The sequence below is a fragment of the Streptomyces sp. RKAG293 genome, from assembly GCF_023701745.1.
In the GTDB taxonomy this organism is placed as follows: Bacteria; Actinomycetota; Actinomycetes; order Streptomycetales; family Streptomycetaceae; genus Actinacidiphila.
Genome location: NZ_JAJOZB010000001.1, coordinates 3112359 through 3169148, shown reverse-complemented (window position 1 = coordinate 3169148; position 56790 = coordinate 3112359). Strand labels below are relative to the sequence as shown.

The following is a 56790-nucleotide window of genomic DNA, read 5'->3' as shown; positions in this document are numbered from 1 at the left end:
GCCGCGGGCATGCCGTGCCCAGGTCCGTCCAGCACTACCGGGGGTCCATAGAGCGCGAAACCGGAGCGAATAGTGTGAATATTGATTCGCGATCAAGCGGCGCGACGCGAGGAGCACGGCATGGCGCAGGAGACCACGGCCCCGACCGGACCGCCGACCGCCCCCGGCGAGATCCAGGACCGGCGATCGGTGCGCCTGGCCATCAGCGCGCTCGCCCTCGGCATGCTGCTGGCCGCGCTGGACCAGACGATCGTGTCCACCGCGCTGCCGACCATCGTCAGCGACCTGGGCGGGATCGAGCACCTGTCCTGGGTCGTCACCGCGTATCTGCTCGCCTCGACGGCGGCCACCCCGCTGTGGGGCAAGCTCGGCGACATGTACGGCCGGAAGAAGCTCTTCCAGACCGTCATCGTGATCTTCCTGATCGGCTCCGCGCTGTGCGGCATCGCGCAGAACATGCCGCAGCTGATCGCCTTCCGCGCCCTCCAGGGCCTGGGCGGCGGCGGTCTGATGGTGCTGTCGATGGCGATCGTCGGCGACATCGTGCCGCCCCGCGAGCGGGGCCGCTACCAGGGCGTGTTCGGCGCGGTGTTCGGCGCCAGCAGCGTCCTCGGGCCGCTGCTGGGCGGGGTGTTCACCGAGGAGCTCTCCTGGCGCTGGGTGTTCTACATCAACCTGCCGATCGGCGTCGTCGCGCTGGCCGTCATCGCGGCCGTGCTGCACATCCCGGTACGCCGCACCACGCACCGCATCGACTACCTGGGCATGGCGCTGGTCGCCGCGGCGGCGACCAGCCTGGTGCTGGTGACCTCGCTCGGCGGCACGACCTGGGCCTGGAGCTCGCCGAAGATCATCGGGCTGGCGGTGCTCGGCCTGGTCCTGGTGGCCGTGTTCATCGTCGTCGAGCGCCGGGCGGTGGAACCGGTGCTGCCGCTGCGGCTGTTCCGGATCCGCACCTTCTGGCTCGTCTCGGTGATCTCCTTCGTCATCGGCTTCGCGATGTTCGGCGCGATGACGTACCTGCCGACGTTCCTGCAGGTCGTCCACGGCTTCTCACCGACGCTGTCCGGCGTGCACATGATCCCGATGGTCATCGGTCTGCTGGTGTCCTCCACCGGCTCCGGGCAGATCGTCAGCCGCACCGGCCACTACAAGATCTTCCCGATCCTCGGCACCGGGGTCACGGCCATCGGTCTGCTGCTGCTGCACCAGCTCGACGAGTTCACCAGCACCTGGGTGATGAGTCTCTACTTCCTGATCTTCGGCCTCGGCCTGGGCCTCGTCATGCAGGTGCTGATCCTGGCCGTGCAGAACTCCGTCGGCTACGAGGACCTGGGCGCCGCCACCTCCGGCGCGACGTTCTTCCGTTCCATCGGCGCCTCCTTCGGCGTCTCGATCTTCGGCACGGTCTTCGCCAACCAGCTCAACGGCAAGATCGACGCCCTGGTCGCGCACACGCCGCTGCCGCCCGGCTTCGACCCGTCGCTGATCTCCTCCGACCCGCGCGCCGTGGAGTCACTGCCGCCCGCGATCCACGGTCCGGTGGTGCACGCGTACTCGGAGTCGATCACCACCGTGTTCCTGTGGGCGGTGCCGGTCACCCTGATCGCGTTCGTACTGGCCTGGTTCCTCAAGGAACAGCCGCTGCGCGGTTCCGTGACGGTGCCGGACGCCAGCGAGACCCTGGGCACCAACCCGGTGGAACGGTCCTCGATCGAGGAGATCGCCCGCGGGCTGTCGGTGCTCGGCAGCCGGGAGGCGCGCCGCGACCTGTATGTGCGGATCACCGAGCTGGCCGGCCTCGACATCCATCCGGCCTCCAGTTGGCTGCTGTTGCGGATGGCCAAGGGCGGCGAGACCGACCCGGTCGAGCTGGCCCGGCGCACCACCGTGCCCGCCGACGTCATCGAGGAGGCGGCCGTCGAGGTCGAGACCCGCGGACTGGCCGTCCGGGACGGCAATCCGCTGGTCCTCACCGACAGCGGCCGGGCGATGGCCGCGCAACTCGGCGTGGCCCGGCGGACCGTGCTGGGCGAACTGCTCGGCGACTGGGACCCGGAGCGGCACGCGGAGCTCGCGGCGCTGCTGACGAAGCTCAGCGGCGAACTGTGCGGCGGCGACACGGACCGCCTGGAGAAGGGCCGCCCGGCGACGGGCGGCGCCACCGCCTGACGCTCCTGCCGCTCGCGCGACCGCCGCGGGAGCGCACCACCCGACCCTCCAGCAGCACCCGTAACACGCGTGTCCCGCCCCCGGTCCGGGGGCCGGCCCCGCACCCCGCAGGTACGCCCGTCCGGCCCTGACCGGACGGGCGTTCGACGTTTGGGCACCCGCTTTCGGGCAAGCCGATCGATGAGCCGGCAACGAAGCACACCCTGTCCGTCGACCCGTAGAAGACCCGCAGAAACGGGAGGCATTCCCATGTCCACTGGCGTGATTATCGCCATCGTCGTGGTCGTCATCGTTCTGGCCGCCGCTCTCACGACCGTGATGCTCCGGCCGGGTGGGCTGGGCGGCCGGAGCCTGCACCGGCGCTTCGGGCCCGAGTACGACCGGGTCCTGCGCCGTCACGACGGTGACACCAAGGCCACCGAGAAGGAACTGTCCGAACGGCTGCGCAAGCACGAGGGCCTCACGACCCGTCCGCTGCCGACCCAGGCCCGCGAGGAGTACACGGCCCGCTGGACCGCCGTGCAGGAGCACTTCATCGACTCACCCGCGAAGGCGCTCGGCGAGGCCGACGCGCTGATCGAGAACCTGGCCCGCGACCGCGGCTTCCCGGACGCGAAGTCCGGCGAGCACTTCGACGCGCTGTCGGTGCACCACGCCCGTCATCTGCACGGCTACCGCGACGCCCATGAGATCGCCGGGCGCGGCGACGACGGCACCTCCACCGAGGAGATGCGCGAGGCGCTCGTCCGGGCCCGCGCGATGTTCGAGGAACTCATTCAGGCAGACGCGGACCGTGCTCCGTCGAACCGCGACGCGGAACCCGAGCGCCTCGACGACGGCGCCGACCGCACCGACGCGCGTGCCGCGGAGAAGCACCACGGCGTGCTCGGCCGCCGGCAGAACTGACGGACCACCGCCGGTACCGACCCCCGCAGGACCAGGGCCGTGAGGCCGTCAGGCCGCCGGCCCATGCCGTGATCCGTAGTCCGTAGTCCACGAGACATCAGCGAACTGTCAGGAGCGCAGAGACGATGAGCGAAGGCCAGGACCAGACCCGCCAGGACCAGATCAGCCAGGACCAGGCCCGCGGCAGCGCCGCGCCGGACCGGAACACCGGCCGGGTCCCAGCCCAGAACCCCGACGAGCCGCCCCGCCCGCCGCGCATTGACGGCGGCCGCACGGACGACCCGCGCAAGGACGCAGCGGCCACGGCCCGTCCGACCGAGGCCCCGCGCACGACGGACTCGGCGCGCACGAACGAGCCGACGCGGACGAACGAGTCCACCCGCACCACCGACGCCACCCGCGCGAGCGAGGCCAAGCACGTGGCCGACCCCACCCGCAGCGGCACCGGTGACGCCCCGCGAACGGGGGACGCCACCCGCGCCACCGACCCGGCGCGTACGACCGAGGCCGCGCGCACCGGCGAAGGCAGCGTCCCCCGCGCCGCCGAGCACACCGCCGAGACCCACACCGCCCGCCACGGCGGAGCCGCGGGCTCGGGCGACGGGCTGGAGGAGCGCCTGCAGCACGCGATGGGCACGTTCGTGGACGAGCCGCGCAAGTCCGTCGAGGAGGCCGACGCCGTCCTCGAGCAGGCCGCCAAGCAGCTCACCGAGAAGCTCGCCGAGCGCCGTCGCACCCTTCGGTCGACCTGGCAGAACGACGACGCCAAGGCCGACACGGAGGAACTGCGCGTGGCGCTGACGCACTACCGCGACCTGACGCAGCAGCTCCTGAGCATCTGAGGCGGCTGAGCCCACGGCAGTTTCGCCGCCGGGCCGCACCCTTGGAGCCCCTCCGGATCACTCCGGAGGGGCTCTTCACTTTCCGCCAAGCGGCGTACGCTGAACGGGAGGTGATCCGATGTCGTCGCTGCGAGAGAACGTCCGCACCCATCGCCGCCGGACGGGGATGAGCCAGGAACAACTCGCCGAAGCGGCGGGCCTGTCGGTGGGCGTCGTGCGCAAGGTCGAGCAGGGCGGCAACGTCCAGGTCGAGACCATTCACCTGCTCGCGAGGGCGCTGGGCACCACCACGTCCGGTCTCTTCGCCACCGGGTCGCCGGAGCCTGTTCGTGCGAACCTGGGCGACGGCCCGAAGCTGATGGAGCTGCGCCGGGCGCTCATGCCGCCCATCGGACTGTCGGAGGTGCTCTCCGCACCTGATCAGGCCCCCGACCTCGGGGCCGTCCAGCGGGACATCGACGACTCGCACAGCCTCTACCATGCGGACCGCTACGACTCGGTCGCGAAGAAGCTGCCCGCCATCCTGCGCTCCGCCGAGGCCGCGGTCGTGCTCGCCGAGGACGAGGAGACCCGTCGGCAGGCCATCGTCCTGCGGGCGAGTTCCTTCCTGCTCGCCGGCAAGTACCTGACGCAGGTACGGCGGTACGACATGGCCTATCACGCACTCTCCCAGGGCATCCGGGATGCCCGGGAGGCCGGGCAGACCCTGATCGCCGCCACCGGCGTCGTCGGCATGGGCTGGCTGCTCCTGCGCCAGGACCGGTTCGACGAAGCCGAACGGTTGGCGACCGTCACGGCCGCCGAGGTCGAACCCCGGATCTCCAGTGCGTCACCGGGGGAGTTGGCGGTGTGGGGTGAGCTGCTCCAGCGTGTCGCCTCCGCCGCGATGCGCAACAACCGCCCGGATGTGGCCAGGGAAGCGCGGCGCATGACCGCGACGGCCGCGAGCGCGCTGAATGTCGAGCACGTCGACTTCCGTGAGCATTGGACCACCTTCGGGCCGGTGACCGCCGAGATGAAGGCGATCGAGGACCTCTCCCTGATCGGGGACTCCCGAGGGGTGCTGCGCCGGGCCGACGAAGGCCTCGTGGGAGCAGCGGCGCTGAAGCAGCTCGGCCGGCCGAGCGCGAACAACTGGGACCGACACCGCCTCGATGTCGCCAGGGCCCACGCGAAGCTGGGATCGCACCAGGACGCGATGGACGAGCTCAGCGCGATCCTCCGCAGCTCGCCGGAGTGGTTGAAGCATCAGTCCATGGCGCGGTACATCATGGAGGACATCCTGTCGCGCCGTAAGCGGACGCTGACCACGGACATGCGGGACATGGCCGCTCACCTGGGCGTCACCGGGTAACTACCACGCGAGGTGGCACTTCCTGTCGGCCCGTCGGCGAACAGGCACGCTGCGTGACTGGTTCGCCTCTCCGCGTAGCCGTAACTTCGTACTCACGGCGCGAGACCGGTAGGCCGGAGCCGAATCGGCTAACCGACCTCAAGATCCCAGCAGTTGCGCCGTGGTGAGAGCGAACGAAGGAGCGACGCATGACGAGTCTGTGGGCCACCGCCCCCACCTGGGGTGGGAGCGACGACAAGGACAAGCACCCCGGCACCCCCTGGACCCCGCCGAAGGACCCGCCCAGCCCCGACGGGGGCACCCCGCCCGGCGACGGGAACCGCCGCAGGTGACGCTGAACCCTGCGCAGGTGGAGCGCCCCAGCCGCAAGGACCTGGGGCGCGTCCTGCTTGAGACGCACTCGATGACGTCGGACTGGGCTCCGACCTTCGCGGCCGTGGACCGGGCCGCGTTCCTGCCGGACCTGATGTGGCCGTTCGACATGGACGCAGGGACAAGCGTCCCGGTGGATCGAACGGCCGACCCCGACACCTGGTACGCCACGGCGGACAGCGACATCCCCATCGTTACCCAGTGGGATGACGGGAAGCACACGGGCACCGTGCCCGGAGACATGTCCACCAGCTCCTCGTCCATGCCCTCCGTCGTGTACGCGATGCTTCAGGCCCTGGACGTGGACGCGGGCATGAACGCGCTCGACGTGGGCACCGGTACGGGCGAGACGGCCGGTGCGCTGACGCATCGTCTTCGCGGTGAGAACGTCACCACGATCGAGGTGGACCGCGATGTGTCCGCCCGTGCCCGTGAGCGGCTGTGCGCGGCTGGGCTGTACCCGGTGGTCGTCAGGGGCGACGGGTTCGCCGGATGCGCGGAGCAGGGCCCGTACGACCGCGTTCTGGCCACCGTCGGGCTCCGGGAGATTCCTGGTGCCTGGATCGAGCAGACCCGCCCGGGCGGACTCATCGTCGCGCCGTGGGGGACGCACTTCTCCAACGCGGATGCCGTGGTCCGGCTGGTGGTGAAGGACGGCAAGGCGATGGGGAACTTCACGCGCCCCGTGGAATTCATGAAGCTCCGGGCTCAGCGGTCGTCCCGCCCCGACCACGACGACTATCTCGCCACGGGCTCGATGAATGACGCCGACACGTCCCGTACGACCATCACTGAGGCCGAGTTCGTCACCGGTCCGTACACCGCCGCCCCGTTCGCCCTCGGCCTTCGCGTGCCCGACTGCTCGCAGGCCGTGGCCGACAAGCGTGAAGGCGCGCGGCCCGTCTGGTTCTACGGGCTGACCGACAGATCCTGGGCGTGTGTCATGTTCCGGGACGCGGAGGACGAGGCGCGCGTCTGGCAGTCGGGTCCGCGCCGGCTGTGGGACGAGACGGAAGCGGCATACCGGTGGTGGGAGGAACAGGGCCGTCCTGAGCACACGCGGTTCGGGCTCACCGTCACGCGGGAGGGCGAGACCGCCTGGCTCGACGACCCCTCGCGGTCGGTGCGGCCGGAGGACTGATGCCGGCCGGCAGAACGAAGAACGCTCCCCCCGGCCGGGAAGGCCGGGGGGAGCGTCCTGCCGCGCAGTTCCCTGGGCGGGGGCAGGCCCTAACTCTTGGGGGCCGTCTGCTGGACGACCTCGAACGACCACAGGGCGGAGTCCGAAGCGGCCGGCTTGGGCCGCTCGCCGCCGCCCTCACCGCCGCCCGCGCCCGCGCTGCCGCCCGCGCCGCCGCCGTGCGCGCCCGGGCCGCGCATCGAGGTGGACATCCAGTTCTTGAAGTCCTCCTCGCTGCGCCAGCGCGTGTACACGAGGTACTGGTCGGTGCCTTCGACCGGGCGCAGCAGTTCGAACCACTCGAAGCCGTCGGAGTTCTCGACGGAGCCGGCACGCGCCGCGAACCGCTTCTCCAGCGTCTCGCGCATCTCCGCCGAGACGGTCAGGGCATTGATCTTCACGATGCTCATGGCCTCATCCTGCCGTATGCGCCGGCCGGCTCAGCCCTCGTAGCTGACCTGCATCTCCTTGACGCCGTTGATCCAGGCGGAGCGCAGCCGGCGGGGGTCGCCGACCAGCTTGATGTCGGGCATCGCGTCGGCGATGGCGTTGAACATGAGGTCGATCTCCATGATCGCCAGGTTCTTGCCCATGCAGTAGTGCGGGCCGCCGCCGCCGAACCCCAGGTGCAGATTGGGGTCGCGGGTGATGTCGAAGCGCTCGGGGTGGTCGAAGACCTCGGGGTCGTGGTTGGCGGAGGCGTAGAACATGCCGACGCGCTGACCCTTCTTGATCTCCTGGCCGCCCAGCACGGTGTCCCGGGTGGCGGTGCGCTGGAAGGACGTGACGGGGGTCGCCCAGCGGACGATCTCCTCGGCGGCGGTGCTCGGCCGCGTCGCCTTGTAGAGCTCCCACTGCTCGGGGTGGGTGAGGAAGGCGTGCATGCCGTGGGTGATGGCGTTGCGCGTCGTCTCGTTCCCGGCGACGGACAGCACGAGGACGAAGAAGCCGAACTCGTCCGTGCTGAGGTTGCCTTCGTCCTCGGCGGCGACCAGCTGGCTGACGATGTCCTTGACCGGGCACTCCTTGCGGGCGGCGGCGAGGTTCATGGCGTACGAGATCAGCTCCATGGCCGACTCGGCGCCCACCTCCTCGGTGATGGCCAGCTCGGGGTCGTCGTAGGCGATCATCTTGTTCGACCAGTCGAAGATCTTGATCCGGTCGTCCTGCGGGATGCCGATCAGCTCGGCGATGGCCTGCAGCGGGAGTTCGGACGCGACCTCGGTGACGAAGTTGCCCGTCCGGCGGCCGCGCGCCTCGGCGACGATGCGGTGGGCGCGGTCGCGGAGCGTCTGTTCCATCTGGCGGATCGCGCGCGGGGTGAAGCCCCGCTGGACGATCTGCCGGACGCGGGTCAGCTCGGGCGGATCCATGTTGAGCATGATCAGCCGCTGCATCTCGATCTGCTCGCGGGTGATGTGCTCGTTGAAGCGGATGACCGCGGTGTTGAGGAACGACGAGTAGACGTCGGGGTTGAGCGAGACCTCTTTGACGTCGGCGTGCCGGGTGACGACCCAGTACCCCTCGTCCTCGAACCCCGCGGTGTTGAAGGGCTGTTCGTTCCACCACACGGGGGCGGTCTGGCGCAGCTGCGCGAGTTCGGGGAGCGGTACCCGCTGCTCGTACACGTCCGGGTCTGTGAAGTCGAAGCCTTCGGGAAGCGCTGGGCAGGGCATCGGCCACTCCATGTCTGACGGTCCATCAGATATGGCTCGAAGGTAGTAACCAGTTCTACAAGTGGCAAGGGGAATGACCGTGTGGATTGGGTGCGGGCCCATGGAGGCTTGTGCACGAGTCTTGCGCGCCGCGCTCCATGGGTAATAAGACTGCAGACAGAACTAGTACGCGTTCTAGTTCTGCCGGAGGCGCCGGGACGCCGACCGGTCGAGGAGAGGACGAGATTCATGGCCGCTGAACCCGTCATCGTCGAAGCTGTACGCACGCCCATCGGCAAGCGCGGAGGCGCGCTCGCCAATCTGCACCCCGCCTACCTGCTGGGTGAGACGTACCGCGAACTGCTCGGCAGGACCGGGATCCAGCCGGACGCCGTCGAACAGGTCGTCGGCGGCACCGTCACGCACGCCGGCGAGCAGTCGATGAACCCCGCACGCAACGCCTGGCTCGCGATGGGACTTCCGTACGAGACCGCCGCGACCACCGTGGACTGTCAGTGCGGTTCCTCGCAACAGGCCAACCACATGGTCGCGAACATGGTGGCCGCCGGAGTGATCGACATCGGCATCGGCTGCGGGGTGGAGGCGATGTCCCGGGTGCCGCTCGGCAGCGGTTCCAAGCACGGGCCGGGCAAACCGTTCCCCGACGAGTGGAACGTCGATCTGCCCAATCAGTTCGAGGCCGCCGAGCGGATCGCCCGGCGGCGCGGGCTGACCCGGGAGAACGTCGACCGGCTCGGCCTCATCTCGCAGGAGCGGGCCGCCCGGGCCTGGGCGGAGGAGCGGTACAAGCGCGAGACGTTCGCGGTGCAGGTGCCCACCAACGAGGAGGAGCAGCAGGCCGGTCAGGGCATGTGGCGGCTGGTCGACCGCGACCAGGGCATGCGGGACACCACCATGGAGGGCCTGGCCCAGCTGAAGCCGGTCATGCCGACCGCCGTGCACACCGCGGGCAACTCCTCGCAGATCTCCGACGGGGCCGCGGCCGTCATGTGGGCCTCCAAGCGCATGGCGCGGGCCCTCAAGCTCCGCCCGCGCGCCCGGATCGTCGCCCAGGCGCTCGTCGGCTCCGACCCGCACTACCACCTGGACGGCCCGGTCGACGCGACCCGCGCGGTGCTCGGCAAGGCCGGTATGACGCTGAAGGACATCGACCTCATCGAGATCAACGAGGCGTTCGCGTCCGTCGTGCTGTCCTGGGCGCAGGTCTTCGACCAGGACCTGGAGAAGGTCAACGTCAACGGGGGCGCGATAGCGCTCGGCCATCCGGTGGGGTCGACGGGGGCGCGGCTGATCGTGACGGCGCTGCACGAGCTGGAGCGCACGGACAAGGAGTTCGCGCTCATCACGATGTGCGCGGGCGGGGCGTTGGCGACGGGCACGATCATCCAGCGGCTGTAGCCCCTGCGGGGCGCCTCACCTCACTGTGTCCTCAAGCGCCGGACGGCTGCATCAGCCGTCCGGCGCTCGGAAACCGGTGGGCACGTCGAACGCCGCGCGCCGCGTCGCTCGGCGCAGCGCCTTGAGGATCGTCGCGCCGAGCGTGAGCGTGAGGATCGCGGTGACGGCGGCGCGGGGGAGGTCCCAGCCGAGCGAGGTGGCGAGGCAGTACGCGACGAAACGGCGGAGGTTGTCGAGGACCGGGTCGCCGCCGACGTAGGAGATCCCGGAGGACAGCCCGCCGATGGTCACCCAGCCCTGCAGATTCATGACCGTGCCGTAGAAGATCGACGAGAAGACGCCGTAGCCGGCGAGCATCACCCGCTCGCCGCGGCCGCGCAGCGTGTCGGGGCGCGGCAGCAGGCCCGCGCCCATCGCGACCCAGCCCATCGAGAGCATCTGGAACGGCATCCACGGTCCGACGCCGCCGGTGAGCAGCGCCGACGCGAACATCGACACGGCTCCCAGCACGAAGCCGAATCCGGGGCCCAGCACCCGTCCCGACAGCACCATCAGGAAGAACATCGGCTCGATGCCGGCCGTGCCGGCGCCCAGCGGGCGCAGGGCCGCCCCGACGGCGGCCAGCACCCCGAGCATCGCGATCGACTTGGCGTCCATCCCGCCGTCCGCGATCGTCGCGATCACCACGGCGATCAGCATCGGCAGCAGCGCGGCGAACAGCCAGGGGGCGTCCTTGCTGTGGGCGAGCCCGGTGCCGGGGTCGGCGAGCAGCGGCCAGCCGAACAGCGCGATGCCGATCGCGGAGATCAGTGCCAGCGCGACGACGGACCGCGGCCCGAGCCGGATGGGACGTACCTGACGGTCGGCGCGCGGTCGCAGTCCGGGAGACGTTCCGGGTGGTGTTCCGAGAGGTGTTCCAGGTGGTGTTCCGGGAGGCGTCATGACGACTCCTCCAGGGCCAGCGCGACCTGTGGGACCGTCAGCCAGGGGAGCGGCGCGAGGATCTTGGAGACCTGGGGGGCGAAGCCGGGGGAGGAGACCACGACCTCGGCGGTCGGGCCGTCCGCGACCACCTCGCCGTCGGCCAGGATCACCACCCGGTGGGCGAGTTCGGCGGCGAGCTCGACGTCGTGGGTGGCCAGCACGATCGCGTGGCCGTCCGCCGCCAGCGCCCGCAGCCGGCCGATCAGCCGGCCCTTGGCGGCGTAGTCGAGGCCGCGGGTCGGCTCGTCGAGCAGCAGCAGCGGCGGCCGGGCGGCCAGGACGACGGACAGCGCCAGCGCCAGCCGCTGGCCCTCGGAGAGATCACGGGGATGGGTCTCGTCGAGGACGCCCGGCAGGAGTGCGGTGACCAGCGCGCGGCAGGTGCCGGGCGCGGCCTGCGCGTCCTGGTCGGCGGCCGAGCACTCGCCGGCCACGGTGTCCGCGTAGAGCAGGTCCCGCGGCTCCTGCGGCACCAGGCCCACCTGCCGGATCAGCTCGCCCGGCTTCGTCCTGGACGGGACCAGGCCGCCGACCGTCACCGTGCCGGAGGCGGCCGTGTGCAGACCGACGAGCGTGGACAGCAGCGTCGACTTGCCCGCTCCGTTGCGGCCCATCAGCGCGACGGCCTCGCCCGGCCGGACGGTCAGCGACACCTGGCGCAGCGCCTCGGTCCTGCCGCGGCGGACGGAGAGCCGGTCGAGCACCGCCACCGGCGCGGCGGCGGCCGGCACCACGGGCGGGGCCGGGGGAGTACGGTCCGCCAGCCGCTCACGCAGCGGTCCGGCCTTCCGGCGCGCGTCACGCACCGACAGCGGCAGCGGCGACCAGCCCGCGAGGCGGCCCAGCGCCACCACCGGCGGGTGCACGGGGGAGAGCGCCATGATGTCGGCGGGCGCCCCCTGCAGCGGGGCGGCGCCGGGGGCGGGCAGCAGGATCACCTGGTCCGCGTACTGCACGACGCGCTCCAGCCGGTGCTCCGCCATCAGCACCGTGGTCCCCAGGTCGTGGACCAGCCGCTGCAGCACGGCCAGCACCTCCTCGGCCGCGCCGGGGTCCAGCGCGGACGTCGGCTCGTCCAGCACCAGCACCTTGGGGTGGACGGTGAGCACCGAGCCGATGGCGACGCGCTGCTGCTGGCCGCCGGAGAGCGTGGCGATCGGCCGGTCCCGCAGCTCGGCCAGGCCCAGCAGGTCGAGGGTCTCCTCGACGCGGCGGCGCATGGTGGCGGGCGCCAGGCCCAGCGACTCCATGCCGTAGGCGAGTTCGTCCTCGACGGTATCCGTGACGAAGTGCGACAGCGGATCCTGGCCGACCGTGCCGACGACATCGGCGAGTTCGCGCGGCTTGTGCGTCCGGGTGTCACGGCCCGCCACGGTGACCCGGCCGGACAGGACCCCGCCCGTGAAGTGCGGCACCAGACCGGACACCGCGCCCAGCAGAGTCGACTTACCGACTCCGGACGGCCCGACGAGCAGGCACAGTTCACCCTCGGGGACGGTGAGGTCCACTCCGGCGACGGCGGGCTCTGCGGCGTCGTCGTACCGGACGGAGACCTGCTCGAAGCGGATCACGTGCGGTCCTCCTTCGAGTTCGGCTGGGGGATGACGTGCCGGGCCGGGACGCCGTGTGGGGCCGGGACGCCGTGCGTGGCCGGCTTGACCTGCGGGGCCGGCCCGACGTGCTGGGCCGGGGACACCGGGGTGGGCCGGGGCGGCGCCGGGGGTGGTGCGACGAACGCGGGCAGCAGCCCGATCAGGATCGAGAGCGCGGGCCACAGGGGCAGCGTGGGCGCGGCGAGCGGGATCGTCGGCGGGGCCAGCGCCAGTGGATCGTGCGAGGCCGCCCAGATCATCAGCCCCGCCACCGCGACCCCGGAGCCCGACACCAGCCAGGCCCGCGCGCCCCACCGGTCGGGCCGGTAGCGGCTGCGGATCGACCGCCGGCCGCCGAGCCGCAGCCCCGCCAGCGCCGAGACCAGCCCGAGCAGCAGCACCGGCACGCCGTACCCGGCGCCGGACGCGGACAGCAGCGCGTACGTTCCCGCGCACACGCCGAGCAGTCCGCCCAGCGTCAGCGCGGCCGTCGTCCGGCGTATCCCGGCCGGTACGTCGGCGGAGCGGCCGTAGCCGCGGGCGTCCATCGCGGCGGCCAGCGCCACCGACCGCTCCAGCGCCCCTTCCAGAACCGGAAGTCCGACCTGCAGCAGCGCCAGCACCCCGCGGTCGTCACGGCCCCGCAGCCGGCGGGCGGCGCGCAGCCGCTGCACATCGGTGACGAGGTTCGGGGCGAAGGTCATCGCCACGACGACCGCGACACCCGCCTCGTACAGCGCGCCCGGCAGCGACTTGAGCAGGCGGGCCGGGTTGGCGAGCGCGTTCGCCGCGCCCACGCAGACCAGCAGGGTGGCCAGCTTCATGCCGTCGTACAGCGCGAACAGCAGACCCTCAGCGGTCACCTTCCCGCCCAGCCTGACCCCCCGCGCCCAGTCGGGCAGCGGGACCTCGGGCAGCCTGAACAGCACGTAGGTCCCCGGGATCGGCGAGCCGAGCAGGACCGCGAAGGCCAGCCGGATCGCCAGCACCACCAGTCCCAGCTTCAGGAACGCCCCGTAGGACTTCGCCCAGGGCGCGTCCGTGCGGCGGGCGGCGACCACATAGCCCGCGACCGCGACCAGCAGCAGGAGCAGCAGCGGATTGGTGGTCCTGGACGCCGCCGTCGCCAGCCCCAGCGCCCACAGCCACCACGCCCCGGCGTGCAGCGCCGTCGACCGGGTGGCGACGGCGGCCCCGCGGCCGGCGGTGTTCCGGCGTACCCCGGTGTTCATCCGCGCCGGCGGCGGGCCTGCCAGAGGGCCGCCCCGCCGAGGGCGAGGACGGCGGCGATGCCGGCGAACCAACCGACCGAGGGACCCCCGCCGTCACCGCCGCCGTCGCCCGACGCCTGCGGCGCGGGGCTCTTCGACGCCGATGCCGTGCCGGAGCCTCCGGAGCCTTCTGCGACCGGCTCCCCGCAGCCCGCCTTCGGGTAGCCGGCGATGGCGCACACCATGCCGGCCGAGTTGTAGCGCAGCGGCTTGGCGACGGCGGCGAGCGCGTCGTCGCCCGTCGCGTCGCCCGGGACCTGGGCGCAGGCGGTACGCGGCGCGGGCGGTGCCGCACCGCCGCCCGCGTCGGCGGCGGTGCCGAAGTCCAGCACGAGGGCGATGCGCTTGGTGCCGCCCTTGGGCGGGGTGCCCGTGCAGATCGCGGCGAACGACGTGGCGCCGGGGACGTCCCGCGGCTTCGAGGAGTCCTGCGCCTCGGCGCTGGCCGCGAAGCGCCAGCCCTCCACCGACCCGTCGTCGGGCCGGTCCAGCGCGGGACCGGTCTGCGCGTACGTCCAGGTGTCGCCGGAGCGCTGCCAGAACGACCAGTAGCGGTACGCGGCGGCCTGCGCGGGCAGGGCGGAGACCGCGAGCAGCGCGCCGAGCGCCAGCAGGACGGCGAGGACCCGCAGCCGGGGGCGCGGCATCAGCCCTGCTTCTTCTTGCGGCCGCTGACGAGGAACCCGACGCCGATGCTGGCGACGAAGAAGACCCCGACGATCCACCAGGTGGCCGAGGAGGACTTGTCGTCCTTCTTCTCGGTCCTGTCGGACGGCGACGGGCTCGCGCTCGCCGCGGCGGCCGGCTTCGGGCCGAGGTTGGTCAGCTGCTGGACGAGGTCCGCGCCGCCGGCGCTCCGCGGGTCGTTGCCCGTCGCGTGGGCGGCGAGGATCAGCTGGGACAGGGCCGCGGGGTTGCCCTTCGACCAGGTCGCGGAGTTCTTCGCGAGCCAGTCGTACGACGTCTTCGCCGTGTCGCGCTGGTGGATCGCGGCCAGCGCGATCACGGCGTCGGCGGTGGTGCCGTAGTCCGGCGTCGGCTTGTCCGCGCCCGGCGTGACGGCGGTCAGGTGGCCGCCGCCCGCGGTGAGCTGCGTCGTCAGGTACGCGCCGCCGGCCGAGGCGGCACCGTCCGCGTCGAGCTTCTTGTAGGCGTCGGGCGACGCGCAGTCCGGGGCGGTCGCGACCACGTTCGTGGTCGACGGGGCGACGACGAACCCCGCGCCGTGGGCGCCGCGCACCGCGTCGGCGGTGGCCTTGGCGTTCACCGTGAGCTTGCCGTTCATCGGGTAGCCGAAGGCGCCGCGGTCGGCGGCCTTGGCGTCGCAGCCGAACTGGAAGGCCTTGAGGCTGTCCGAGGCCTCCCGGACAGCGCTCTGCGCGCCGATCACGACACCGGTGGAGTTCGGGTCGGAGGCGCCGCCGGGGTTGTACGACCAGCCGCCGTCCTTGTTGCGCACCGAGGTCAGCCAGTCGGTGGCCTTCTTCACGACAGTGTCTGTGGTGGCCTTGTCGCCCAGCGCGGTGAGCGCCTGCACGGCGATGCCCGTCGCGTTGGTGTCCTCCGTCTTGGCGTCGCAGGCCTTCGACGTGTCGGCCCGGTACGACGGGAAGCCGCCGTCCGCGCACTGCTGACCGGTCAGCCAGGCCACGGCGCTGTCGGCCGGCTTCACCCCGGCGGTGTCCAGCGCCAGCAGCGCGTACGACTGCCGCCACACCCCGTCGTACGTCGGGTCCCCGGTGCCGTAGAGACCCGGCGGCAGCGGGGTGTCGGCGGAGGCCGCGGGCACCGCGGCCATACCGAGCACGGTGGCGGCGGCGAGCGCGGCGGCGCTGCGACGGAGGTTCATGAGGGGTTGATGCCTTTCGCTGAGCGGGTGCGTGGCCGGGCGCACCGCTGCGAGCCCGCGCCATGCGCGGGGCACCGGGCTCCGGCTCCGTTACCTCGACGGTGCCGGTCACCGCCGATACGTCGCCGCATCTGCCGGACCGGGAGCCGCTCCCGTCCGCGCGGGTACTCCGACTCGCCGCCCCTGCCCTGGGGACGGCTCACGGTTGCGGGTCAGTGCCGGATTCGCGCCGGCTTCCCCCGCTCGGACGTGGATGGAATTGTCCCGAACATCGTATGCCCTGCGGGTGCCGCTCCCGGTCCCGGCCCGCCCGCGCCCCGGCCGCCCGTTCCGTCAGACCGCCTGGTACGTGACCGGGTCGGAGCCGGGGACGGCCTCGGCGCGGCCGGCCTTCACCAGCCGCCGCAGATGGGCCTCGGCCTCGGAGACGGCGATGTTGCGGGAGCCGAACGGGATCTGCTCCCAGGGACGGTTCCACTCCATCACCTCGGCGAGCTGCCAGGGCGTGCGCGGTGCGTCGCTGATCAGCGCCGCCAGCCCGGCGAGCCGCTCCTCGTGGTGGTCGAGCAGCTCCCGCACCCGGCCCGCCGCGTCCTTGAACGCGTACTGGTGGGCGGGCAGCACCTCGTCGGGGTTCAGCCGGCCGATGCGCTCCAGCGAGGCCAGGTAGTCGCCGAGCGGATCGGTCTCGACCTCGTCGTCGGGGTCCTCGTACAGCCCGATGTGCGGGGAGATCCCCGGCAGCAGGTGGTCGCCGGAGAACAGCCGCCGGCTCTCCTCCAGGAACAGGCAGACGTGCCCGGGGGTGTGGCCGGGCGTCCAGATGGCGCGCAGCCGCCGGCCGGCGAGGTCCACGAGCTCGCCGGGTTCGATGTCCCGGTCCGGGAGCGCGGGCCGCAGCCCCGGCAGGGTGGTCGGCCGGCCGGCGGCGCGGGCGGCGCGCAGCGGGGCGAGGTGCTCCTCGGGGGCCCCGGCGGCGATGAGCTTCGCCATCATGAAGGACATCCAGCGGGCCGGCTCGGCGGACCGGGTGCGGCGCACCACGTCCGCGTCGGCGGCGTGCATCGCGATCCAGGCCCCGGACACCTCCCGGACCTGCGCGGACAGCCCGTGGTGGTCGGGGTGGTGGTGGGTGATGAGGACGCCGTGCACCTCGGCGACGGAGGTGCCCGCCTCGACGAGACCGGCCTCCAGTGCGGCGTACGAGTCCGGGTCGTCCCAGCCGGTGTCGATCAGCACGGGACCGCGGTCGGTGTCCAGGAGATGGACGAGCGTGTGGCCGAGGGGGTTGTCGGGGATCGGGACCGGGATGCTCCAGACCCCTCCGCCGTGGTCGGTCACGCGCACCATCTGGTCCCCTCTCGCCGACGAAGTCATTGCCCACTATAACTAGAACTGGTATCAGTTCTGAAACAGCGTCAGGTATGGGCCGACCCGCAGGAGGCACCAGTAATGACCGACCTCATCGAACACGGACAGCTGTTCATCGGCGGGGAGTTGGTGGACCCGCTCGGCAGCGAGACCATCGAGGTCATCTCCCCGCACACCGAGCAGGTCATCGGGCGGGTGCCGCACGCCTCCCGCGCCGACGTGGACCGCGCGGTCGCCACGGCCCGCAAGGCGTTCGACGAGGGTCCGTGGCCGCGGATGACCCTCGACGAGCGGATCGCCGTCGTCACCCGCATCAAGGACGCGATCGCCGTCCGGTACGACGAGATAGGCCGTCTCATCAGCTCGGAGAACGGCTCCCCCTACTCGTGGAGCATCCTCGCCCAGTCGCTCGGCGCGATGATGGTGTGGGACGCGGCGATCACCGTCGCCCGCGACTTCCCCTACGAGGAGCACCGCACCGGCGTCCTCGGCCCGATCCTGGTCCGCCGGGAGCCCGTCGGGGTCGTCGCGGCCGTGGTGCCGTGGAACGTCCCGCAGTTCACCGCCGCCGCCAAGCTCGGGCCCGCGCTGCTCACCGGCTGCACCGTCGTACTGAAGCCGTCGCCGGAGACCCCGCTCGACGCGTACGTGCTGGCCGAGATCACCAAGGAGGCCGGGCTGCCCGACGGCGTGCTGTCGGTCGTGGCGGCCGACCGGGAGGTCAGCGAGTACCTGGTCGGCCACCCCGGCGTCGACAAGGTGTCGTTCACCGGCTCGGTCGGGGCCGGCCGGCGGGTGATGGAGGTCGCGTCCCGCAACCTCACCCGCGTCACCCTGGAACTGGGCGGCAAGTCCGCCGCCGTCATCCTCCCGGACGTGGACCTGGACACCGCCGTCCCCGGCATCACCTCGGCCGCCTGGATGAACAACGGCCAGGCGTGCGTGGCCCAGACCCGGATCCTGGCGCCGCGCTCCCGCTACGACGAGATCGCCGAGCGCTTCGCCGCGGCCGCCTCCGCGCTGGTCGTCGGCGATCCGCTCGACCCGGCCACCGAGGTCGGCCCGCTGGTCGCCCAGCGCCAGCAGCAGCGCTCGTTCGACTACATCAAGATCGGTCAGGAGGAGGGCGCGAAGGTGCTGACCGGCGGCGGCCGGCCGGCCGGACTGGACACCGGCTGGTACGTCGAACCGACGCTCTTCGGCGATGTCAGCAACTCCATGCGGATCGCCCGCGAGGAGATCTTCGGCCCGGTCATCTGCCTGCTCCCGTACGACGACGAGGCCGAGGCGCTGCGGATCGCCAACGACTCCGAGTTCGGGCTGTCCGGCAGCGTGTGGACCGCCGACGTCGAGCACGGCATCGACATCGCCCGCCAGGTGCGCACCGGCACGTACTCGGTGAACACCTTCAGCCTCGACATGCTCGGCCCGTTCGGCGGCTACAAGAACTCGGGCGTGGGCCGGGAGTTCGGCCCCGAGGGCTTCGGCGAGTACCTGGAGCACAAGATGATCCACCTGCCGGCCGGATACCAGGCGCCGGCCGGTACGGCGGGGGCGGCGGGCTGATGGGCGACCGCTGGCACATCGAGGTGGACCGCACGGTCTGCATCGGCTCCGGCATGTGCGTCAACGCGGCCCCGGACGGCTTCACCCTCGACGGCGCCCGGCAGTCCCACCCCGCCGCCGCCGAGGCCGACGCCTCGGAACAGGTGCTGGCGGCGGCCGAAGGGTGCCCGGTGGAGGCGATCACGCTCACCCTGCTCGCCACCGGTGAGCCGGTCTTCCCGCCCGAGGAGTAACGACCTGGTGCGGAACAGCTGTCCAGCCGCAGGTCAGGACACGTCCTGACCTGTGGCTGCGCACCCGTGCATTACGCACATATGCGTTCTGCACGGGTATTTCGTTACGGACGCGACTGTTCCCCGTTTCGGCCACGTGAAAATCTCAGCACCTCGAGGCCGGAGGGGGAGAGTCATGGACAAGCGGTACGAGGTCTTTTGCCTAGTCGACAGGTATTTCTACGAGACCCCGGACCGCTTGTCCACGGGCTCCGGTTCCGACAAGGGATCCGGTGCGTCGCTCTACGAGCCGGCCCAGCGCCCGGTTCCCGAGGGCTGGCGCACCGGACGCTCCGGTGACTGGCTGCACTTCACGCCGGTGGACGGCACCGGCGTTCCCAGACCCGGATCGCCCCCGCAGGGGTGGAAGATCCATGTCTCCGCGTGTCTGGAAAACGCCGAGAAGACCATCGCGAAGGTTTGGGACCACTGCGTCCCGCGCGGCATACCGTTCAAGTTCGTACCCGGTCCCTACGCCCTGCACCTGCGCAACTCCAAGTACGCGGGGCGCGCCTCCAGCGGCAAGTGCATCACCATCTACCCGTCTGACGACGAGCAGTTGCACACGATCCTCCGGGAACTGGAGGACCTGCTCGGCGGCGAGGCCGGCCCGTACATCCTCAGCGACCTGCGCTGGAACCAGGGACCGCTCTACGTCCGCTACGGCGGATTCGCCCAGCGGTACTGCGTGGACGCCTCGGGTGTGCTGGTCTCCGCCGTCGAGGACGCCGACGGCGTGCTCGTACCGGACCGCCGGGAGCCGGCCTTCCACGTCCCGCCGTGGGTGACGCTCCCCGCGTTCCTCCAGCCGCACCTGGACGCCCGCAACGCCACGACCACCAACGACCTCCCGTACCGCATCGAGAGTGCTCTGCACTTCTCCAACGGCGGCGGTGTCTACACCGGCCAGGACGTGCGGACCGGCGAGAAGGTCGTCCTCAAGGAGGCCAGGCCGTACGCCGGGCTGGCCGCGGACGGGGCCGACGCCGTCGCCCGGCTGGAGCGCGAGAAGACCGCTCTGGAACGGCTGTCGGGGCTGGGCATCGCCCCCGAGGTCCGCGACTGGTTCGTCCTGGGCGACCACCGCTTCCTGGTGATGGACTTCCTGGAGGGCCGCACCCTCAACTCGTTCTTCGCCCAGCGCCATCCGCTGATCTCCGTCGATCCCGACCCTTCGGCGGTCGCCGACTACACCGACTGGGCGCTCGGCATCCACGCCGCGGTCGAGGAGGCCGTCGCCGCCGTGCACAGCCGCGGTGTGGTCTTCAACGACCTGCACATGTTCAACATCATGGTCGGGCCCGACGAACGGTCGGTCTCGCTGCTGGACTTCGAGGCCGCCGCGCACATTGACGAGCACACCCGCCAGGCCCTGGCCCACCCCGGCTTCATCGCCCCGGCGGACCGCAGGGGCTTCGAGGTGGACCGGTACGCGCTCGCCTGTCTGCGGCTGGCGCTGTTCCTGCCGATGACGACGCTGCTGGTGGTGGACCGCGACAAGGCCGTACACCTGGCCGACGTGATCGCCGAACAGTTCCCGGTGCCCAGGGAGTTCCTCGACGAGGCCGTCGAGACGATCACCGGAACCAGTCCCACCACCCGCGGTCGGACCCCCTACGTACCCGTGGAGCCGGCCGACTGGCCGCGCAGCCGCGACTCGATGGTCGCCGCGATCCTCGCCTCGGCGACCCCGGAACGCGACGACCGGCTGTTCCCCGGCGACGTCGCCCAGTTCTCCGACGGCGGCGGGATCGGGCTGGCGCACGGCGCCGCCGGTGTCCTGTACGCCCTCGCCGAGACCGGCGCCGAGCGGTACGAAGCCGGTGAGGAATGGTTACTGCGCCATACCGACCCGCCGCCGCCCGGCACCCTGCTCGGCCTCTACGACGGGCTGCTCGGCACCGCGTTCGTCCTCGACCGGCTCGGCCACACCCCGCGCGCGCTCGATCTGACCGAGCGCGTACTGGGCGAGAACTGGCAGCGCCTGGTGCCCGACCTGTACGGCGGTCTCGCCGGCGTGGGCCTGGCCCTTGAGCACCTGTCCAGGACCACCGGCGAGAGCGGACTGCGGGACCGGGCCGTGGAGGCCGCCCAGTTGCTCGCCGACCGGCTGGCCGGCGAGCCCGGCACCCACACCGGGCTGCTGCGCGGCGCCACCGGATCCGCCCTGCTCTTCCTGCGCCTGTACGAGCGGACCGGCGCGCCCGAGCTGCTCGACCTCGCCGCGACCGCGCTGCGCCAGGACCTCGCCAAGTGCGGCCAGGACCGGGAGGGCACCTGGCTCGTCAACGAGGGCTTCCGGACCATGCCCTATCTCGGAGCGGGCAGCGTCGGCATCGGCATGGTCCTCGACGACTATCTCGCGCACCGCCCCGACGACGAGTTCGAACGGGCGCGGGCCGGGATCCTGCCCGCCGCGAGATCGCGCTACTACGCGCAGCCCGGACTGTTCAACGGACGGGCCGGCATGATCCTGCACCTCGGCCGCACGACGGCCCCGGACGCGGCTCCCGGCCACCTGGCCGCCCAGATCGCCGCACTCTCCTGGTACGCGATGCCCTATCAGGGCCATCTCGCCTTCCCCGGCGACCAGATGATGCGGCTCTCCATGGACCTCAACACCGGAACGGCCGGCTGCCTGCTCGCGCTCGGCGCGGCACTGGGCGAACAGCCCGCGGCCCTCCCGTTCCTCCCGCCGCTCACGCGGCCCCAGAGCAGCCCCTTCACCGGGGCTGAAACAACATCAACCCCGTCCCCATGATCGAAAGGACTACACCATGGCACTTCTCGACCTTCAGAGCCTGGAAATCCCGCAGGGCCACGGCGGCGGTGGCGGCGGCGGTGGCGGCGACCTCAGCACCGCGAGCCTCCTCCTCTGCGACACCAACAGCCACGGCAGTGTTCTTCTCTGCCTGTGACACCAGTAGGTAGTTGAGCACGGACGCGGTCCCGGGCGGCAGCACGCCGCCCGGGACCGTGTCCGTCACCGCGAACGAGGTGAGGACCTCCACCACATGGCGACCTCCACCGGTACGGAGACCAGCGGGACCAGCGGGACCACCGGGACCTCCACCGCGGCCGAGGCCGACCGGCTGCTGCGCGCGGCGGTCCGGCACAGCGCGGGCCGCAGCGCCGCGCTCTGTCTGTGCACCACCGCCTCCGCGTTCATCGGGCTGGCCCTCCCGGCCGCCCTCGGCCGGACCCTGGACCTGCTGCTCACCCGCGACAGCGGCCCGCAGGCCACCCACTGGATCCTGCTGTGCACCGCCCTCACCTGCGTACTCGTCCTCCTCGACGCGGTCGACGGGCTGATCACCGGCGTCACCAACGCCCGCGGCACCGCCTGGGTACGCGGTCGGCTGCTGCGCCACGTACTGGCCACCGGGCCGCGCGCCACCTCCCGCTTCCCGCCCGGCGACCTGGTCGCCCGGCTGATCGGCAACGCCGCGCACGCCGGGACCGCCCCGGCCGCGCTCGCCACGCTGCTCGCCACCGTGATCACCCCGGTCGGCGGCCTCGTCGCGCTCGCCCTCATCGACCCCTGGCTCGCCGTCGCGTTCCTCGCCGGCCTGCCGGTCCTCGCCCTGACCCTGCGGGCCTTCGTCCGCCGCGCCACCGACAGCGTCGCGCGCTACCAGACCGCCCAGGGCGAGATCGCGGGCCGGCTCGTCGAAGCGCTCGGCGGCGCCCGCACCATCGCCGCCGCCGCGACCACCGAACGCGAGATCGCCCGGGTCCTGGAGCCGCTGCCCGAACTGCGCCGCCAGGGGCTGCGCATGTGGCAGATCCAGGGCCGCTCCAACGCCCAGGCCGCCATCATCGTCCCGCTGCTGCAGATCGCCGTCCTCGCGGTCGGCGGGCTCCGGGTCTCCCAGGGGCACCTGAGCGTCGGCGAGCTGCTGGCGGCCTCGCGGTACGCCGTGCTCGCCACCGCGCTCGGCATGGCCGTGGGCCAGATCAACGGCCTGGTCCGCAGCCGCACCGCCGCCCGGCGGCTCGCCGAGCTGCTCGCCGAACCGGCCACCGCGTACGGGACCGGACACCTACCGGCCGGCGGCACGGGACGACTCGAACTGCGCGGCATCACCGCGGTACGGGGCGGCCGGGCCGTCCTGGACGACCTCGATCTGACGCTGCCCGGCGGTACGTCCGTGGCCCTCGTCGGGCGGTCCGGCACGGGCAAGTCCGTGCTGGCCGCGATCGCCGGACGGCTCGCCGACCCGGACCGGGGAACCGTGGAGCTCGACGGCGTTCCGCTCGACGGGCTCTCCCACGACGAACTGCGCGGCGCCGTCGGCTACGCCTTCGAGCGCCCAGCGCTGCTGGGCGGCACCATCGGCGGCACCATCGCCTTCGGCATCCCCGAGCCCGCCGGGGCCGCGGTCACCGAGGCCGCCCGCACCGCCTGCGCCGACAGCTTCATCCGGCTCCTGCCCGAGGGTTACGCCACTGCCTGCGGTGACGCGTTCCTGTCCGGCGGCGAGTCGCAGCGGCTGGGCCTCGCCCGCGCCTTCGCGCACCCGGGCCGGCTGCTGATCCTCGACGACGCGACGTCCAGCCTCGACACGGTCACCGAGTTCCGGGTCACGGCCGCCCTGCTGAGCCCCACCCCCGACCGCTCCCGGCTGATCGTCGCGCACCGCGCCTCCACCGCCGCCCGCGCCGATCTCGTCGCCTGGCTCGACGACGGCCGCATCCGCGCCATCGCCCCGCACGACCACCTCTGGCGGCTGCCGGAGTACCGGGCGGTCTTCCACGCCCCGACCGATCCCGATCCTGATTCCGATCCCGATCCTGATGCTGAGCGCGATCGGGAAGGGACAGTGGAGGAGGCGGGATCGTGGTGACGCGGCGCGGCGGCCGGGCCGGCTCCGGCCTGCGGGCCGAGGGGATCCGCTTCCTGCGGCGGCGGCCGCGGGTGGTCGGCGCGCTCCTCGGGTGGTCGGTGCTGGAGGCCGTCGAGACGTTCCTGACCGGATTCGCGCTGGCGCGGGCCCTGGACGACGGGTTCCTCGCCGGGCGCGCCGGGGTGGGTCTCGGCTGGCTGGGGCTGGCCGCGCTGGCCGTGGCGGCGGGCGCGTTCGGGACCGGTCGGGTCTACCGCGCGGTCGCGGCCCTGGTGGAGCCGCTGCGTGACGGCCTGGTGCGGCGGGTGGTGGCCCGCGGCCTGGACGACGCCGTACGCGACCCGCACGGCGCGGACACCGCGGTCGTCTCCCGGCTGACCCAGCAGGTCGAGATCGCCCGCGACACGTTCGCCGGTCTCGTCATGGTGTCGCGGTCGTTCCTGTTCACCGTCGCGGGCGCCCTCATCGGACTGCTCTCGCTGGCTCCCGTCCTGCTGCTCGTCGTCGTGCCGCCGCTGTTCGTGGGGCTCGGGCTCTTCTGTCTGACGCTGCGGCCGATGAACCGCCGCCAGGCGGCCTTCCTCACCGCGAATGAGGACGTGGCCGAGAGCCTGGGCGCGATGGCCGCCGGGCTCCGCGACATCGCCGCCTGCGGCGCGGAGGAGCGGATGACGGCGGAGGCCGCGCGGCGGATCGACACCGAATTCCGCGCGTCACGGGTCCTCGCCCGCTGGGGAGTGCTGCGCGCGCTGGCCCTGGGCGTCGGCGGCCGGCTCCCCGTCGTGCTGCTGCTCGCCTCGGCGCCGTGGCTGCTGGGGAGAGGGGTGACCGCGGGCGCGCTGGTCGGCGCCCTCGCCTACCTCACCCAGTCGCTGCTGCCGGCACTGCAGAGCCTGACGCAGGGGCTGGGCACGGCCGGCTCGCGCTTCGTCGTCGTCCTCGGCCGTCTGGTACCGCAGGCCGCCGCACCGGACCCCGCGGACGCAGCGCCCGCCGGTGATGCGCCGTACGGGCCCGCCCTCAGGGATGTACCCGCCGCCCCCGCCGTGGAGTTGCGCGGTGTCACCTTCGCCTACGGGGAACTGGCCGAGCCGGTGGTCCGGGAGCTGGACCTCGTGGTGCCGCGCGGCTGTCATCTGGCGGTCGTCGGGCCGAGCGGGATCGGCAAGTCGACCCTCGCGGGGCTCATCGGAGGCCTGCTGCACCCGGGTGCGGGCGTGGTGGAACTCGGTGGGCGGCCGCTGCGGGAGCGGCCGGCCACCGAACTGCCGGGGATGCGGGTGCTGATCCCGCAGGAGGCGTACGTCTTCGCCGGCAGCGTCCGCGACAACCTGTCCTACCTGTGCCCCGGGCCCGAGCCGGTCTCCGACAGCCGGCTGCGGGCGGCGGCCGGGGCCGTCGGGATGGCGGAACTGCTGGACCGGATGGGCGGGTTGGACGGCATCGCGGAGCCGGGCACGTTGTCCCAGGGGGAGCGGCAGCTGCTGGCGCTCACTCGTGCCTATCTGTCGCCCGCGCCGCTGGTGCTGCTGGACGAGGCGACCTGCCATCTCGACCCGGCGGCGGAGGCCCGCGCGGAACGGGCCTTCGCACTCCGCCCCGGCGGCGGAGCGCTGATCGTGATCGCGCACCGCATCAGCTCGGCGCGGCGCGCGGACCGGGTGCTGGTCATGGACGGCACGCATACGGTGTGCGGCGGCCACGAGGAGCTGCTGGAGCGGTCCGCGCTCTACCGGGACCTGGTGGGGAACTGGTCAGAGCCAGCCGGCCACCCGGGATATTCGTATGGCGTCGACCCGGTTCCTGGCGCCCGTCTTGCGGGTGATCGCGGCCATGTAGTTGCGCACGGTGCCGTTGCACAGGTGCAGGACGCGGGCGATCTCACCGATGGACGCACCTTCGGCGGCGAGTGACAGCACGCTCAACTCACGGGGCGTCAGCGGAATGTCGGCGGCCTGGAGGAAATCAAAAGCGAGCGAATTGTCGACGAAACGTTCCCCCGTAGCGACTCTCCTGATCCCGCGGACCAGTTCCTCCGGCGGTGCGTCCTTGTTGACGAACCCCAGCGCACGCGCCTGCGAAGCGCGGCGCAGCAGCCCCGGGCGGCTCGCGGTGGCCAGCACGAGCAGCGCGCATTCCTGGCCGACCGCGTAGTCCTGTAACTCCGTCAGCTGGGCCACGTTGCCGTGTTCGGCGCCGGGACACTCCACGTCGACCACGCACACTTGAGGCCGTAACGACCGGGCGCGTCTTGGTGCGTTGCGCCATGGTGTGGCCACCACTTCGATGTCATGTTCCCTGCCCAGCAGCGCCGCGAGCGCGGATCGCATGAGCCATGTGTCATGTACTAGTAAAACCCGGATCACATTTGCCCCTTCGAGAACCCCGTGGACCGGACCGTGCGAGCAACCCCATTCGTACCCGCGATGTCGTCAGGGATGGCCCCGCAATCCGGCCAAGGAGATGCACGGAGGCGCATTCCGTGCGCCCATGTGCCCCCCGCACGCCGGGAATGTGCGTGCGACAGGGGCCACCCGGGGGTGCCTCCGGCACATCCCCCCGGCCGGTATCGCCAGGTCCCGGGCGTGCTGCCCCGGAGGCGCCTTCTCAGCCGCGCGGCTCCGGCGCCGTCAGGTCGATCAGGCGGCACACAGTTTCGATGTCTATCTTCACCTGGGCGATGGAGGCCCGGCCGGAGAGCCAGGTCACCAGGGCCGAGTGCCAGGTGTGCTCGATCACCCGGACCGCGGAGAGCTGGTCGGCGGTGGGCGGGCCGTCCAGGCCCATCGCGTCCAGGATGATCGCGGTGGTGAGGCGGGAGACCGTGTCGACCTCGGGGCTCACGGAACGGTCGGCGAACGTCAGGGCGCGCACCATCGCGTCGGCCAGATGCGGTTCGCGCTGCATCGCACGGAAGGCGCGCATCAGCGTCTCGGCGACCCGGTCGGCCGGCTCGGCGGTGTCCGGCGGACGCTTGCGCAGCGTCTCGTGCATCTGGCCGAGCTGGTCCTGCATGGTGGCGACCAGCAGATGGATCTTGGACGGGAAGTAGCGGTAGAGCGTGCCGAGCGCGACGCCCGAGTTCTCGGCGACCTCACGCATCTGCACCGCGTCGAAACCGCCGCGGCAGGCGAGCTGCGCGCTGGCGTGCAGGATGCGACGGCGGCGCGCCTCCTGACGTTCGGTCAGCAGGGGCGACGACGGAGTCGGCGGCTTGGGTTCTGTTGTCATATGTCCCATTCCGTGACATTCCATCCGTAATCCGCGGTCACCGTGGCACTGCGTTGCATGATGGCAGGACAGATGTCGTGGTGCGAATCACCTGGTCCGTCTCATTCGGGGCCGTGCCGCTGCCGGTAGATTCGGTTCTGAACGTTCGAGTCTGAAACTTGTTCTAGATTAGCGCGACCGGTTACGCTCCGGCGGAAGTGAGTGAGAAGGGGGCCGGGAGTGACCGTTGAGGCCATGCCACTACGGATCGCGCTGCTCACCTACAAGGGGAACCCCTTCTGCGGGGGCCAGGGCGTCTACGTACGCCATCTCTCCCGTGAGCTCGCCCGGCTCGGCCACACCGTCGAGGTGATCGGTGCCCAGCCCTATCCGGTGCTCGACGCCGTCGGTGCCGGGGTGACCCTCACCGAGCTGCCCAGCCTGGACCTGTACCGGCAGCCGGACCCGTTCCGCAATCCCGGGCTGCGCGAGTACCGCGACTGGATCGACGCGGTCGAGGCCGGCACGATGTGGACCGGTGGCTTCCCGGAGCCGCTGACGTTCTCGCTGCGCGCCCGGCGCCACCTGGCGGCCCGGCGCGGTGAGTTCGACGTGATCCACGACAACCAGACGCTCGGCTACGGGCTGCTCGGCCTGGGCACCCCGCTGGTCACCACGATCCACCACCCGATCACCGTCGACCGGCGGCTGGACCTGGCCGCGGCGCCCAGCTGGAAGCGCCGGCTGTCGGTGCGCCGCTGGTACGGCTTCACGCAGATGCAGAAGCGCGTCGCGCGCCGGCTGCCGTCCGTGCTGACCGTCTCCGGCTCCTCCCGCGCCGAGATCGTGGAGGACCTCGGGGTGCGGTGGGACCGCGTCCACGTCGTCCACATCGGCGCCGACTCCCGGCTCTTCTCGCCGGACGCCTCGGTGCCCGAGATCCCCGGCCGGATCGTCACCACCTCCAGCGCCGATGTGCCGCTGAAGGGCCTGGTCCACCTCGTCGAAGCGCTCGCCAAGCTCCGTGCGGAGCGACCCGACGCGCATCTCGTCGTCGTCGGCAAGCGCGCCGAGGACGGACCGGTCGCCGCCGCCATCACCCGGTTCGGCCTCGAAGGCGCCATCGACTTCGTCAAGGGCATCACCGACGCCGAACTCGTCGACCTCATCCGCGGTGCCGAGGTCGCCTGCGTCCCCTCGCTCTACGAAGGCTTCTCACTGCCCGCCGCCGAGGCGATGGCCACCGGCACCCCGCTGGTCGCCACCACCGGCGGCGCGATCCCCGAGGTCGCCGGGACCGACGGCGAGACCTGTCTCGCCGTACCGCCCGGTGACGCCGGCGCGCTCGCCACCGCCCTGGGCCGGCTGCTCGGGGACGCGGACCTGCGGCGCCGCCTCGGTGTGGCCGGCCGGCAGCGCGTCCTCAGCCGCTTCACCTGGGAACAGGCCGCCATCGGCACGGCCGAGCACTACCGAGCGGCGATCGCCGCCCAGTCCGCCGCCCCCGCCCCGACCCACCGGACGAAAGCAGAGGCTCCGTGCTGACCGTCGACTTCTCCCGTTTCCCGCTCGCCCCTGGCGACCGGGTCCTCGACCTGGGCTGCGGCGCCGGAAGGCACGCCTTCGAGTGCTACCGGCGCGGCGCCAATGTCGTCGCCCTGGACCGCAACGGCGACGAGATCCGCGAGGTCGCCAAATGGTTCGCGGCGATGAAGGCGGAGGGCGAGGCCCCGGCCGGCGCGTCCGCCGTCGCGATGGAGGGTGACGCGCTCCAGCTGCCGTTCCCCGACGACAGCTTCGACGTCGTGATCATCTCCGAGGTCATGGAGCACATCCCGGACGACAAGGGCGTACTCGCCGAGATGGTGCGGGTGCTGCGGCCCGGCGGCCGGATAGCGATCACCGTGCCGCGCTTCGGCCCGGAGAAGATCTGCTGGGCGCTCTCCGACGCCTACCACGAGGTCGAGGGCGGCCACATCCGCATCTACCGGGGCGACGAACTGCTCGGCAAGATGCGCGAGGCCGGCCTCCAGCCCTACGGCACCCACCACGCGCACGGACTGCACTCCCCGTACTGGTGGATCAAGTGCGCCGTCGGCGTCGACAACGACAAGGCCCTGCCGGTGAAGCTCTACCACAAGCTCCTGGTCTGGGACATCATGAAGAAGCCGCTGGCCACCAAGGTCGCCGAGCAGGCGCTCAACCCGCTGATCGGCAAGAGCTTCGTGGCCTACGCCACCAAGCCGCACACCCCCGTGCTGGATGCGCGGGTGGACGCGTGACGAGTCCCGGACGCACCGAACACCTCGTCCTGCCCGGAGTCCTGACCGCCGAGCAGGCCGAGCTGACCGTGGCCGGCATCGCCGCGATCCAGCGGGCCGACGGCGCCATACCGTGGTTCACCGGCGGGCACCTCGACCCGTGGGACCACGTCGAGGCGGCCATGGCCCTGGACGCGGCGGGCGAACACGGCCGCGCCGAGGCCGCGTACCGCTGGCTCGCCGACCGGCAGAACACCGACGGCTCCTGGTACGCGTCCTACTCGTACGCAGGCGACGTGCCCGGTGCGGACGCGGCCGTCGCGCCCGGGGAGCCCCTCGACCGGACCCGCGAGACCAACTTCGTCGCCTACGTGGCCGTGGGCATCTGGCACCACTACCTGTCCACGGGCGACGACGCCTTCCTGGAACGCCTCTGGCCGACCCTCAACGCCGCCGTGGAGTTCGTGCTCGCGCTCCAGCTGCCCGGCGGCCAGATCGCCTGGAAGCGCGACGACGACGGCAGCTTCCCCGAGGAGGCGCTGCTCACCGGCTCGTCCTCGATCTACCAGGCGCTGCGCTGCGCGCTGGCCGTCGCGGACTACCGCGAGGAGCCGCAGCCCGACTGGGAACTGGCGACCGGCCTGCTCGGCCACGCGGTGCTGCACCACCCCGAGCGCTTCCTCGACAAGGGGCGCTTCTCCATGGACTGGTACTACCCGGTGCTCGGCACCGCGCTGCGCGGCCCCGCCGCCAAGCAGCGCATCGAGGCGCTGTGGGAGACCTTCGTGGTGCCCGGCCTCGGGGTCCGCTGCGTCTCGGACCGGCCCTGGGTCACCGGCGGGGAGAGCGCGGAACTCGCCCTCGCCCTGTGGGCGATGGGCGAGTCCGATCGCGCGGTGGAGATCCTCGCCGACATCCAGCACCTGCGCACCGGGGACGACGGGATGTACTGGACGGGCTACGTCTACGACGACGACGCCGTCTGGCCGGAGGAACGTACCTCCTGGACGGCCGGCGCACTGCTGCTCGCGGTGGCCGCGCTCGGGGGGGACGAGGCGACCACCGCGGTCTTCGGGGGCGAGCGGCTCCCGATCGGCCTGGCTCCGGACGACGCGGGCTGCTGCTAGGACGTACGGCCGTGCTGTCAGGGGACGTTGCCGCCAGGGCTCGGCCGGGCTCCGGCGGCCGGCCTGCCGGCCGGTTTCTTCCGCGCCGCCGGATCAGGCCCGATTGACCCGGCCGGCCACGGCATGGCCGATGACCAGGTAAACGACGGCCGGCAGGCCGTAGTTCAGCACGGTGCGGAGTTTGTCCGAATCCATGGTGAACAGGTCGAGGGACCAGCCCGCGAGCCAATTCGCTGAATGGTGGACCCAGTTGACCAGGTCGTTGGCCCTGTTGGCGTCGAGCAGATACATGAGTATCCACAGGATCAGGATCAGGGCCGCGACATCTGCGACGATCAGAATGATCGCCGCTGCGGGATTGCCTCGGTAGCGTCTGGACATAACCCTCGCCTTGCCCCGTTAGGCTGGTTGAAACTGCTGGTGGAAAATCCTTTCGATATGAAGTAGACGAGGGATGGCGGCGCATGGCCTGGCTGGAGCACGAGGCGTACTGCACGGCGATCGTCGAGGAGACCGCCCGGCTGCGTGACACACTCCGCGGTTCCGACCCCGGCGCCAAGGTGCCGACCTGCCCGGGCTGGACCCTGCACGAGCTGGCGGCCCACGTCGGCCAGGCGCACCGCTGGGCGGAGACGATCGTCGGCACCAGGGCCGAGAAGTACCTCCCCGAGAACCAGGTGCCGGACTACGAGGCACCCGCCGGCGAGAAGCTCGACAGCTGGCTGGCCGAGGGTGCCGAGCGGTTCGCGGCCACACTGCGCGAGGCCGGTCCCGAACTGCCGGTATGGACCTGGGCGCGGTCGCAGCAAGCGGGCTTCTGGGCCCGCCGGATGGTCCTGGAGACCCTGGTGCACCGGGCGGACGCCGCGCTGGCCACCTGGAGCGAGTACCACGCGCCGGCCGAGCTGGCCGCGGACGCGATCGACGAGTGGCTGGAGATCATCACCGATCCGCTCGCGGTCGAGCAGACCCCGGAACTCGTGGAACTGCGCGGCCACGGACAGACCCTGCACCTGCACGCCACCGACAGCCCGGCCGGGCTGGTCGCCGAATGGGTGATCGAACGCGGCCCGGAATCCGTCACCTGGCGGCGCGAGCACGCCAAGGGCGACGTGGCCCTGCGCGCTCCCCTCACCGACCTGCTGCTCGCCTTCTACCGGCGGCTGCCGCTGGACAGCGACCGCGTGCAGGTGCTCGGCGACCGCGAGCTGCTGGACCACTGGCTGGCGCGTACGGCGTTCTGAACGGCCCGGACGGCCCGGACGGCCACCGGCAACCGGGCCGGCGGTCCCGGCGCCCGAGTGGCGGGGGTGTGCCGGCCGGGTGATCCTGCGAGGACGTGTGCCCCGTACGTCCTCGGAGGTCGACCGTGCCGAACGGCATCCCCTTGCGCCGCCTGCTGACCGCGCTGCTGCTCTGCGGTGCGCTCCTCACCGCGACGACCGCGTGCAACGACAAGGCGAAGAGCGAGGTGTCCGGCAGCCCGACGCCGTCGACCACGGTGGAGCAGCAGAAGCTCGCCAAGACCCGCTTCGTCGCGAACGCCGGGCTCGCGGCGGGCGCCACCTATCAGTGGATCATCAAGCCGTACCGCGCCGGGACCTTCAAGAAGGGCGCGGACGGCCGGACGTTCGCCCTGGTCAAGGGGGGGCTGGCCGGGGCGTTCGCCTACAACCGGCTGAAGGCCGCGGCGGACAACGCCAAGGGCGACCCGACGCTCTCCAAGCTGGTGGCCCCGCTGACCGCCGGAATCGCCGCCCTCAAGGACCTGCCCAGCAAGCTGCGCAAGGGCGATTCGACGGACGACGTGGTCAGCACGTTCCAGAAGACGATCGACGGTGTGAAGGAGGCGGGCAAGCAGGCGGGCGCCGAGGTCAAGGACCAGATCCCGTCGGCGAGCCAGCTCGGGGGCTAGATCGTCCCCGCTAGCCGTTCAACTCGGCGAGCACACGCAGGGTGTCGGGATCGGGCGCGGTCACCAGCAGGTCGGTGACCGGGCCCGACCGCCACATCTCCAGCCGCTCCGCGATCCGCTCCCGCGGTCCGACCAGCGAGATCTCATCGGCGAAGGCGTCCGGAACGGCCAGCACCGCCTCCTCCCGGCGCCCGTCCAGAAAGAGCCGCTGGATGTGCCGGGCCTCCTCCTCGTACCCCATCCGGGCCATCAGGTCGGCGTGGAAGTTCTTCGCCTGGGCACCCATCCCGCCGATGTAGAAGCCGAGCATCGCCTTGACCGGCAGCAGCCCCTCGGCCACGTCGTCGCACACCTGGGCCCGCACCAGGGGCGCGACCATGAAGTCCTTGGGGGCCTCGGCCAGCGACAGCTCGTAGACGTCGGTACGCATCGGCGACCAGTACAGCGGCATCCAGCCGTCCGCGATGCGGGTCGTCTGGGCGATGTTCTTCGGACCCTCGGCGCCGAGCAGGATCGGCAGATCGGCCCGGAGCGGATGGGTGATCGGCTTGAGCGCCTTACCGAGCCCCGTACCGTCCTCGCCGGAATACGGATGGCTGTGAAACCGCCCGGCCAGCTCGACCGGCCCCTCCCGCCGGAAGACCTGCCGCAGCACGTCCACATACTCGCGGGTCGCGGTCAGCGGGCTCTTCGGGAACGGCCGCCCGTACCACCCCTCGACCACCTGCGGCCCGGACAGCCCGAGCCCCAGCAGCATCCGGCCGCCGGACAGATGGTCCAGGGTGAGCGCCTGCATCGCGGTGGCGGTGGGGGAGCGGGCGGCCATCTGCGCGATGCCCGTCCCCAGCTTGATCCGCGACGTGTGCGCCGCGATCCAGGTCAGCGGGGTGAAAGCGTCCGAACCCCACGCCTCGGCGGTCCACACGGAGTCGTAACCGAGGCGTTCGGCCTCCTGCGCGAGTTCCACATCGCGCGGCCGCGGCCCACGCCCCCAGTAGCCGAGTGCCAGCCCGAGCCTCATGGCGTGCCGCCTCCCTGGTAACTGACGATGCGTCAGATCAGGACTGTACGGCACCGGTCGGGGCGGCGAAAGACATGAGCCCCCGCCCGGATTCCGGGCGGGGGCTCACACGTCGGTCGCGAACGTCAGCCGCGCTGAATACCGCTCGTGTCCTGCAGCACGCCCCGCCGGCCGTCCTGCGTCTGCGCGATCAGCGCCGCACCCCGCTGCTCCACCGCCAGGTACCACGTACCCGGCGCCAGCTCGGCGATCGGCGTCGGCGAACCGTCCTCCGCGAACAGCGGACGCGGCACCGGCACCGCGAACCAGAACGCCGTGAAGTCCGAGGAACCGGACTGCGGCGGCTGGCCCTGCGCCGGCTGCTGCGACTGCGGGGCCGGTGCGGGCGCGGGCGCCTGGCCGCCGAAGGCGTGCGGCTGGGGCTGCGGCTGTCCGCCGAACGACGGGTCGGGGGCCGGAGCGCCGGGGTAGCCGTAGCCACCCGGCTGCGGCATACCCGGCTGCGGCATGCCCGGCTGGCCCAGACCCGGCTGCGGCGCACCGTAGGGCGCGCCACCGTACGGCTGCGGCTGCTTCGGGGCGCCCATCAGCGGGACCTGCAGGGCCGGAAGGCGGGACGACAGCACCGCGAGGACCGCGAACGCGATGCCGAAGACGAGCGTCAGCCAGGCGCCGGCGCCCTTGCTGATGTTGTCGCCGTCGCCGCCGTGGCCCACGTCCGGGATGACGGTGGAGAACGCCGACCACAGCGCCGCCCAGCCGACGAAGACGGCCAGCGCGGTGCCCCACTGCTCCAGGGTCAGTCCCGCCACCTGGCGGCCCGCGGGCACCATGGCCCGGCCGAGCACGATCAGGGCCGCCGCCGCGAGGGCGGCGAGGGTCACGGTCGGCAGCAGCGGGAACAGCGCCGCGCTCCACGTACTGACCGTCTCGTCGGATCCTGAACCAACATCGATGGAGAAGAACGGCAGGAACGAAGCGATCAGCAGCAGCACCGCTGCTCCGATCACCGCGCCGTCTCCTCGGGACAGGGAGCGGATGTTCACGTAAGGTCCTTTGTCGGTCTCGGTGTCTTCGTCGCTGTCGCCGGTACGCGCAGCGCTCTCTAGCCAGTTCAGGGGCGAGGCGCGGGAGTGGCCCCCCATCGTAAGGGTGTGGTCCGCACCCGGTGAGCCGGGTGCGGCAACTGGTGCGCAATCGGCGCCGAATGGCTACCGGTTGGTCACCTCTTTCCCTGGAGGAAAGCCGTAATACCGTCAGCGATGCCCTCCGCTGCCCGCTGCCGCCACTTCGGATCGGTGAACTGCGCCGCGTCCTGCGCATCCCGCATGTTGCCGCACTCGATGAGCACTTTGGGGACGGTGGAGAGATTGAGCCCGCCCAGATCGCTGCGCGCCATCAGCCCCGTGCCGTCCGCCAGGTAGTTCGCGGGCGCCGAGCCCGTGTCGGTCGCGAAGTGCGACTTCAGCGCCGCACCGAGCAGACCGGACGGCGCCACGATGGGCCGGGTGTCGGCGGCCCCCGCGTGCAGGGACGCCGGGGTGATCACATGGAATCCGCGATTCCCGGCCGCCGAACCGTCCCCGTGAATGGATACGGCCGCATCCGCGTGCGCCTCGTTGCCGATCCGCGCCCGCTCGTCGATGCACGGTCCGAACGACCGGTCGCCGTCCTGCGTCAGCCGCACCTTCGCCCCGCGCTCGGCGAGCAGGGTGCGGACCCGCCGGGAGACGTCGAGGGTGAACGATGCTTCGGCGTATCCACCGTTGGTGGACGTGCCGGTCGTGTCGCATTCCTTGCGAGTCGTCCCGATATCGACGAGCCGGTTGATGTCCGCGGTGTGGTTGACGTTGTTCGTGTTGTGCCCCGGGTCGATGACGACGGTCCTCCCGTTGAGCGGGAGTGCTGCGGCCGGGGCGGCGGGCGTCCCCTTCGCCGGGGACGTACCGGACGCCTTCCGCTGCGGATCCGTCGACGGCGGCCTCCCCGACGCCGGAGACGTCGGGGACTCGGCCTTGCCGTCCGTCTGCTCGTTCGGGTTCGCCGGGGCCGACGTCGACGGCAGGGGCAGCACCCGCTGGGCCCCGTCGTCGCCGCCCGGCCCGTGCATCGACTGGTACACGAGCCAGCCCGCGAAGCAGGTGGGCACCAACGCGGCCACGGAAATGACCACGGCGCCGGTCCTGCCGCTCATCCTCGACTCGTCGCTGAACACGCTTCCGATGCTATCGGCCGCCGGCGGCGGCCGTCCCGGATCCCCGTTTCGGATCCCGGTCCCGGATCCTCGGCTCGGATGCCGGTCCCGGATCCCGGTCTCAGATCCCCTCGCCGGTACGCCGCAGGACGCGCAGCGAGCGCGTCACGGAGACCTCCGTGAACGCTCCGGAGTCCAGCGCCCGCCGGTACACCCGGTACGGCGCCTGGCCGCCGTCCGCCGGGTCCGGGAACACGTCGTGCACGACGAGCACGCCGTCCGGCGCCACGTGCGGGGCCCAGCCCTCGTAGTCCGCGGTGGCGTGCTCGTCGGTGTGCCCGCCGTCGATGAAGACCAGGGCGAGGGGCTTGCCCCAGGCCGCGGCGACCTGCGGGGAGCGGCCGGCGATGGCGATGACGTCGTCCTCGAAGCCTGCCGCGTGCAGGGTCCGCCGGAAGGTGGGGAGGGTGTCCATCAGGCCGACCTCGGGGTCGACGAGGTCCTTGTCGTGGTACTCCCAGCCGGGCTGCTGCTCTTCGCTGCCGCGGTGGTGGTCGACGGTGACGGCCACCGTGCCGGTCGCCGTGCCGGCCGCTCGGGCCGCTCGGGCCGCGGCGGCGAGCAGGATCGTGGAGCGTCCGCAGTACGTTCCCACTTCGAGGAGGGGCAGCCCGGGGAGGCGCGCGGCGGCGTCGGTGGCGGCGGCGTGGAGGGCGAGCCCTTCGTCGAGCGGCATGAACCCCTTGGCGGCCTCGAAGGCGGCTTGGACGCGGGGATGCAGGGTGGCCATGGCGCCGCCTTCTGTGTTTGTGCCTGGGTGGTCGTCCGGGCATCCTGCCAGGCGGGGTGGTGGGTGCGGGGGCCGGGTCCTCCGGGGCGGGGGGTCGAAATCGACTATTCAGGGCCTGGCGGCCCACAAATAGCTCGGCAGCATTTCGACCCCCACCCCTCCAGCCCCGTCCCCCTCCTGTCACAGCCCCCGTCGCCTCACGTCACAGCCGGCCTGCGGCAGCGCGGGTGGTGTCTGTGACGTGCATTCGTGACGGCAGTGGTGGGGGCACCCCCGGCCGAAGGTTGGGGGAGGGCGGGGAAAAGCCCGCCGCAGGCGCAACGGTGCTGCGGGGGCCCACGTACCCGCACCCCTGCCGGAGGCGCGTGGCTCGCCGCAGGCGTGTGGCGCGGGTGTGCTCCCGGCTGAACCTCGCCGGAGGCGAACCTGTTTCTGACCTTCCGTCAGAATGGAACACGTTCTAGTATCCGTCCGCATGGGCATCGGAATCACCGAAGAGCACCAGGAGTTGGCGGCAGCCACCCGCGGGTGGGCGGGTCGTACCGTTCCCCCGAAGCCGTGCGCGCAGCGCTGGACGCGGAGGTGGACCCGGACGCGGGGGCGCCCGTGTGGTGGGGGGAGGCGGCTGCGCAGGGGTTGTTGGGGGTGCATCTGCCGGAGGAGTTCGGCGGGGGCGGCGGCGGGCTGCTGGATCTGGCGGTCGTGCTGGAGGAGCTGGGGGCGGTCTGTCTGCCGGGGCCGTTCCTGCCGACCGTGCTGGCGGCGGCCGTGCTGGGGCGGGCCGCGGAGGGCAAGGCGCTGCTGCCGGGGCTGGCGGACGGCAGCAGGATCGCGGCGGTCGCGCTGGGCGCGGGGTCGATGACGGCCGAGCCGTCGGCGGGCGGCGGGTACGTACTGGACGGCACCGCTCCGCCGGTGCTCGGCGGGGCGGCGGCCGGGCTGATCCTGCTGCGGGCCGGTGAGCTGTGGATGGCGGTGGACGCGGCGGCGCTGGAGGTGCGCGAGCGGTCCGGCGCCGATCCGACGCGGCGCACCGCCGAGGTGGTGGCGCGGCGGGCGGTGGTGCCGCCCGAGCGGGTGCTGGGCATCGAGCCGGGAGTCGTGGAGGTGCTGGCCCGGGTGCTGTTCGCCGCCGAGGCGTGCGGGATCGCGGGCTGGGCGCTGCGTACGGCCACCGAGTACGCGAAGGTGCGCGAGCAGTTCGGGCGGCCCATCGGGCAGTTCCAGGCGGTGAAGCACGCGTGCGCGGACATGCTCGTACGGGTCGAGCAGGCGCGGGCGCTGACCTGGGACGCGGCGCGTGACGTACTGCCGCTGACGGCCGCGATGGCGGCGGCCGCCGCGGTCGAGGCGGCCTTCGGCTGTGCCAAGGACTGCATCCAGATCCTCGGCGGCATCGGCTTCACCTGGGAGCACGACGCGCATCTGTATCTGCGGCGGGCGACCGCCGTGCGGCAGTTGCTCGGGGCGGGGCACACCTACCGGCTGCGGGTGGCGGAGCTGGCGGAGCAGGGGGCCCGGCGGGAGCTGCGGCTCGATCTGCCCGAGGAGGCGGAGACCTACCGGGAGCGGGCGCGGACGGTGGTGGCGGCAGCCGCCGGGCTCGATCCGGCCGCGGCGCGCGAGGCGCTGGCCCCCACCGGGTACGCCGCGCCGTATCTGCCCGCGCCGTACGGGCTGGGCGCCGGGCCCGTGCAGCAGTTGGCGGTGCAGCTGGAGCTGCGGGCGGCCGGGGTGAAGGTGAGCGATCTGGGGATCGCCACCTGGGTGGTGCCGTCCCTGATCGCGCACGGCAGTCAGGAGCAGCGGGACCGCTATGTGCCGCGCACGCTGCGCGGTGAGGCGCTGTGGTGCCAGCTGTTCTCGGAACCGGGGGCCGGTTCCGACCTGGCGTCGCTGCGGACCCGGGCGGAGCGGCTGCCGGACGGCCGGTGGAAGGTCAACGGCCAGAAGGTGTGGACGTCGGCCGCCCAGTGGTCGGACTTCGGGATCCTGCTGGCCAGGACGGATCCGGCGGCGCCCAAGCACAAGGGCCTGACGTACTTCGTGGTGGACATGAAGAACACGCCCGGCATCGACATCCGGCCGCTGAAGGAGATCACCGGCGACTCGTTGTTCAACGAGGTGTACTTCGACGATGTCGTGCTGCCCGGCGACGCGGTCGTCGGGGAGGTGGACGGCGGCTGGCGGGTGGCCCGCAACACGCTCGGCAACGAGCGGGTGCACATGGCGGACCAGGTCGCCTTCGACACCGGTCTCGAGGCGCTGATCGGGCGGGCCGGCGCGGCGGGCGAGGTGGTGCGCGACCGGCTCGGCGGGCTGCTCGTCGAGGCGCACGCACTGGCCTGCATCGGCCTGCGGACCACGCTGCAGCAGGTGTCGGGCCTCGAGCCGGGCGCCGGCGCCTCGGTGCGCAAGCTCGTCCAGACCCCGCACCAGCAGCGCATCGCCGAACTGGCGCTGGAACTGCTCGGCCCGGAGGGCGTCACGGACGAACGCGCCCTGCACGGCTTCCTGATGGCGCGCTGCCTGACCATCGCGGGCGGTACGACGCAGGTGCAGCTCAATGTCGTCGCCGAGCGGATCCTCGGCCTCCCCCGTGACTGAACCCGTGACTGAACCCGTGACTGAAGGAGTACGCATGACCAGCAAGGTCTTCGTCGTCGGCGTCGGCATGACGAAGTTCGAGAAGCCCGAGACCCGTGACTGGCAGTACTGGGACATGGCGAAGGAGGCGGGGACCGCGGCCCTGGCCGACGCCGGGATCCCGTACGACCTCGTGGAGCAGGTGCCGGTCGGGTACTGCTACCAGGCGTCCACGGCGGGCCAGCGGGCGGTGTACGAGCTGGGGCTCAGCGGGGTGCCGGTCTACAACGTCAACAACAACTGCGCCACGGGTTCCACCGCGCTGATGATGGCCCGGCAGTTCGTGGCCGGCGGCCTCAACGACTGTGTGCTGGCACTCGGCTTCGAGAAGATGACCAAGGGCGCGCTGGGCGCCGGTTCGAGCGGCGGTGACTTCGCGACCTCGCCGGTCGCCCGGCACTACGGGGTGATGGCGGCGAAGCACGGGTTCGAGATGACCCCGCCGACCGCCCAGATCTTCGGCAACGCCGCACGGGAGCACATGGAGCGGTACGGCACGACGGCGGAGCAGCTGGCGGGGGTCGGCGCGAAGAACCACGGGCACTCGGCGAACAACCCCAACGCCCAGTTCCAGGACGTCTACACCGTCGAGGAGATCCTGGCCGCCAGGACCATCCACTCACCGCTGACCAAGCTGCAGTGCTCGCCGACCTCGGACGGCGCGGCCGCCGCGGTGGTGGTCTCGGAGCGTTTCGTGCGCGAGCACGGTCTGGAGGACCGGGCCGTGGAGATCGCCGGCCAGGCGATGACCACCGACACCGGCGAGAGCTTCTCGTCGGGCTCGTGCATCGACGTGGTGGGCAAGCCGATGTCCCGGGCGGCGGCGCACGCGGTCTACGAGGAGTCCGGGCTCGGGATCGAGGACGTCGACGTCATCGAGCTCCATGACTGCTTCTCCATCAACGAGTTGCTGACGTACGAGGCGCTCGGCATGTGCGGGGAGGGGGAGTCCGGCAAGCTCATCGGCGACGGGGCCACCACGTACGGCGGTCGCTGGGTCGTCAATCCGTCGGGCGGTCTGATCTCGAAGGGCCATCCGCTCGGCGCCACCGGTCTGGCGCAGGCCGCCGAACTGGTCTGGCAGCTGCGGGGCGAGGCGGGTCCGCGGCAGGTCGAGGGGGCCCGCGTCGGCCTCGCGCACAACATCGGGCTGGGCGGCGCCGCGGTCGTCACCCTGCTGCGGCGGCCCGCCGGCTGACCGTTCGGGGGTGCGGTGAGTGGGCGGTGAGTGGGCTGTGCGTGGGTTGTGAGTGGGTGCGGTCAGGTGCGCGGATGGGGCGCGTGGGGCCGTTGTTGGGGGCGATCGTGGCATGTACCGTTCAATGGTGCGTTGCCCGGTCGTTCCCCACACGACGTTCTACGCGCGCAGACTTGGCGACCGCACGACCTCTCCCACCCCCCACGGAGGTACGCCGGATGCTTGTACACAGCAGTTCCCGACGCCGCTTCACCGGCGCTCTCGCCGTCCTCGGTGCCCTGATCGCGGGCACCGCCGTCCAGACGGCGACCGCTCACGGCGCCCACGCGGCCACCCCTCACCGCGTCCTGTTCGACAACGCCCACGCCGAGACGGCCGGCAACGCCGACTGGATCATCGGCACCAGCCAGCCCGACCCGCTGGGCCAGAACTCCGCGCCCAAGACCGACAAGGACTGGACCGGCGCCCTCTCGTCCTGGGGTGTGGCGCTCCAGAAGACCGGTGGCTACTCGCTCAAGACGCTGCCCGCGGGCGGGAAGATCAGCTACGGGACGTCCGCCGCGACGGACCTGGCGAACTTCGACACCTTCGTGCTGCCGGAGCCCAACGTCCTGCTCACCGCGGCGGAGAAGACCGCCCTGATGACGTTCGTGCAGAACGGCGGCGGCCTCTTCCTGATCTCGGACCACAACGGTTCCGACCGCAACAACGACGGTGCCGACTCGCCCAAGATCATCAACGATCTGATGACCAACAACACCGTCGACAGCACCGACCCGTTCGGCTTCTCCGTCGACAAGCTCAGCATCAGCTCCGACCACCCGGCGGCGATCAACGACAGCACCGACCCGGTGCTCAACGGAACCTTCGGCAAGGTGACCAAGAGCCTGATCGCCAGCGGCACCACCTTCACCCTCAAGCCGTCCGACAACCCCGCCGTCAAGGGCCTGCTCTGGCGCACCGGTTACAGCCCCACCGGCACCACCGGAGCCTTCTTCGCCACCAGCACCTTCGGCAGCGGCCGGGTCGCGGTCTGGGGCGACAGCTCCCCGATCGACGACGGCACCGGCCAGTCCGGCAACACCCTCTACGACGGCTGGAACGACTCCACCGCCACCAACGCGGCCCTGGCACTGAACGCCACCGTGTGGCTCTCCCGGGCCAGCTGACGCCGCGCGCGGTGAACGGCTGGTGTCACAGCCAGCCGTTCTGGCGGGCCGAGCGGACGGCCTCCATGCGGTTGCGGGTGCCGGTCTTGCCGATGGCCGAGGAGAGGTAGTTGCGGACGGTGGACTCCGAGAGGTGGAGTTTGCCCGCGATGTCCGAGACGGTCGCTCCGTCGGCGGCCGCGTTGAGCACATCCTGTTCCCGGCCGGTGAGCGGGCTCGGGCCGGCGCTCAGGGCGGCCGCCGCGAGGGCCGGGTCGACGACGCGTTCGCCGGCCAGGACACGGCGGATGGCGCCCGCCAGGTCCTCGACCGGCCCGTCCTTGACCAGGAAGCCGGCGGCGCCCGCCTCCATCGCGCGGCGCAGATATCCCGGGCGGCCGAAGGTGGTGAGTATCAGCACCTGGCAGGACGGCAGTTGCTTGCGCAGGTCGGCGGCGGCGTCGAGGCCGCTGCGGCCGGGGAGTTCGATGTCGAGCAGCGCGATGTCCGGCCGGGCGGCGAGCGCCGCCTCGACGATCAGGTCGCCGGCCGCCACCTGGGCGACGACCTCGATGTCGTCCTCCAGGTCCAGGAGGAGGGCCAGCGCGCCCCGCATCATGCCCTGGTCCTCGGCCAGCAGTACCCGGATCGGGTCGGTCATGCGGCGTTTTCCTCCTCGACGGGCAGTTCCGCGGTCACCTGGAAGCCGCGGCGCTGCGCCGGGCCCGAGTCCAGGGAGCCGCCGGCCGCGGCGAGCCGTTCCGACAGGCCCTTGAGGCCGGTGCCGATGCGGTGCGCCGTGGTGGTGGCAGCCGTCGCCGAGCTTACGCCGGAGCCGTTGTCGGTGATCGTCAGGCGGGCCTTTCCGCCGGCGGAGCGCAGCTCGATCTCGCACGTGGAAGCGCCGCTGTGCCGTACGACGTTGGTGACGCCCTCGCGGACCACCCAGCCCAGCAGGGCCTCGGCCTGCGGGGGCAGCGGCGGCCCGGACTCCGTCACGACGACCTCGATGTCGGAGGCGGACAGCGCGGACCGGGCCCGGTCCAGTTCGGTGGCCAGGCTGCCCTCGCGGTAACCGGTGACGGCTTCGCGGATCTCGGTGAGGGCCTGCCGGCCGACCGCCTCGATGTCGGCGACCTGGGTGAGCGCCGCGTCCATGTCGCGCGGCGCGAGCCGCCGCGCGGCCTCGGACTTGACCACGATGACGGAGAGCGTGTGGCCGAGCAGATCGTGCAGATCGCGGGAGAAGCGCATCCGCTCCTCCGCCACCGCGCTGCGCGCCAGCTCCTGCCGGGTGGCCTTGAGCATGTGGACCGCGTCGAAGAGGGTGAGGATCACCGACACGACCAGGCCGGACAGGAAGGTGCCGTAGGAGAGGGTGGCGGTGTTCCAGAAGTCCTCGTGGTGGCCCATCCCCGCGATGACCCCGGCCGAGGCGCTGAGCCCGATCAGCACGATCCCGAGCCGGCGGCCGCGGGCGCTGACACCGCACGCCAGCGACAGCAGCGGGAAGAGCAGCAGCCAGTTGCCCCCGTAACCGATGGCGAGGGCGAAGGTGACGGCGGCCTGCGCGAGCAGCAGCCGCACCGGTACCGGGCCGCCCTTGAAGCGGTCGCTGAAACCGGCGCGGACGGCGCAGATGTAGAGGACGCAGAACGCGGCGAGGCCGGAACCGGCCAGCCAGGGGAGCGCCACCCGGCCCTCGGCCACGTCCACGGCGGGTCCGCTGGCCATCAGCAGCCAGGGGATGAGCGACCCGCCGTCCGGGCCCTTCATCCGGTCGATCTCCTCGCCGAAGTCCCGCGGCGCGTTGTCGCCGCAGCCACCCCGCCGGCCGAAGGCCCGCAGCCCCCACATGTCGACCATGTCCGTTCCACTCCCCGTCCAGCCCGCACCGCGTCGATCAGCCCACATCATGCGGTACGCGCTCCCCGGCGGTAAGAGAGGACCGCGTATCCGCCGAACAGCAGCAGCCAGCCGCCGAGCACGGCCACCGTGCCCGGGCCCGGGGCGTGGCCGGCGACGACGCTCCAGCCGAGGTCGCCGAAGCGGGCCGTGGGCGTCCAGCGCGAGATCTCGGCCAGCCAGCCGGGGAAGAGCGAGGTCGGGAACCACAGGCCGCCGACCACCGCGAGGGCGATCATGCAGGCCGTGTTGGCCACCCCGGTGGTCTGCGCGGTCAGGCCGTAACCGTTGCCCAGACCGAGCAGGGTGAACGGAACGGTGCCCAGCCACAGCAGCACCGCCGCCGCGGCCCACTGCCAGGCCGCCAGGTCCACCCCGTTGACGAGGGCGCCGGCCAGCAGCACCGAGCCGATCGCGGGAAGCACGGTCACCGAGCTGGTGAGGGCGCGGGCCACCACGACCTGCAGTGGGCTCATCGGGGTGACCCGCAACTGCCGCAGCCAGCCGAGGCCCTTGTCCTCCGCGACCCCGGTCCCGGTGCCGATCGCCGCGCCCAGCGCACCGTACGCGGCCATGCCGATCATCGAGTAGGCCGCGTAGTCGTCCTTCTCGTCCCCGCTGACGCCGAGGTTGGTGAAGAGCAGGTACATCACCAGCGGCATCCCGATGCCGAACAGCACGAATCCGGGATCGCGCAGCGCGCGGCGCACTTCGAGCCTGACGTACTCCAGCAGGACCGGCATCAGATCGTCTCCTTCGTACGGGTCAGGGTGAGGAACGCGTCCTCCAGGCTGGCGGCGGTCACTTCGAGCCCGCGGACGGCGCCCCGCTCGGCGAGGGCGATCACGGTGGCGTCGGAGTCGCTGGTCCGCAGCCGGGCCCGGTCGCCGCGGATCTCCACGGAGGTCACTCCGGGAAGCAGCCGCAGCCCGGCGGATCCGGAGCCGGCCAGGTCGACGCTGACCAGGTTGCCGCCGGCCGCGGACTTGATCCGCTCCCCGCTCCCGTCGGCGGCGATCCGGCCCCGGTCGATCACCACGATCCGGTCGGCGTTCTCGTCCGCCTCCTCCAGGTAGTGGGTGGAGAACAGCACGGTGTTGCCGCGCCGGGCGTACCCGCGCATCGACTCCCAGAAGGCGCGCCGCGCCTCGACGTCGAGAGCGGCGGTCGGCTCGTCGAGCACCAGCAGTTCCGGGTTCCCGGCCAGCGCCACCGCGAAGCGCACCCGCTGGGCCTGGCCGCCGGAGATCCGGTCGATCCGGCGGCGGGCGAGTCCGGTGAGACCGGCCAGCTCCAGGGCCTCGTCCACGGGCATCGGCGCGGGGTACGTCCGGGCGACGAACGTGACGAGCTCGCGCACGGTGACCCGCGGCACCGGCCGGCCGTCCTGCAGCATCGCGCCGACCCGGCCCTGGCGCACGGCCCGCTCCGGCGGGCCGCCGAACAGCCGCACCTCGCCGGCGTCGGGCGCGTCCAGCCCGAGCAGCAGGCCGATCGCGGTGGACTTCCCGGCCCCGTTGCGGCCCAGCAGGGCCACGGCCTCACCGCGCCGGATCTCCAGGTCGATCCCGTCCACGGCGCGGACGCCGCCGAAGGCCTTGACCGCCCCGGAGAACCGCACCGCGGGCTCGCTCGCCTTGGTTGTCGTCATGCCGTCGACGGTACGGAGAGCGCCCCTGACCTCGGCAGAGGGGAATGTACGGGGTCGGCCGGGACAAATGTCACCGGTAGTGTGATCTGATGGTGCGTCAGCTATTCACAGGCTCAGGGCGATGCGTTATACATGAGCCACTGCTAGAACACGTTCTAGCAGTCCGTGATCGACCCCGGCGCGGCCGACGGTGCGGACAGCCGCGCCGGGGTCCTCCAAGACACGCGGGCACCGCCGTCGGCGCCCGCCGGCCCGTATCCGGCGCCCGCCCGCGCCGGTCAGTGCCCGTCCCTGCCCCCACGGCGAAGGAGCAAGCCGGACCATGCCCATCGACGTCGCGAAGGCCACCGCGGCCGAACCCCGCACCACCGACCTCGCCTGGGACCACAAGGACGTCCTGCTCTACCACCTGGGCGTGGGCGCGGGCCGGCCCGCCACCGATCCCGACGAGCTGCGCTACACGCTGGAGAGCAGACTGCAGGTGCTGCCCAGCTTCGTCACCGTCGCGGGCGGCAGCCTCGCCGCCGCCGGCGGGCTCAGCGCACCCGGGATCGACGTGAACCTCGCCGCCGTGCTGCACGGCGGCCAGCGCATCGAGCTGCACCGCCCGATCCCGGTCACCGGGAAGGCCGTGCAGACCAGCCGGATCGCCGCCGTGTACGACAAGGGCAAGGCGGCCGTCATCGTGCTGCGCTCCGAAGTCGCCGACGACGAGGGACCGTTGTGGGCGGCCGACACCCAGATCTTCGTCCGCGGCGAAGGCGGCTTCGGCGGCGACCGCGGCCCCTCCGTCCGCACCGAGGCGCCCGGCCGGGAGCCGGACCGGACCGCCGAGATCGCCACCCGCGAGGACCAGGCGCTGCTCTACCGGCTGTCCGGCGACTGGAACCCGCTGCACGCGGACCCCGAGTTCGCCAAGGTCGCCGGCTTCGACAAGCCGATCCTGCACGGCCTGTGCTCGTACGGGATCGTCCTCAAGGCCGTCGTCGACACCATGCTCGACGGCGATGTGGCGCGGGTCCGCGCCTACTCCACCCGCTTCGCCGGGATCTTCTTCCCCGGCGAGACGCTGCGCGTGCGGATGTGGCGCGAGGGCGGCCGCATCCAGGTGTCGGCGACCTCGGCCGACCGGGACGACGCACCGGTCCTCGCGGACACGGTCGTCGAACACGCGTAACTCCGTCAGCACTCCATCAGCACTCCATCGGCGAACGACCGCACCGCCCGCATCACCCCGCACCATTCCGCACCTCGCGAAGGGAGCCGCCCCGTGCGCGCAGCAATCCAGCAGGAGATAGGCCAGGACAAGCTCGAAGTCGTCGACGACATCGAGGCGGTGGGATTCGGGCCCGGCAAGGTGCGGATCCGCATCCGGGCGACCGGACTGTGTCACTCCGACCTGTCGGCGATGAGCGGTGTGCTGCCGCAGCCCGCGCCGTTCGTGCCCGGCCACGAAGGCGCCGGCGAGATCATCGAGGTCGGCGAAGGCGTCACCAACGTCAAGGCCGGCGACCGCGTGCTGGTCTGCTGGCTGCCGGCCTGCGGCGCCTGCGCGTCCTGCAAGCGCGGCCAGACCCAGCTCTGCATCGCCGGCTTCCTCAACGCCGGCACCCCCAACTACAAGCGCCCCGGCGGCGATGTCTTCGGCTTCGCCGGCACCGGCACCTTCGCCGAGGAGGTCGTGGTCGACGCGCTGTGCGCCGTCCCGATCCCGGACGACGTGCCGTACGAGATCGCCGCGCTGATCGGCTGCGGGGTCACCACCGGCATCGGCGCCGCCATCAACACCGCCAAGGTGGAGGCCGGCTCCTCGGTCGCCGTCATCGGCTGCGGCGGGGTCGGCATCAGCGTCATCCAGGGCGCGCGGGCGCTCGGCGCCGCCGAGATCGTCGCCATCGACCCGGTCGAGAGCCGGCGCGAGGCGGCCCTGCGGTTCGGCGCCACCGAGGGCATCGCCCCCGACGGGCTCGCCGACGCCAAGAACCGCATCACCGCGGGCGAGGGCTTCGACTACGTCTTCGAGGTCGTCGGCAAGTCCGCCACCGCCCGCACCGCGTACGAGAACACCCGCCGCGGCGGCACCCTGTGCATCGTCGGCGCCGGCGCCATGGACGACAACCTGCAGATCAACATGTTCGAGCTGTTCTTCGACGAGAAGCGCATCCTGCCGTCGCTCTACGGCGGCGGCGACGTGCTGCGCTCCTACGAGCGCGTCATCAAGCTCTGGCGCGCCGGCCGCATCGACCTGGAGGGCCTGATCACCCACCGGGTGCGGCTGGAGGAGATCAACGACGCGATCGACCAGATGCGCACCGGCGAGGCGCTGCGCACCTGCATCACCATCTGAGCCGTCCGAACGACGTGAACCATCCGAACCCGCACCTGTCGTCGTAGATGTAGCTGAGAGGACCAGGATGTCTGTGCACGGGCAGCAACTGTCGGGTCTGGCCGCGATCGTCACCGGGGCCGGGCGCGGCCTCGGGCGGGCCGAAGCCCTGGAGTTGGGACGGCTCGGCGCGAGCGTCGTCGTCAACGACTTCGGGCAGCCGGGCCGGGACGGCTCCGGTGCGGCGTCGGCCACCCCGGCGGAGGAGGTTGCGGCCGAGATCGTCGCGGCGGGCGGGCAGGCCATCGCCCACCACGGCGACGTGGCCGACTTCGAGGAGGCCCGCGGGCTGATCCAGCTCGCCGTCGACACCTACGGAAAGCTCGACATCCTGGTCAACAACGCGGGCATCCTCCGCGACCGGATGATCTTCTCCATGTCGGAGGCGGAGTGGGACGCGGTGATCCACGTCCATCTCAAGGGCCACTTCAACACGACCCACTTCGCGGCCGTCCACTGGCGGGAACGTTCCAAGGCGGCGGGTGGACCGGTCTACGGCCGGGTCGTCAACACCTCCTCCGAGGCGTTCCTCGCCGGCTCGGCCGGGCAGCCCAACTACGCCGCCGCCAAGGGCGGCATCGTCGGGCTCACCACCTCCACGGCGCTCGCGCTCGGCAAGTACGGCGTCACCGCCAACGCGATCTGCCCGCGGGCCCGCACCCGGATGACGGAGGACGTCTTCGCGGGCTATCTGGAGGTGGCGGAGGGTCTCGACCCGCTCGCTCCCGAGCACGTCTCACCGCTCGTCGGCTACCTCGCCTCACCCGCGGCCGCGCGCGCCAACGGCCAGCTCTTCGTGGTGCACGGCGGCATGGTCGCGGTCATCGACCGCCCCCGCGTCGCCGCCAAGTTCGACACCGCCAAGGACGTCTTCAGCCACGACGAACTCGACGGCCTGCTGACTCCTTACTACGCGGACCGCGACCCGAACCACACGTTCGCGGCCACCGAAGTGCTGGGCCTCAAGCACGAGTAGTCCTGCTGCTCCGGCCCGGCCGGCTGACGAGACCCAAGGGTCTCGTCAGCCGGCCGTCCTTCAGTCCTTGCTGCCCGCAGGGCGCCGGTGGCGGCCGTGCGGGTCGCCGTCGCTGTCGTGCGGCGAAGCGGTACCGCGGTGGCGACCCCCGGCGTTGTCGTGACCCTCGCCGGAGTCGGATGTGGATTCGGACATGGAACGTCTCCCCGATGAATGGCGTGCTGGTTTGCGCTTGAAGCGGCCGAATATCCCCAACCCGGCCTGTGGGTACGCCCGTTGGTCACCCTCGGTGCCCGAGGGGTCCGGATGCGTAGCCCCCGGCGAGTGTAGTCGGCGGCCGTGTCCGGAGATCATCGGGGTTACCGTGCCCGCGCCGTGTCGAGCGGCGCCTGCTGGAGCGGGAGCACGGACATCGGCCTCGGCTCGTCCCCGTCGGGCTCGCAGTCGGCGGCCCCCTCGACCGCCGCCCGTGCGCCACCCGTGACGGCCGCCACGGGTGCCGCGGCCGGCGCCTCGTACTCGCTCAGCCCGAACGGCCAGCGCGCGCAGGCGTACGGCAGCCGCAGTGAGCCGCGCGCCGACCACAGCCCGGTGCCCGCGAGCCAGCCCTGGGGGGCGGTGAGCCACGTCACCGTCCGCTCGCCCGGCCGCCAGACCACGGGCGCGGCCCCGTCCGGCCCCTCGGCGCGCAGCGCCACCGCCGCCCCCTCCGGCATCAGTATCTGACCGGACTGCGCGGCGAACGGGGTGAGGACGGTGTCGGCCATCCGCAGCGCCTCCGGGAAGCGCACCGGACGCCGGCTGCCCAGCACGCCCCAGCCCAGCCGGTCGGTGCCGGGTGCGTCGCTGCGCAGCAGGAGCAGCCCGCTGTCGGGCTCGGCGAGCAGGACCCGGTCGTTGCTGTCCTCGGCGATCTGCAGCAGCGGGGTCGTCTCGCCCTGCCGCAGATCGACGGCGACGGCCTTGGCGCGGCCGCCGTCCGGGCCGACGCGGTCGAGGGCGAGCATGCGGCCGGCGCGGTCCAGCCAGACGCCGCCGGTGCAGCGGCCCGGCACGGTGGCGAGCAGCTGCGGCCCGCCGCTGTGGTTGCCGCCGCCGCTGCCGCAGACGAGCCACACCTGGGTGGCGCCCTCGGTGTGGGCGAGCGCGAAGGCCGCTCCGGCGACCGGCGGCAGCAGCCGTACCTCCTGGCCCTCCAGGGACTCCAGGGAGCCGAGCGGCAGTTCACCGGTGCCGGGCCCGGTCGGGTAGAGCAGCGCGAGGTCGAAGCGGTCGGCGACGCGGCGGCGGATGAGCACCCGCCCGTCGGGCAGCGGCAGCACTTCGGTGCCGGGTTCCTCAGGCTGGTTGCCGGGCAGCGGGACGGTGTACGGCTCGGGGCCGGCCAGCGTCCAGCGCTCGGGGTACCAGCCCCCCTCGCCCGAGTCGGTGAGGCAGGCCGCGTACGAGCCGTCGGACGCGATCGTGAACCCCGCCCGCAACACCGTGGCCCTTTCGATGGCACAAGCCGTCATGTGTCGGTTCACCTCCGGAGGACGACGCTAGTTTTCGCACTTCCGGACGATCAGCGCGAGTCGGTGCAGTTCACACGTAAGGGTGGCGCTTCTTCCGTTTGCCCGAAGATCGGACGCTTGTTGTGATCCGTGACCGGAACCACATCTTCCGGACCTGGCGGGCGTCGCACAGCGGAGCAAGAGGCAAGGCTGGCCTTACCCGCGTCCGCGACGGTCCGGCGGCCCGTCCGCCAGCTGCCGGACAAGGGTCCGGCGGGTGTCCGGTACTCGTCCGCTGCCGGTCTCCGGGCCGCCGCGATTCCGGTCGGCGCGGGGGAGGGCGGTAACCTTCCTCCCGTGCCCTCACTGTCCGACGTCATCGCCGCGCTCGAAACCCTCTGGCCCCCTCACCAGGCCGAGGAGTGGGATGCCGTGGGCCTCGTCTGCGGTGATCCCGAGGCGGAGGTCACGCGGGTGCTGTTCGCCGTCGACCCCGTCCAGGAGGTCGCCGACGAGGCCGTACGGATCGGCGCCGACCTGCTGGTCACCCACCATCCGCTGTACCTGCGCGGTACGACGACGGTCGCGGCCACCGGCTTCAAGGGCCGTGTCGTGCACAAGCTGATCAAGAACGATGTGGCCCTGCACGTCGCGCACACCAACGCCGACCGCGCCGACCCCGGAGTCTCCGACGCCCTCGCCGGCGCCGTCGGGCTGCGGATCACCGGGCCCCTCGTACCGGACGCGACCGATCCGTCCGGCCGCCGCGGCCTCGGCCGGATCGGCGAGCTGGACATCCCGCTCACACTGGCCGAATTCGCCGCCCGCGCCGCCCGCGGCCTGCCGCGTACCGCGGCCGGGCTGCGCGTCGCCGGGGACCCGGAGCAGCTGGTCCGTACCGTCGCCGTCTGCGGCGGTTCGGGCGACGGCCTCTTCGGCGACGTCCGCGCGGCGGGCGTCGACGTCTACCTCACCGCGGACCTCCGCCACCACCCGGCCTCCGAGGCCCAGCAGCAGGGACTTCTCTCGGACGGTAGGCCCGCGCTGGTCGATGCCGCACACTGGGCAACCGAGTGGCCGTGGTGCGAGCAGGCCGCGGGCCAGCTCGACGAGATCTCGGACCGGCACGGTTGGGCCCTGCGGACGTATGTGTCGCACCAGGTCACCGACCCGTGGACGGCCCACGCCCCGGCCCCGGAAGCTCTGTCCAGCACCTCTTCCGCCCGTTCTTCCCGCCAGTCGCCCGAAGCCACCCTTCCAACGAGCGCCTTGCGCCCGCAGTCTCACCCAGGAGCCCCCCGCTGAACGCCGCCCCCGCCGACCAGATCCGCCTCCTCGAAGTCCAGGCGCTCGACTCGCGTATCCAGCAGCTGGACCACAAGCGGCACCACCTCCCCGAGCACGCCGAGCTCGACCGTCTGAACGCCGACCTCACCCAGCTGCGCGACCTGCTCGTCGCCGCGCAGACCGAGGAGAGCGACACCGCCCGCGAGCAGACCAAGTCCGAGCAGGACGTGGACCAGGTGCGCCAGCGCGCCGCCCGCGACCAGCAGCGGCTCGACTCCGGTGCGGCGGCCTCCCCGAAGGACCTGGAGAACCTGCAGCGCGAGATCGTCTCGCTCGCCAAGCGGCAGAGCGACCTCGAGGACGTCGTCCTGGAGGTCATGGAGCGCCGCGAGACCATGCAGGAGCGGGTCCAGGAGCTCTCCCACCGGCTGGAGTCCGTACAGGCCAAGGCCGTTGAGGCCGAGACCCGCAAGTCCGCCGCGCTCAACGAGCTCGACGCCGAGGGCTCCAAGGCGGTCAAGGAGCGCGAGATCGTCGCCGGCTCCGTGCCTGCCGACCTCCTGAAGCTCTACGACAAGCTGCGCTCCCAGCAGGGTGGCGTCGGCGCCGCCCGGCTCTACCAGAAGCGCTGCGAGGGCTGCCGTCTGGAGCTCAACATCACCGAACTGGGCGAGGTGCGGGCGGCTCCCGCCGACACCGTCGTCCGCTGCGAGAACTGCATGCGCATCCTGGTCCGCACCGCGGACTCCGGCCTCTGATGGCTCGTGGTTTCGTCGTCGAGGCCGACGGCGGGTCCCGGGGCAACCCGGGCCCCGCGGGCTACGGCGCCGTGGTCCTCGACCCGGCCACCGGCGAGACCCTCACCGAGGCCGCCGAGTACATCGGGCACGCCACGAACAACGTCGCCGAGTACCGGGGCCTGATCGCGGGACTGCGGGCCGCCAAGGCCCTCGATCCCGAGGCCCCGGTCCGGGTCCGGATGGACTCCAAGCTCGTCGTCGAGCAGATGTCGGGGCGCTGGAAGATCAAGCACCCGGACATGCGCCCGCTCGCCGCCGAGGCCAAGTCCGTGCTGCCGGCCGGCCAGGTGACGTACGAGTGGATCCCGCGCGAGAAGAACAAGCACGCGGACCGGCTCGCGAACGAGGCGATGGACGCGGGCAAGAAGGGCCGGCAGTGGGAGCCCGGGGCTCCCGTCGTGCGCAGCGAACTCGGGCTGGGCGGCGGCGCCGGGATCGCGGCCCAGGGGTCGGACCGGTTGTCCGATCGGGGGTCGGGGCCGGCTCAGCGGCCGGCCCAGGGGCCGGTTCAGGACGCGCTTCCGGAGACCGCTCCGAGCGCGGGCTGGTCGGCCGCGGCCGACCTCGGGACGCCCACCACCTTCGTCCTGCTCCGGCACGGCGAGACCGCCCTCACACCCGAGAAGCGGTTCTCGGGCAGCGGCGGCACCGACCCCGACCTGTCGGAGAAGGGCCGTTGGCAGGCCCAGCAGGCCGCGATCTCGTTCGCGGCCGGCGGCACCGTGCAGGCGATCGTCAGCTCCCCGCTGGCCCGCTGCCGGCAGACCGCGGAAGCCGTCGCGACCCGCCTCGGCCTCGACGTGCGGGTCGACGAGGGTCTGCGCGAGACCGACTTCGGGGTCTTCGAGGGGCTCACCTTCGCCGAGGTGCGGGAGCGGTATCCGGCCGAACTGGACGACTGGCTGGCATCGGCCGAGACCGCCCCGCCGGGCGGGGAGAGCTTCGCGGCGGTCGCCCGCCGGGTGGCGCTGTCGCGCGACAAGCTCCTCGCGCGCTACGCGGGGAAGACGGTGCTGCTCGTCACGCACGTCACCCCGGTCAAGACGCTGGTCCGGCTCGCGCTGGGCGCGCCGCCCGAGTCCCTGTTCCGCATGGAGCTCTCGGCGGCGTCCGTGTCGGAGGTGGCCTACTACGCCGACGGCAACGCCTCGCTGCGCCTGCTGAACGACACGTCGCACTTGAGGTAGTCCGCGGGTGGGGTCCGGTGCGTGGAGGGCGCCGCATGTCGGACGTCGCCCGCTCCGTTGCCTGCGTGCCTGTGGGCCTGCCTTGCCGCCGCCCGGCGCGTCCGGCCCTCCGGGGTTCAGCCGCGCAGGGCGGCGGCTTCGCGGGCGAGAGCCTCGACGCGACCCCAGTCCTTGGCGCGGAGCGCCTCGGCGGGCAGCATCCAGGTGCCGCCGACGCAGCCGACGTTGGGCAGCGCCAGATAGCGGGGCGCGGCGGCCGCGTCGATCCCGCCGGTGGGGCAGAACCGCGCGAGCGGCAGCGGTGAGGCGAGCGACGTCAGATACGCGGTGCCGCCAGCGGCCTCGGCCGGGAAGAACTTCATCTCCGTTATGCCGCGTTCCAGCAGCGCGACCACTTCCGACGTCGTCGAGACGCCGGGCAGGAAGGGCAGCCCCGAGGCGCGCATCGCCTCCAGCAGCACGTCGGTCCACCCCGGGCTGACCAGGAAGCGGGCCCCGGCGGCGACCGCGGCGCCGACGTGTTCGGGCGTCAGCACCGTCCCCGCGCCCACGACCGCGTCCGGGACCTCGCGCGCGATGGCGGCGATGGCGTCCAGCGCGGCGGCCGTCCGCAGGGTGACCTCGATCGCGGGCAGCCCGCCCGCGACGAGGGCGCGGGCCAGCGGCACGGCGTCGGCGGCGTCCTCCAGGACGACGACGGGGACGACGGGGGCGAGGTCGAGGACGGAAGTCATGCCCGTCATCCTGCCTGCGGCCCGACATCCTGCGCAACGAGCGTTGCGCAGGATGCAATGGCGGCGTCCCGTGCAGCGTCCCGTGCCGGGGTTCCGCCGCGGGGTTCCGCCCCGGGCTCAGTGGATCTCGGTCACCAGCACGTCGAGCTTCCCCGGCGCCTGCTCCTCGATCACGAAGCCCAGGTCCCGCAGCGTCGCGGCGAGCTTCGCCGGTGTCTTCGGCTTCGCGCCCGACTCCAGGAGGGCGCGCACCAGCCGGCCCTTGGTGGCCTTGTTGAAGTGGCTCACCACGGACCGCTTCTCGACACCGTCGACGACCGTCACCTGCAGCACCCGCACGGTGGCCGTCCGCGCCGCGAGCTCGCTGCGCGGCTTCGGCTTCCACGCGCTCGCGTACGCCGACGAGCGCAGGTCCAGCACCAGCCCCCCGCCCGCCGCCTCCGGAACGACGCCGGCCATCGGCTCCCGCCAGTACGCGCCGAGCGCGCCCAGCGCGGGCAGCTTCACCCCCATCGAGCAGCGGTACGACGGGATCCGGTCGGTGATCCGCACCGCGCCCCACAGCCCCGAGAACACCAGGAGGGAATCCTTCGCGCGCCTGCGGGCGGCGGAGCTGAGCGTCGCGAGCCCCAGGGCGTCGTAGAGCACGCCGGTGTACAGCTCCCCGGCCGGCAGCGTCGGCGCGGTGAGCAGCCCCGCGTCCTTGGCGACCTCGCCGCGCAGCCCCGGGCTCAGCCCGAGCACGTCCGCGGCCTTCTCCTCGTCGCCCGAGCACAGCTCCACCAGCTCCGCCAGCACCGTCGACCGCGTTCCGGTCAGCCCGGGGAGCGAGAGCGACGCCAGGTCGACGGCGGGACCGGCACCCACGGTGGCCTTGCCCTCGGACGGCGGAAGCAGGACGAGCACAGCAGTTCTCCCTCGGACGGACCAACACGAACCGGGAGCAGCCTACGGCCCGTCATACGCTCACTTCATGCCCCGCCGCCACCTGCTCGTCCCGGCCGCCGACGGAACCCTGCTGCGCGACGCGCTGCGTGCGCTGCGCGTCCGGCTCGAGGTGCCGGAGGAGTTCCCGGCCGCCGTGCTCGCCGAGGCCCGGCGGGCCGCCGACCGTCCCCGGATGCCGGAGCTCGACGCCACCGACATCCCGCTCTTCACGATCGACCCGCCGACGTCCACCGATCTCGACCAGGCCATGCACCTGGCCCGCCGGACGGGGACGGGGGCCGGGGCCGGAACGGGGGCCGGGACCGGGGCCGGGGGATACCGGGTGCACTACGCCATCGCCGACGTCGCGGCCTTCGTGACGCCCGGCGGCGCGCTGGACGCCGAGGCGCACCGCCGCGTCACGACCCTCTACTTCCCCGACGAGCGCGTCCCCCTCCACCCGCAGCTCCTCAGCGAGGGCGCCGCCAGCCTGCTCCCCGGCCAGGACCGCCCGGCCCTGCTGTGGCGGATCGACCTCGACGCGACCGGCCGGGTCACCGCCACCGACGTCCGCCGGGCCCGGGTCCGCAGCCGCGCCAAGCTCGACTACGCGGGCGTCCAGCGCTCCATCGACGACGGCACCGCGGAGAAGCCCGTCGCCCTCCTCAAGGAGATCGGGCTGCTCCGGGAGGGGCTCGAACGGGACCGCGGCGGCATCTCCCTCAACGTCCCCGAGCAGGAGATCGAGCAGCGCCCCGACGGCGACGGCTACGTACTCGAATACCGCGCCCCGCTGCCCGCCGACGGCTGGAACGCCCAGATCTCCCTGCTCACCGGCATGGCCGCCGCCGACCTCATGATCCGGTCCGGCACCGGCATCCTCCGTACGCTCCCCGCCGCACCCCAGGGAGCCGCCGACCGGCTCAGGCGCGTCGCCCAAGCCCTCCAGGTCGACTGGCCGGCCGGCACCCCGTACGCCGACGTCATCCGCTCCCTCGACCCCCGGCGCCCCGACCACGCCGCCTTCCTGCAGGAGTGCACCTCCCTGCTGCGCGGCGCCGGCTACACGGTCTTCGACGGCGCCGCCCCCAAGCACGCGGAACACGCCGCCGTCGCCGCCCCCTACACCCACTGCACGGCCCCGCTGCGCCGCCTCGTCGACCGCTACGCCGGCGAGCTCTGCCTCGCGGCCGTCGCGGGCGAGCAGCCCCCGGACTGGGTCCGAGCCGCCCTCCCCGGCCTCCCCAAGGAGATGACCGCGGGCACCCAGCACGCCAACCGAGCCGAACGCGAATGCGTCGACCTGATCGAGGCCGCCCTGCTCAAGGACCGCGTCGGCGAGATCTTCGACGCCTTCGTCATCGACCTCGACGACCGCGAACCCGGCACCGGCACGATCCATCTCGACGACCCCGCCGTCGTGGCCCGCATCCAGTCCCCACCGTCCGCCCCCGCTCTCCCCCTCGGCCACCACCTCCGAGTCCGCCTCACCGAAGCCGACCCCAGCACGTCAAGGGTCCTCTTCGCCCCGGCATAGTGGCCCAGGCGCGTCGACTAGGATGGGCGGCACGGCGGACGAGCCGGCCGGGCGGTCGCGGCGGGATCCTTGTGATCCTTCCGAGGAACGTCCGGGCTCCACAGGGCAAGGTGGTGGGTAACGCCCACCCGGGGTGACCCGCGTGCCAGTGCCACAGAAAACAGACCGCCGGGAGCCGCAAGGCCCCCGGTAAGGGTGAAACGGTGGTGTAAGAGACCACCAGCGTCCAGGGTGACCTGGACGGCTAGGTAAACCACACCTGGAGCAAGGTCAAGAATGGGCCGCCGCAAGGCGGCTCTGCGCGGATGACTGAGGGCTGCCCGCCCGAGTCCGCGGGTAGACCGCACGAGGCCGGCGGCAACGCCGGTCCCAGATGGATGGCCGCCTCCCCATGGCCCGCAAGGACCACGGGAGACAGAACCCGGCGTATATGGCCGACTCGTCCGCCGCCTTATATCGCCGCAGGTCAGAGCGCGTTTTGCAGGGCGGACATTCCGACCGGGTCGAATCTGGGTCGAATTCGCTGTCGAGAGTGTCCTTCTGCACAGGCGGCCTCGTTGCGCAACCGTGGAAACCCTGACCAGGGGCGATGCTCGGATGAAGACCCGGCAGACGCTACTCCCCGTACATCCGTGTTTTGTCCGGAGGACTCGGAGGGGACGCGATCGCCGCACGACGGCTTCTTGGCTTTGCCGCGACCCAGACCCATCCGCTGCTGGTGTCAGCTCCGAATAAGGGGTGTGAG

General features: G+C 72.2%; 48 protein-coding genes, 1 other RNA gene, 3 pseudogenes and 1 riboswitch. Of the genes and pseudogenes, 29 read left to right on the top strand and 23 right to left on the bottom strand.

The features are described from left to right. Nucleotides 1-120: 120 nt before the first annotated feature. The 6 genes from LNW72_RS14070 (at nucleotide 121) to LNW72_RS14045 (ending at nucleotide 6787) form a co-directional block, all read left to right on the top strand. Entirely contained in the window at nucleotides 121-2172 is a 2052-nt protein-coding gene (locus LNW72_RS14070) for an MFS transporter (RefSeq protein ID WP_250975729.1), read from the top strand. Nucleotides 2173-2421: 249 nt separating this feature from the next. Continuing rightward, the gene (locus LNW72_RS14065; protein ID WP_250975728.1) at nucleotides 2422-3078 is read left to right on the top strand and encodes a hypothetical protein; all 657 of its coding nucleotides are present in this window, start codon (nucleotides 2422-2424) and stop codon (nucleotides 3076-3078) included. 125 nt (nucleotides 3079-3203) lie between these two features. Beyond that, on the top strand, nucleotides 3204-3920 hold the full coding sequence (locus LNW72_RS14060; RefSeq protein WP_250975727.1) for a hypothetical protein: 717 nt from the start codon (nucleotides 3204-3206) through the stop codon (nucleotides 3918-3920). A gap of 118 nt (nucleotides 3921-4038) precedes the next feature. Further along, nucleotides 4039-5274 (top strand): helix-turn-helix transcriptional regulator, encoded by a 1236-nt coding sequence (locus tag LNW72_RS14055; RefSeq protein ID WP_250975726.1) that lies wholly within the window; start codon nucleotides 4039-4041, stop codon nucleotides 5272-5274. 188 nt (nucleotides 5275-5462) lie between these two features. Next, nucleotides 5463-5606, top strand: a complete 144-nt coding sequence (locus tag LNW72_RS14050; protein ID WP_250975725.1) for a hypothetical protein — start codon at nucleotides 5463-5465, stop codon at nucleotides 5604-5606. Then, nucleotides 5603-6787 carry a methyltransferase domain-containing protein gene (locus tag LNW72_RS14045; protein WP_250975724.1) on the top strand — a complete coding sequence of 395 codons (1185 nt, stop codon included), beginning with the start codon at nucleotides 5603-5605 and terminating at the stop codon, nucleotides 6785-6787. Before LNW72_RS14050 ends, LNW72_RS14045 begins: the two co-directional genes overlap by 4 nt. Nucleotides 6788-6876: 89 nt before the next feature. On the opposite strand, the gene LNW72_RS14040 is transcribed toward LNW72_RS14045, so the two are convergent. Together LNW72_RS14040 and LNW72_RS14035 are read right to left on the bottom strand one after the other, a co-directional pair. Next, entirely contained in the window at nucleotides 6877-7236 is a 360-nt protein-coding gene (locus LNW72_RS14040) for an antibiotic biosynthesis monooxygenase (protein ID WP_250975723.1), read from the bottom strand. A gap of 30 nt (nucleotides 7237-7266) precedes the next feature. Then, entirely contained in the window at nucleotides 7267-8502 is a 1236-nt protein-coding gene (locus LNW72_RS14035; protein WP_250975722.1) for a cytochrome P450, read from the bottom strand. A 228-nt stretch (nucleotides 8503-8730) separates the two neighbouring features. Between LNW72_RS14035 and LNW72_RS14030 the strand changes: the two genes are divergently transcribed. Beyond that, nucleotides 8731-9900: a steroid 3-ketoacyl-CoA thiolase gene (locus LNW72_RS14030; RefSeq protein WP_250975721.1), complete on the top strand. Its 1170-nt coding sequence runs from the start codon at nucleotides 8731-8733 to the stop codon at nucleotides 9898-9900. Nucleotides 9901-9951: 51 nt separating this feature from the next. Here LNW72_RS14030 and LNW72_RS14025 read toward each other — a convergent pair whose 3' ends face one another. From LNW72_RS14025 to LNW72_RS14000, 6 genes are all read right to left on the bottom strand, one after another. Beyond that, nucleotides 9952-10842, bottom strand: a complete 891-nt coding sequence (locus LNW72_RS14025; RefSeq protein ID WP_250975720.1) for an ECF transporter S component — start codon at nucleotides 10840-10842, stop codon at nucleotides 9952-9954. Then, a complete protein-coding gene (locus LNW72_RS14020) occupies nucleotides 10839-12455 on the bottom strand; it encodes an ABC transporter ATP-binding protein (protein WP_250975719.1) in 1617 nt (538 codons plus the stop codon). Before LNW72_RS14020 ends, LNW72_RS14025 begins: the two co-directional genes overlap by 4 nt. Beyond that, nucleotides 12452-13708, bottom strand: a complete 1257-nt coding sequence (locus LNW72_RS14015; protein ID WP_250975718.1) for a CbiQ family ECF transporter T component — start codon at nucleotides 13706-13708, stop codon at nucleotides 12452-12454. Before LNW72_RS14015 ends, LNW72_RS14020 begins: the two co-directional genes overlap by 4 nt. Further along, complete coding sequence (locus LNW72_RS14010) at nucleotides 13705-14394, bottom strand: SCO2322 family protein (RefSeq protein WP_250975717.1); 690 nt, start codon at nucleotides 14392-14394, stop codon at nucleotides 13705-13707. The genes LNW72_RS14015 and LNW72_RS14010 overlap by 4 nt, the downstream gene beginning before the upstream one ends. Next, on the bottom strand, nucleotides 14394-15596 hold the full coding sequence (locus LNW72_RS14005) for a prenyltransferase/squalene oxidase repeat-containing protein (protein WP_250975716.1): 1203 nt from the start codon (nucleotides 15594-15596) through the stop codon (nucleotides 14394-14396). The genes LNW72_RS14010 and LNW72_RS14005 overlap by 1 nt, the downstream gene beginning before the upstream one ends. 141 nt (nucleotides 15597-15737) lie before the next feature. Then, nucleotides 15738-15864, bottom strand: a riboswitch (cobalamin riboswitch). 65 nt (nucleotides 15865-15929) lie between these two features. Next, entirely contained in the window at nucleotides 15930-16946 is a 1017-nt protein-coding gene (locus tag LNW72_RS14000) for an MBL fold metallo-hydrolase (protein WP_250975715.1), read from the bottom strand. 102 nt (nucleotides 16947-17048) lie between these two features. Here LNW72_RS14000 and LNW72_RS13995 point away from each other — a divergent pair, with 102 nt between their 5' ends. The 6 genes and pseudogenes from LNW72_RS13995 to LNW72_RS41645 form a co-directional block, all read left to right on the top strand. Continuing rightward, nucleotides 17049-18533 carry an aldehyde dehydrogenase gene (locus tag LNW72_RS13995; RefSeq protein WP_250975714.1) on the top strand — a complete coding sequence of 495 codons (1485 nt, stop codon included), beginning with the start codon at nucleotides 17049-17051 and terminating at the stop codon, nucleotides 18531-18533. Next, nucleotides 18533-18766 (top strand): ferredoxin, encoded by a 234-nt coding sequence (locus LNW72_RS13990; protein ID WP_250975713.1) that lies wholly within the window; start codon nucleotides 18533-18535, stop codon nucleotides 18764-18766. The genes LNW72_RS13995 and LNW72_RS13990 overlap by 1 nt, the downstream gene beginning before the upstream one ends. A 175-nt stretch (nucleotides 18767-18941) precedes the next feature. Next, entirely contained in the window at nucleotides 18942-21566 is a 2625-nt protein-coding gene (gene lanKC / locus LNW72_RS13985) for a class III lanthionine synthetase LanKC (RefSeq protein WP_250975712.1), read from the top strand. 16 nt (nucleotides 21567-21582) lie between these two features. After that, complete coding sequence (locus LNW72_RS13980; protein ID WP_250975711.1) at nucleotides 21583-21723, top strand: SapB/AmfS family lanthipeptide; 141 nt, start codon at nucleotides 21583-21585, stop codon at nucleotides 21721-21723. 96 nt (nucleotides 21724-21819) lie between these two features. Continuing rightward, nucleotides 21820-23652, top strand: a complete 1833-nt coding sequence (locus tag LNW72_RS13975; protein ID WP_250975710.1) for an ABC transporter ATP-binding protein — start codon at nucleotides 21820-21822, stop codon at nucleotides 23650-23652. A 422-nt stretch (nucleotides 23653-24074) separates the two neighbouring features. Beyond that, a pseudogene (locus LNW72_RS41645) lies at nucleotides 24075-25136 on the top strand (ATP-binding cassette domain-containing protein); the annotation flags it as partial. Between the two features lie 270 nt (nucleotides 25137-25406). Here LNW72_RS41645 and LNW72_RS13965 read toward each other — a convergent pair. Beyond that, entirely contained in the window at nucleotides 25407-25982 is a 576-nt protein-coding gene (locus tag LNW72_RS13965; protein WP_164296714.1) for a DNA-binding response regulator, read from the bottom strand. 277 nt (nucleotides 25983-26259) lie between these two features. Then, on the bottom strand, nucleotides 26260-26883 hold the full coding sequence (locus LNW72_RS13960) for a TetR family transcriptional regulator (protein ID WP_250975708.1): 624 nt from the start codon (nucleotides 26881-26883) through the stop codon (nucleotides 26260-26262). A gap of 234 nt (nucleotides 26884-27117) precedes the next feature. Here LNW72_RS13960 and LNW72_RS13955 point away from each other — a divergent pair, with 234 nt between their 5' ends. Genes LNW72_RS13955 through LNW72_RS13945 form a run of 3 tightly spaced genes read left to right on the top strand, consistent with a single transcriptional unit; the run spans nucleotide 27118 to nucleotide 30250 of the window. Further along, the gene (locus tag LNW72_RS13955) at nucleotides 27118-28407 is read left to right on the top strand and encodes a glycosyltransferase family 4 protein (RefSeq protein WP_250975707.1); all 1290 of its coding nucleotides are present in this window, start codon (nucleotides 27118-27120) and stop codon (nucleotides 28405-28407) included. Further along, nucleotides 28401-29144 (top strand): class I SAM-dependent methyltransferase, encoded by a 744-nt coding sequence (locus LNW72_RS13950; RefSeq protein ID WP_138357680.1) that lies wholly within the window; start codon nucleotides 28401-28403, stop codon nucleotides 29142-29144. The genes LNW72_RS13955 and LNW72_RS13950 overlap by 7 nt, the downstream gene beginning before the upstream one ends. After that, nucleotides 29141-30250 carry a prenyltransferase gene (locus LNW72_RS13945; RefSeq protein WP_250975706.1) on the top strand — a complete coding sequence of 370 codons (1110 nt, stop codon included), beginning with the start codon at nucleotides 29141-29143 and terminating at the stop codon, nucleotides 30248-30250. The genes LNW72_RS13950 and LNW72_RS13945 overlap by 4 nt, the downstream gene beginning before the upstream one ends. 93 nt (nucleotides 30251-30343) lie before the next feature. On the opposite strand, the gene LNW72_RS13940 is transcribed toward LNW72_RS13945, so the two are convergent. Next, nucleotides 30344-30631 (bottom strand): hypothetical protein, encoded by a 288-nt coding sequence (locus tag LNW72_RS13940; RefSeq protein ID WP_250975705.1) that lies wholly within the window; start codon nucleotides 30629-30631, stop codon nucleotides 30344-30346. An 83-nt stretch (nucleotides 30632-30714) separates the two neighbouring features. On the opposite strand from LNW72_RS13940, the gene LNW72_RS13935 reads away from it, so the two are divergent. Both LNW72_RS13935 and LNW72_RS13930 read left to right on the top strand, forming a co-directional pair. Then, entirely contained in the window at nucleotides 30715-31494 is a 780-nt protein-coding gene (locus tag LNW72_RS13935; protein WP_250975704.1) for a maleylpyruvate isomerase family mycothiol-dependent enzyme, read from the top strand. A 125-nt stretch (nucleotides 31495-31619) separates the two neighbouring features. Beyond that, nucleotides 31620-32165, top strand: a complete 546-nt coding sequence (locus LNW72_RS13930; RefSeq protein WP_250975703.1) for a hypothetical protein — start codon at nucleotides 31620-31622, stop codon at nucleotides 32163-32165. 10 nt (nucleotides 32166-32175) lie between these two features. On the opposite strand, the gene LNW72_RS13925 is transcribed toward LNW72_RS13930, so the two are convergent. From LNW72_RS13925 to LNW72_RS13910, 4 genes are all read right to left on the bottom strand, one after another. Further along, nucleotides 32176-33186: an LLM class F420-dependent oxidoreductase gene (locus LNW72_RS13925; RefSeq protein ID WP_250975702.1), complete on the bottom strand. Its 1011-nt coding sequence runs from the start codon at nucleotides 33184-33186 to the stop codon at nucleotides 32176-32178. Nucleotides 33187-33311: 125 nt separating this feature from the next. Then, nucleotides 33312-34232, bottom strand: a complete 921-nt coding sequence (locus tag LNW72_RS13920; RefSeq protein ID WP_250975701.1) for a hypothetical protein — start codon at nucleotides 34230-34232, stop codon at nucleotides 33312-33314. Between the two features lie 176 nt (nucleotides 34233-34408). Further along, on the bottom strand, nucleotides 34409-35353 hold the full coding sequence (locus LNW72_RS13915; RefSeq protein WP_250980146.1) for an N-acetylmuramoyl-L-alanine amidase: 945 nt from the start codon (nucleotides 35351-35353) through the stop codon (nucleotides 34409-34411). Between the two features lie 148 nt (nucleotides 35354-35501). Continuing rightward, the gene (locus LNW72_RS13910) at nucleotides 35502-36170 is read right to left on the bottom strand and encodes a class I SAM-dependent methyltransferase (RefSeq protein ID WP_250975700.1); all 669 of its coding nucleotides are present in this window, start codon (nucleotides 36168-36170) and stop codon (nucleotides 35502-35504) included. Between the two features lie 475 nt (nucleotides 36171-36645). On the opposite strand from LNW72_RS13910, the pseudogene LNW72_RS13905 reads away from it, so the two are divergent. From LNW72_RS13905 to LNW72_RS13895, 3 genes and pseudogenes are all read left to right on the top strand, one after another. Further along, a pseudogene (locus LNW72_RS13905) lies at nucleotides 36646-38777 on the top strand (acyl-CoA dehydrogenase). A gap of 34 nt (nucleotides 38778-38811) precedes the next feature. Further along, nucleotides 38812-40014, top strand: coding sequence for a lipid-transfer protein (locus tag LNW72_RS13900; RefSeq protein ID WP_250975699.1), 1203 nt, complete (start codon nucleotides 38812-38814; stop codon nucleotides 40012-40014). 218 nt (nucleotides 40015-40232) lie between these two features. Continuing rightward, a pseudogene (locus LNW72_RS13895) lies at nucleotides 40233-41180 on the top strand (hydrolase); the annotation flags it as partial. Nucleotides 41181-41208: 28 nt separating this feature from the next. On the opposite strand, the gene LNW72_RS13890 reads toward LNW72_RS13895, so the two are convergent. Genes LNW72_RS13890 through LNW72_RS13875 form a run of 4 tightly spaced genes read right to left on the bottom strand, consistent with a single transcriptional unit; the run spans nucleotide 41209 to nucleotide 44718 of the window. Continuing rightward, nucleotides 41209-41823: a response regulator transcription factor gene (locus tag LNW72_RS13890; protein ID WP_250975697.1), complete on the bottom strand. Its 615-nt coding sequence runs from the start codon at nucleotides 41821-41823 to the stop codon at nucleotides 41209-41211. Next, on the bottom strand, nucleotides 41820-43028 hold the full coding sequence (locus LNW72_RS13885; RefSeq protein WP_374117248.1) for a sensor histidine kinase: 1209 nt from the start codon (nucleotides 43026-43028) through the stop codon (nucleotides 41820-41822). Before LNW72_RS13885 ends, LNW72_RS13890 begins: the two co-directional genes overlap by 4 nt. Nucleotides 43029-43075: 47 nt before the next feature. Then, nucleotides 43076-43801 (bottom strand): ABC transporter permease, encoded by a 726-nt coding sequence (locus tag LNW72_RS13880; protein WP_250980144.1) that lies wholly within the window; start codon nucleotides 43799-43801, stop codon nucleotides 43076-43078. Nucleotides 43802-43809: 8 nt separating this feature from the next. Continuing rightward, the gene (locus tag LNW72_RS13875) at nucleotides 43810-44718 is read right to left on the bottom strand and encodes an ABC transporter ATP-binding protein (RefSeq protein ID WP_250975696.1); all 909 of its coding nucleotides are present in this window, start codon (nucleotides 44716-44718) and stop codon (nucleotides 43810-43812) included. A gap of 322 nt (nucleotides 44719-45040) precedes the next feature. Between LNW72_RS13875 and LNW72_RS13870 the strand changes: the two genes are divergently transcribed. From LNW72_RS13870 to LNW72_RS13860, 3 genes are all read left to right on the top strand, one after another. Further along, nucleotides 45041-45895 carry a MaoC/PaaZ C-terminal domain-containing protein gene (locus LNW72_RS13870; RefSeq protein WP_250975695.1) on the top strand — a complete coding sequence of 285 codons (855 nt, stop codon included), beginning with the start codon at nucleotides 45041-45043 and terminating at the stop codon, nucleotides 45893-45895. Between the two features lie 93 nt (nucleotides 45896-45988). Continuing rightward, on the top strand, nucleotides 45989-47065 hold the full coding sequence (locus LNW72_RS13865) for a Zn-dependent alcohol dehydrogenase (protein WP_164296733.1): 1077 nt from the start codon (nucleotides 45989-45991) through the stop codon (nucleotides 47063-47065). Nucleotides 47066-47132: 67 nt separating this feature from the next. After that, nucleotides 47133-48080 (top strand): 3-oxoacyl-ACP reductase, encoded by a 948-nt coding sequence (locus tag LNW72_RS13860; RefSeq protein ID WP_250975694.1) that lies wholly within the window; start codon nucleotides 47133-47135, stop codon nucleotides 48078-48080. Nucleotides 48081-48140: 60 nt separating this feature from the next. On the opposite strand, the gene LNW72_RS41190 is transcribed toward LNW72_RS13860, so the two are convergent. Beyond that, a complete protein-coding gene (locus LNW72_RS41190; RefSeq protein ID WP_285369560.1) occupies nucleotides 48141-48275 on the bottom strand; it encodes a hypothetical protein in 135 nt (44 codons plus the stop codon). Between the two features lie 164 nt (nucleotides 48276-48439). Next, nucleotides 48440-49594 (bottom strand): hypothetical protein, encoded by a 1155-nt coding sequence (locus LNW72_RS13855; RefSeq protein ID WP_250975693.1) that lies wholly within the window; start codon nucleotides 49592-49594, stop codon nucleotides 48440-48442. Between the two features lie 336 nt (nucleotides 49595-49930). Between LNW72_RS13855 and LNW72_RS13850 the strand changes: the two genes are divergently transcribed. The 3 genes from LNW72_RS13850 to LNW72_RS13840 are packed head-to-tail and all read left to right on the top strand — an operon-like array spanning nucleotide 49931 to nucleotide 52847. Then, nucleotides 49931-50878, top strand: coding sequence for a Nif3-like dinuclear metal center hexameric protein (locus tag LNW72_RS13850; protein ID WP_250975692.1), 948 nt, complete (start codon nucleotides 49931-49933; stop codon nucleotides 50876-50878). Then, nucleotides 50875-51618, top strand: a complete 744-nt coding sequence (locus tag LNW72_RS13845) for a zinc ribbon domain-containing protein (protein WP_250980143.1) — start codon at nucleotides 50875-50877, stop codon at nucleotides 51616-51618. Before LNW72_RS13850 ends, LNW72_RS13845 begins: the two co-directional genes overlap by 4 nt. Next, nucleotides 51618-52847 carry a bifunctional RNase H/acid phosphatase gene (locus LNW72_RS13840; protein WP_250975691.1) on the top strand — a complete coding sequence of 410 codons (1230 nt, stop codon included), beginning with the start codon at nucleotides 51618-51620 and terminating at the stop codon, nucleotides 52845-52847. The genes LNW72_RS13845 and LNW72_RS13840 overlap by 1 nt, the downstream gene beginning before the upstream one ends. A gap of 116 nt (nucleotides 52848-52963) precedes the next feature. Here the strand turns inward: LNW72_RS13840 and eda are convergent, their stop codons facing one another. Then, on the bottom strand, nucleotides 52964-53581 hold the full coding sequence (eda, locus tag LNW72_RS13835) for a bifunctional 4-hydroxy-2-oxoglutarate aldolase/2-dehydro-3-deoxy-phosphogluconate aldolase (protein ID WP_374117246.1): 618 nt from the start codon (nucleotides 53579-53581) through the stop codon (nucleotides 52964-52966). A gap of 117 nt (nucleotides 53582-53698) precedes the next feature. Then, nucleotides 53699-54487 (bottom strand): peroxide stress protein YaaA, encoded by a 789-nt coding sequence (gene yaaA, locus LNW72_RS13830; protein WP_250975689.1) that lies wholly within the window; start codon nucleotides 54485-54487, stop codon nucleotides 53699-53701. 67 nt (nucleotides 54488-54554) lie between these two features. Here yaaA and LNW72_RS13825 point away from each other — a divergent pair, with 67 nt between their 5' ends. Then, the gene (locus LNW72_RS13825; RefSeq protein ID WP_250975688.1) at nucleotides 54555-56045 is read left to right on the top strand and encodes an RNB domain-containing ribonuclease; all 1491 of its coding nucleotides are present in this window, start codon (nucleotides 54555-54557) and stop codon (nucleotides 56043-56045) included. 39 nt (nucleotides 56046-56084) lie between these two features. After that, an RNA gene (gene rnpB, locus LNW72_RS13820) (RNase P RNA component class A) lies at nucleotides 56085-56491 on the top strand. Nucleotides 56492-56790: the final 299 nt, after the last annotated feature.

Bases quoted from the DNA above. Each gene is read 5' to 3' on its own strand.
- LNW72_RS13885 (WP_374117248.1), bottom strand. From the start codon at position 43,028: ATGGTCGACATGTGGGGGCTGCGGGCCTTCGGCCGGCGGGGTGGCTGC.
- LNW72_RS13975 (WP_250975710.1), top strand. From the start codon at position 21,820: ATGGCGACCTCCACCGGTACGGAGACCAGCGGGACCAGCGGGACCACC.
- LNW72_RS13825 (WP_250975688.1), top strand. From the start codon at position 54,555: ATGCCCCGCCGCCACCTGCTCGTCCCGGCCGCCGACGGAACCCTGCTG.
- LNW72_RS14015 (WP_250975718.1), bottom strand. From the start codon at position 13,708: ATGAACACCGGGGTACGCCGGAACACCGCCGGCCGCGGGGCCGCCGTC.
- LNW72_RS14040 (WP_250975723.1), bottom strand. From the start codon at position 7,236: ATGAGCATCGTGAAGATCAATGCCCTGACCGTCTCGGCGGAGATGCGC.
- LNW72_RS14035 (WP_250975722.1), bottom strand. From the start codon at position 8,502: ATGCCCTGCCCAGCGCTTCCCGAAGGCTTCGACTTCACAGACCCGGAC.
- LNW72_RS13980 (WP_250975711.1), top strand. From the start codon at position 21,583: ATGGCACTTCTCGACCTTCAGAGCCTGGAAATCCCGCAGGGCCACGGC.
- LNW72_RS14000 (WP_250975715.1), bottom strand. From the start codon at position 16,946: ATGGTGCGCGTGACCGACCACGGCGGAGGGGTCTGGAGCATCCCGGTC.
- LNW72_RS13875 (WP_250975696.1), bottom strand. From the start codon at position 44,718: ATGACGACAACCAAGGCGAGCGAGCCCGCGGTGCGGTTCTCCGGGGCG.
- LNW72_RS13925 (WP_250975702.1), bottom strand. From the start codon at position 33,186: ATGAGGCTCGGGCTGGCACTCGGCTACTGGGGGCGTGGGCCGCGGCCG.
- LNW72_RS13900 (WP_250975699.1), top strand. From the start codon at position 38,812: ATGACCAGCAAGGTCTTCGTCGTCGGCGTCGGCATGACGAAGTTCGAG.
- LNW72_RS14065 (WP_250975728.1), top strand. From the start codon at position 2,422: ATGTCCACTGGCGTGATTATCGCCATCGTCGTGGTCGTCATCGTTCTG.
- LNW72_RS13870 (WP_250975695.1), top strand. From the start codon at position 45,041: ATGCCCATCGACGTCGCGAAGGCCACCGCGGCCGAACCCCGCACCACC.
- LNW72_RS14010 (WP_250975717.1), bottom strand. From the start codon at position 14,394: ATGCCGCGCCCCCGGCTGCGGGTCCTCGCCGTCCTGCTGGCGCTCGGC.
- LNW72_RS13940 (WP_250975705.1), bottom strand. From the start codon at position 30,631: ATGTCCAGACGCTACCGAGGCAATCCCGCAGCGGCGATCATTCTGATC.
- LNW72_RS13955 (WP_250975707.1), top strand. From the start codon at position 27,118: ATGCCACTACGGATCGCGCTGCTCACCTACAAGGGGAACCCCTTCTGC.
- LNW72_RS13860 (WP_250975694.1), top strand. From the start codon at position 47,133: ATGTCTGTGCACGGGCAGCAACTGTCGGGTCTGGCCGCGATCGTCACC.
- LNW72_RS13890 (WP_250975697.1), bottom strand. From the start codon at position 41,823: ATGACCGACCCGATCCGGGTACTGCTGGCCGAGGACCAGGGCATGATG.
- LNW72_RS13935 (WP_250975704.1), top strand. From the start codon at position 30,715: ATGGCCTGGCTGGAGCACGAGGCGTACTGCACGGCGATCGTCGAGGAG.
- LNW72_RS14070 (WP_250975729.1), top strand. From the start codon at position 121: ATGGCGCAGGAGACCACGGCCCCGACCGGACCGCCGACCGCCCCCGGC.
- LNW72_RS13990 (WP_250975713.1), top strand. From the start codon at position 18,533: ATGGGCGACCGCTGGCACATCGAGGTGGACCGCACGGTCTGCATCGGC.
- LNW72_RS14055 (WP_250975726.1), top strand. From the start codon at position 4,039: ATGTCGTCGCTGCGAGAGAACGTCCGCACCCATCGCCGCCGGACGGGG.
- LNW72_RS14060 (WP_250975727.1), top strand. From the start codon at position 3,204: ATGAGCGAAGGCCAGGACCAGACCCGCCAGGACCAGATCAGCCAGGAC.
- LNW72_RS14005 (WP_250975716.1), bottom strand. From the start codon at position 15,596: ATGAACCTCCGTCGCAGCGCCGCCGCGCTCGCCGCCGCCACCGTGCTC.
- LNW72_RS14030 (WP_250975721.1), top strand. From the start codon at position 8,731: ATGGCCGCTGAACCCGTCATCGTCGAAGCTGTACGCACGCCCATCGGC.
- LNW72_RS13995 (WP_250975714.1), top strand. From the start codon at position 17,049: ATGACCGACCTCATCGAACACGGACAGCTGTTCATCGGCGGGGAGTTG.
- lanKC (WP_250975712.1), top strand. From the start codon at position 18,942: ATGGACAAGCGGTACGAGGTCTTTTGCCTAGTCGACAGGTATTTCTAC.
- LNW72_RS14050 (WP_250975725.1), top strand. From the start codon at position 5,463: ATGACGAGTCTGTGGGCCACCGCCCCCACCTGGGGTGGGAGCGACGAC.
- LNW72_RS13855 (WP_250975693.1), bottom strand. From the start codon at position 49,594: ATGACGGCTTGTGCCATCGAAAGGGCCACGGTGTTGCGGGCGGGGTTC.
- LNW72_RS41190 (WP_285369560.1), bottom strand. From the start codon at position 48,275: ATGTCCGAATCCACATCCGACTCCGGCGAGGGTCACGACAACGCCGGG.
- LNW72_RS13910 (WP_250975700.1), bottom strand. From the start codon at position 36,170: ATGGCCACCCTGCATCCCCGCGTCCAAGCCGCCTTCGAGGCCGCCAAG.
- LNW72_RS13965 (WP_164296714.1), bottom strand. From the start codon at position 25,982: ATGCGATCCGCGCTCGCGGCGCTGCTGGGCAGGGAACATGACATCGAA.
- eda (WP_374117246.1), bottom strand. From the start codon at position 53,581: ATGACTTCCGTCCTCGACCTCGCCCCCGTCGTCCCCGTCGTCGTCCTG.
- LNW72_RS14025 (WP_250975720.1), bottom strand. From the start codon at position 10,842: ATGACGCCTCCCGGAACACCACCTGGAACACCTCTCGGAACACCACCC.
- LNW72_RS13960 (WP_250975708.1), bottom strand. From the start codon at position 26,883: ATGACAACAGAACCCAAGCCGCCGACTCCGTCGTCGCCCCTGCTGACC.
- LNW72_RS13840 (WP_250975691.1), top strand. From the start codon at position 51,618: ATGGCTCGTGGTTTCGTCGTCGAGGCCGACGGCGGGTCCCGGGGCAAC.